We start from the raw sequence: 57671 nt of genomic DNA on the forward strand, positions 1-57671 counted from the left end.
ATCTTTCGGTGAGGAAGCGAAAAAAGGCGGAGTGGCAATCGCTTATGATTGCCGTCATAAATCTCCGGAGTTTGCAATGGAAGCAGCCAAGACATTGGCAAGCCATGGCATTCAAACTTATGTATTTGAAAGCCTGCGTCCGACGCCGGTACTTTCTTTTGCTGTTCGTTACTTAGGAGCATTCTCCGGTATCGTTGTTACGGCGAGCCATAATCCTCCAGAATATAACGGATACAAAGTGTATGGTCCAGACGGAGGGCAATTGCCATTGTATGAAGCGGATCAGGTCATCTCCAAAGTGAATGAAGTGGAAAATGAGCTTGATTTACAGGTTGCTTCAGAAGAAGAGCTGAAGAATAAAGGCTTGATCAAAATCATTGGCGAAGAATTGGACAAGGAATACTTGAAGCAGCTTACTACCATCAGTGTGCACCCTGAGTTAGGTGAAGAGATGGGCGAGGATGTAAAGGTGGTATTTACTCCTTTACACGGAACAGCCAACCTGCCAGTACGTGAAGGTCTTGCAGCACTTGGGTACAAAAATGTGAAAGTGGTGGCTGAACAAGAACAGCCAGATCCAAACTTCTCTACTGTATCCTCTCCAAACCCGGAGGAGCATGCAGCATTTGAATTGGCAATCCGTGATGGCAAGGAAATCGGTGCCGATATTTTAATCGCAACTGATCCGGATGCAGACCGTCTTGGAGTAGCAGTAAAAAACGCAGACGGCGAGTATGTGGTGTTGACCGGTAACCAGACAGGTGCCCTTTTCTTACACTACTTATTGTCTGAAAAGAAAGCAACAGGTACGCTTCCTTCAAACGGTGTGATGTTGAAAACGATTGTAACATCTGAATTCGGCCGCGTGATCGCAGACAGTTACGGTGTTGCAACTGTAGATACGTTAACAGGGTTTAAGTTCATCGGTGAGAAAATCAAGCAGTATGAAGAGGGTGGGGAATATACTTTCTTATTCGGATACGAAGAGAGTTATGGTTCCTTGATCGCAGATTTTGCCCGTGACAAAGATGCGGTTCAAGCATGCATCATGGCAGTAGAAATCTGCGCATTCTACAAGAGACTTGGCAAGACGATGTATGAAGGGTTAATGGAGTTGTATGAAGAGTACGGCTATTATTTAGAAGGCATGAAGTCCCTAACGTTAAAAGGAAAAGAAGGAGCGGAACAGATTGCTAACCTTCTGACAGCGTTCCGCAACACGCCGCCAGCGGAAGTAGCAGGATATGCGGTTACAGCAATAGAGGATTACTCTACACAAGAAAGATTGGTTGTGGAAACAAAAGCTGTGGAAAAAATGGAACTTCCAAAATCTAATGTGCTGAAGTATTTCCTTGAAGACGGCACATGGGTATGTGTAAGACCTTCCGGAACAGAGCCGAAGATAAAGTTCTACTTCGGAACGCAGTCTGAGACAATGGAAGACAGTCAAGAGAAATTAGAAACTATCTCGACTTCACTCATGGAGAAAGTGGATCAGTTTTTAAATAGCATGAACTCTTTAGGTAAAGCTTAATTTAATAAAATTGATTGCTGTTTCAAGTAGAGTATTTCTGCTTGAGGCGGTTTTTTGTTGTTCATCTACGACCAAAGTCGCAGAAAAACTCCGGTCTTTTTCCGAAAGCCAAAAGGGATTCCCACTGTTACAATAGAAAGATAATAGGTGATATGTAAGCTAGACGAAACAAGGGGGACATTTATTGTGGTCCAGGAAAATCAAAGAATTCAAGAACTGCGCGCGCTGAAAATCATTGCGGAATCGCTTAATCAAGCGAATGATTTACCGACAATGCTAGAAAGCGTGTTAAAAGAACTACTTCAAGTGACAGGCCTTCAAACAGGCTGGATCTATATTATAGATGAAAAAGGAAACTACGAATTAGCTGCAGAACACCAATTGCCAGAAGCACTAAAAAGCAACAATAAAAAACCTATGTGCGAGGGAGGCTGCTGGTGCCTTGATCGCTATCAAGACGGTCGGCTGAAGCGCGCATCTAATATCATTGCCTGTAAAAGGCTAGAGGATGCAATAAAGTTTGAGTGGGGGGAAACCAATGACATTACCCACCATGCAACAGTACCATTGCGTGCGGGAGAGGAAAAGTTTGGTGTTCTAAATGTAGCAGCACCTTCCAAAACCTATTTTTCCGATACAGAACTTGCGCTGTTAGAGTCCGTTGCCTATCAAATTGGAACGGCAATCAAGCGTATCAGGCTTTCTGAAAACGAGCAGCACCTTTCCATTTTGGCAGAAAGAAACCGCTTGGCCAGGGATTTGCATGATTCAGTCAACCAACTTCTTTTCTCCCTTATGCTCACTGCAAGAGGGACTAAAGAGCTTACAAAAGACCCGCAGATTCTCGAAATGCTGACGTATATGCAGGAACTTTCACAAGAGGCATTAAGTGAAATGAGAGCACTCATTTGGCAGCTGAGGCCAGAAGGATTGGAAAATGGGGTAGTGAGTGCACTGCTCAATTATGGCAAAGTGCTTGGGTTAAGCATTCATTCCGAGGTGAAGGGTGTCATTGATCTTCCAAATCATATGGAAGAATGCTTATGGAGGATAGGACAGGAGGCATTAAATAATTGTAAAAAGCATGCAGGAAAAAAAGAGGCATGCCTGCTGATTGAAGTGAAAAATAAAAGAGTTTCCATGGAGATAAAAGATACAGGGACAGGCTTTTCTTTTACACAAAGTGAAGAAATTCCTTCTTTAGGCTTAAGGAGCATGAAGGAGAGAACGGAAGCACTAGGGGGAAGGTTTATCCTTTTAAGTGAATTAGGAAAAGGCACGATGGTACGTGTAGAAATGCCAGTGACAAAGGGGGAGAGTAAATGATCAGGATTGTAATTGCAGATGATCATCATGTGGTGAGAAGAGGTTTGCTTTTTTTCTTGAAAACACAAAAGGATATTGAAATTGTCGGGGAAGCAAAAAATGGAAAAGAAGCAGTGGAACTTGCTGAAGCCTTGAAACCAGATGTTATTCTAATGGACTTAGTGATGCCGGAAATGGATGGAATTCAAGCAACGAAGCAGATCATGGAAAGGAATATCCCGTCCAAGGTATTGATTTTGACCAGTTTCGCTGACCAAGATCATGTTATTCCCGCCATACGTGCCGGTGCGACTGGCTATCAATTGAAGGATGTAGAGCCTGACCAATTGATTGAATCGATACGTGCCGTTCACCGAGGGGAAAGTCAACTGCATCCTAAAGTCACCTCACATGTGATGTCTCATTTTGCCAAAGGAGTCGGAAGCAGAAACTTGCATGAAGAGTTGACCAAACGAGAACTAGAAGTATTAGCGGAGATAGCAAAAGGAAAGAGCAATAAAGAAATTGCCTCCTCTTTGTTTATCACCGAAAAGACCGTCAAAACTCATGTTTCCAATATATTGGCGAAGCTTGAAGTGGCAGATCGGACTCAGGCTGCATTATATGCAGTGAAACATGGCATTGCTTGATCTACGACTTTAGTTGTAGAAAAAATGAATCGTTTTTCGTAGGGAAAGTTAGCTATTTCTTCCGATTTGCCAATGAAGAATGTCGAATATACTAAAAGTATAAAGACAGTTGGAGGGAGTAAATAGTGATGAAAATTTTAGCGATAAGCGGTAGTCCGAGAAAAAATGGTCGTACAGGTATTGCAGCAAGATTTTTTCAAAATAAATATGGTGTAGAGGTTATTGATTTAAGTGAAGGGAAAATTCCCCTATACAATGGAGAGTCTTATCAGGCGGAGCTTGAAAACGTGGAGTCCTTGAGAGCGAAAGTTAAACATGCAGATGCGGTTCTGCTATTATCTCCTGAATACCATAGCGGCATGAGTGGTGCATTGAAAAACGCGTTGGATTTCCTGGGCAGCGAGCAGTTCCATAGCAAGCCTGTTGGGTTGTTGGCAGTAGCGGGTGGTGGCAAAGGCGGAATCAATGCATTGAACAATATGCGCGTGGTGGGCCGTGGCGTTTATGCAAATGTGATACCAAGGCAATTGGTTTTGGATCCGCATTGTTTTGATTATGAAAATGATTCTTTGAATGATGAAAGTGCGGAGTTGGTTGATGCGCTATATAAAGAGTTAGTGATGTATGTGAAAATGCGTGAATATGTGATGCAAAGTGAAGAGGCCTGATAAGAGGCCTTTTTTTTAAGAGATAAAAAAGTATAAAATTCCGTTGATTTCCGTTCCAGGCGCTTCGCTTGCCTGCGGGCGGTCCGTGAGCCTCCTCACTCCGTTGCGGGGTCTCACCTGTCCCTTCCTCCCGCGGGCGTCTACGCGCCTTCCACTCCAATCAACAAGGTGGCTGCATTCACCGAAGGAATTATAAAAAAGGTCCCAAACGAGTTAACTGAAAAAGCATTAACGTCCTGTTCTCGTAATTTATAGCTGTGGATTGGAGCTAATGGCGAAGACTCCTACGGGGAAGTAGCGGCAATGTTGAGACCCCGCAGCGAACGCGAGGAGGCTCAAGGTCGCCCCGTGGAAAGCGAAGCCATTAGCGGAAAGGAACAGCGGCGATTAACCAACTACTAATGTTTAATTACTATAAAAGAACCAGACGATTTTGCCCGTTTTTTTATTGAATACTAATAAACAGTAATCCGGGGCATTGTGCCTTGGATTACTGTTTGTTTAAGAAATGATTTACACCATATATCCATGACTGATTTCATCCAATTGATCTTCTGTGCTCCTTGTTACAGCGTGATCAATATATCGTAGCAATTGATAAAGGTTTTTCTCAATTTCCTTATAATCCTTAGAAAAGTTGTAGGAATGAAGGAAATGCTCGATATTCTTGGAGAGGAAATCATCTTTAGTCCGCACCATCAGGATAAGCAGGTTATCCCATTCAGATCGGTGCGTGTAATATAAGGCGCGGTCATAATCAACTGTGTTCATTTGGAATCCTCGCCTCCTCTTGTTAAGGAGTGCTATTATTTTGTGTCAAAAAGTGATGTTTCCTCCGTTGAAAATGTTGGTCGTATCTCCATTCGAAAACTTACACAAAATAAATGAAATGCGATTTTGAGGTGTATAAATGAAGCGATGGAAAGCGATTGTTTTACTGTTTATATTTGTGCAAATTAACCCACTCATTTCACAAGCAGAGCAAATAGTGAATGCTCAAGAATGGTATACGTATGACAGAATGCGGGAAGATCTGTGGCTTTTAAAAAGAAAGTATAAGGAAGAGATGCAAATTAAGCTAATTGGAAAATCAGAGTTTGGTCAAAATATCTGGGCTGCGAAAATAGGTGAAGGTAAAGAAAGTATCATTATTCTCGGTGGTCACCATGGAAGGGAATGGCTTACGACAAGTCTTGTCATGACTAAGATGGAATATTACTTAGAGGCGTATAAGAGCGGTCAAGATATTTTTGGATATAATTCGCAACTGTTGGATGATGTTTCGATTTGGTTTGTCCCGATGGTTAATCCGGACGGGATACGGATTCAACAAGAAAGTATAGGTTTTTTGCCTAAACATCATCAAATACGATTAATCCACATGAATGAGAATAGTATGGATTTTGATCGATGGAAAGCAAATGGGATGGGAATAGATTTGAACAGGCAATACCCAGCAGGGTGGGAGAGCATTAAAGAAAAAACGGCAGTTCCATCCTATCAGTATTATAAGGGGAAGTACCCGCTGCAGGCGAAAGAGGTCCGGGCAGTTGTACATTTTACAAAGGAAGTAGATCCTTTGATGGCGGTTACCTATCACTCCTCGGGGAGAGTTCTATATTGGTACTTCAAAAATAATCAAGCATTGGTAAAACGAGATAAGAAAATAGCAGATCACTTATCAAAGTTAACAGGTTATGAACTTGACCAACCGGAGGAGCATGCGGTTGGTGGAGGGTTTTCCGATTGGTTTGTATCAGAATTCGATAGGCCTTCCTTCACATCGGAGATTTCTTATTTTGTGGAAGATACAAATCCTCCGATATCGGTTTTTCAGGAAGAATGGAAGCGGAATAAAAAGGTGGGTATATACCTTGTGGGTAAAGCGAAAAATCTGTTTCTTGACCGTAATGAATCTAAAATGAATGAGGCAGAATAACGGTATAGGTTTTTTAACAGGAAAAAAGGGGTATTAAATTTGTTAAGTGTTTTATTTAAGAGTAGCTAAAAAGGTTGACACCGTCCGTTTTTCCCTTGTAAAGTAGAAATTATGAAAAATGAAATCAACTCATTTTACCTTCGTTAGGTGAGGCTCAATGCACCTTCATTCCTCCAAAAATGACAGGTGCTTTTTTAATGAGTAAAACTAATATTCAGGTGGTGGTAACGAAAATGGATAGTAGTCCAAGTCCGAGGACGATTTTTATAAGAAGTACAGGAACATACATATCATTATTAGTTACCACACCAACGGTAAAATAAAGATGTGATTCCTTGTACTCCTTAGCATGCAGAGGAGGCAAAGCTCATGGTGAATAACATGACAGAGGATCAAATCATTTTAAACATCATTACCTTTTTAAAGGACGGGAAGCGAAAAGCTTTTCAGGATATCATTGAAGAACTACAGCCATATGATACAGGAGTCATCTATCAACAGCTTCCTGAAAAACATAAAGTAAGATTTCTCACATACCTTACAATTGAGCAGTTAACTGCATTAATTCAAGAGCTAAACCAAGAATTGCAATTAGAAGTATTACAAAAAATCGGTGTGGAAAAATCAGCTAAAGTTATGGACCGGATGGATAATGATGATTTAGCATCATTATTTGATGAAATGGATCCAGAGGTCAAAAGCCGATTCTTAGCAAAAATGAACAAAGAAGAATCCTCCGCCGTTCAGGACTTAATGAAATATGAAGCCGAAACTGCCGGTCGATTGATGACAAACCGGTACGTGTGGATACCTCAGGAATACACAGTCCGAGAAGTGGTCGATAAACTCAAATCATTTGCGGAACTTGCTGAAACCATCAACTACTTATATGTTATTGACGAAGAGAAAAGGCTTGTAGGAGTTGTCTCTTATCGTGATCTTATTTTGGCAGACGCTCATGAAAAGATACAGGAAATAATGTTTTCAAGGGTCATCTCCGTTCATGTTGATACAGACCAAGAAGAAGTGGCAAATATCATCGAGCGTTATGACTTCTTAGCGGTCCCTGTTGTAGACGATGAAAAAACATTAATTGGTATTATTACAGTCGATGATGTCATCGACGTTGTTATTCAAGAAGCGAATGAAGATATTGAAAAACTTTCTGCATCTGGTAAAGACATTGACTTTGATACACCTGCTCTAGTGGCTTCTGCAAGACGTTTGCCGTGGTTGATCTTATTATTATTTATTGGACTTATTTCAGGCAGTATTATAAGCGGATTTGAAGATACATTAGGTACAGTTGTAGCGCTGGCATTCTTTATGCCGATGATTGCAGGGATGACAGGTAACACAGGTACACAGTCCCTTGCAGTGATTGTTCGTGGTCTAATATCTCGTGATTTGGATAAAAAGTTGGTAACAAAAGTTGTTCTCCGTGAACTTGGAGTGGGCATAACTATTGGAATTACTTGCGCTATTTTAATTGCCATCATTGCATTTGTTTGGCGAGGCGATTTGATTTTGGGAATGGTTGTAGGGGTTTCTTTATTTTTCACTCTTATCATTGGTACACTCGCGGGCACTGTAATCCCTTTAATTCTTTATAAATTGAACATTGACCCGGCCATTGCATCCGGTCCGCTTATCACAACAGTGAACGATATCCTTTCTTTATTAATTTATTTTGGAATTGCGACAGCATTTCTATCTTACTTGGCACCATAAAAAAATAAAAAGTCCATCCTCTCCAACAGTAATCGTGAGAAAGGATGGACTTTTTTGTCTAATGAGAAGGCTGTGCTTTTCTCTTTAAAAGCCTTGTCAACAAGAAGATATTAATAAATATGGTGTAACATCCTAAGGCAACCAAGCCAACTGTAGAAAGTTCAAACATCTCTAAAATGAGACTAAGCATGGTGACGATGTAAAGGAAACCCAACAACTTTTGAATACTTCTGCTTTTAAAGAAAGAGGTGGCTTTTGCGCCCAACTGAGAACCAAAGATGGCTCCCGCAATCAAAAATAATCCCACCTTGAAGTTAATTGGATTGTTTACAGCATATGTGATGAATCCTGCACTGACAATCAAAATGACCCCTGCAAGGCTTGTTGCTACTGCTTGTTTAGATGAGAAGCTGTAGTAAGCAATCAATAACGGAACAATGATAAAGCCGCCACCGACACCGAGTGTAGTAGACAGAAACCCAGCAATTACCCCAATGAAAATGAATTTCCAGAAGCTCTGCTTGTTCGAAGTGGCATCATAAGCAACCCGATTATCTCCTTTATCCTTCTTCAACATTTTATAGGCAAAGTAAGTGAGTAATGCAAGGTACAGAATTGGTACAACAGTGGTATCATACCCGTTAGACTCAAGCCAGCTTACAACGGGGTAGGCAATTTGTGTGGCCACGACACCACTTGCTCCTATAATGACTGCTGCCTTCCATTGGATGTTTTTCATTTTAAAATGAGCATACACACCGGCCATGGATGTTCCGATGGTATAAAGAAGACTTGTGGAAATCGCCTCAATAGGTGTGTAACCAATAAGAAGCAATACAGGTGTCAGTACAAGGCCGCCTCCTATCCCAAAAAAACCGGAAAGCATACTGATTGAAAATCCTAATAGTATAAATAATAAAAATTCCATATATGTATTCTCCTCCAAAAAGGCTTATCTACAGTATAACATTGTGCCAAAGCCAAGGGTTTGTATATAGAAAAAAGTCGCAATAGAACAATCCCCTCTCATGTTATTGTCACCTTGTTCATACATTGTGATAAGAGGAAAAGGGAGGTAGTTTTGATGAGAGCAAATGATGAAAAGGCCTTATTCCATGCCATTGATGAAATTACCGAGATTGCCAAAGGGTTTGGACTGGACTTTTATCCAATGCGTTATGAAATTTGTCCTGCTGATATCATCTATACGTTTGGAGCATACGGAATGCCGACACGCTTTTCCCATTGGAGCTTTGGGAAACAGTTTCACAAAATGAAACTGCACTATGATCTGGGACTCAGTAAGATATATGAATTGGTAATTAACTCAAATCCTTGTTATGCCTTTCTTTTGGATACAAACTCGATTATCCAGAACAAGCTGATTGTTGCGCATGTACTTGCCCACTGTGATTTTTTTAAGAATAATTGCCGGTTTCAAAACACGAACAGGGATATGGTGGAAAGTATGGCGGCAACAGCGGAGAGAATTAAACAATATGAACACGATTATGGAAAAAAAGAAGTAGAGGACTTTTTGAATGCTGTCCTTGCCATACAGGAACATATTGATCCTTCGCTCATTCGTTCCAAACTTGCTTGGAGCATGGAGGATATGGAAGAGGAGGAAGAAGCACCGAAGAAAGTAAGTCAATATGATGACTTATGGAACTTGGATAATCGTAGTAAACCCAAAGCAGTACCGAAGAAAAGAAAAAAGAAATTCCCACCTCAACCGGAAAAGGATATTCTTCTTTTTATTGAACACTACAGTAGCGAACTCGAGGACTGGCAGCGTGATATCCTGACGATGATGCGAGAGGAAATGCTCTATTTCTGGCCTCAAATGGAAACGAAAATCATGAACGAAGGCTGGGCTTCCTACTGGCATCAACGTATCCTGCGCGAAATGGACCTGACAAGCGATGAGGCATTGGAGTATGCAAAATTAAACGCAGGTGTTGTGCAGCCTTCTAAAACAAGTATCAATCCATATTATCTTGGTATTAAAATTTTTGAGGATATCGAAGAACGGTACAACAACCCTACGGAATCAATGTTACGTGATGGAGTAAAACCAGGATCTGGGCGTGAGAAGATGTTTGAGGTGAGGGAAGTGGAATCAGATATTTCCTTCCTGCGCAACTATCTTAATAAAGATTTAGTCATGCGAGAAGATATGTATCTTTTCCAAAAACAGGGGAAAGATTACAAAATTGTTGATAAGGCTTGGGAACAAGTACGCGATCAACTGGTGAACATGCGTGTTAACGGTGGGTTCCCATATATTACAGTTAATGATGGGGACTACCTAAGAGCCGGGGAGCTATATTTGAAGCATTGGTTTGAGGGAATTGAGCTCGACCTAAAATATTTAGAGAAAGTAATGCCGTATATCTTTCAGATCTGGGGTAGACCAGTTCATATGGAGTCGGTGATTGAGACGAAGAATGTATTGTTTACGTATGACGGCAAGAGTGTTCACCGGAAGTATATATAACAAAGAAAACCTTGAGGGAATGGAGCCCTCAAGGTTTTTTATATGATGTCGAAATGGAAAAACTATCATCTGTCATAACATATTTATGCACCTGTTCTAATGCTGAATGAAGCACCGGTGACAAGGAGTCGCAAGAATATGCGCAAACAGAGATCATCCTTTGCTGAATGACAAAATCATCAGATGAAGCTTCGTATTCCTTAAGCTGCTCAGCATCAGGCTCGTCTGAAGCCCATTCTACATGAGCCCATGTACGAACAGATCGGTTATCTTTTCTTAATAATGTAACGTCTTTTGCAAAATGCCCTAATATTGTTTTGGTATTAAAATCCCCGCCAGAAAAATAATAATCAAAATTATTGACTATCCTAATGGATTCTCTTTGTTCTTCGCTAAAGCGCTGTTGGATCTCTTCATTAATTTTCGGGAGGTTTTTCATACTCTCGATAATCAGGACAGTATCTCCGCTCTTAATACCCATATCTATAAAAGAAAATAAATGATTTAAATAGATGTCTCTTTCTTTGAAACGGTAATATATATGACCTTCTTTTAAATTCTCTAGATTACGGATGGTAAAAGTAGTAATTGGTCTCACCTCTAAAATAGATTTGATTTCAACCAAAAATAAACATTACGTCATTACCTCGGATAGAAACCGAGAGCACTGTGTCATGAATCACCATATATGTTTTTTCTAGAGGATATCCTAACAAGTATAACACTAATCTGGTTCAATTGATTGGTAAGAGGTTGAAATAGTCCCAACGTTGTTTATTTGAAGGTTTTTGGTTGATATTAAATGTTTATGATTGTTTTTGATTGATTTTTGTAAGAGCTTACATTACAATGTAACTACATACAAACGACCAAAGGAAAAGGTGATTTCCATGTTAACTCCAGAACGACAGCAAATAATACTTGAATTAGTTCAAAAGCATGAAGTAGTGAAGCTACAGGATTTTGTAGATGTAACAGGGGCATCAGAGTCAACAATCCGCCGCGATCTCAGTCAGCTAGAGGAACTGAATAAATTGAAAAGAGTGCACGGTGGCGCTGCGAGAATTCATCAAAAGGGGGAGGAACCAAGCATATTGGAGAAGGCGTCCATTAACTTGCATGAAAAGAAGATGATCGCCAAAAAGGGAGCTGATCTTGTCAATGATGGCGATTGTATCTTCCTCGATGCCGGGACCACTACCTTTCAAATGATTCCTTATCTTGAAAACAAACAGATAACGGTTGTTACCAATGGGTTTGCCCATATCCAGTCTTTAATGGAAAAGGGACTGACCACCTATATAGTGGGAGGCTTTATGAAAAATAAAACGGGTGCAATTATCGGGAGCAAGGCTAGTCAATCCTTGCTGGAGTACAATTTTGATAAAGCTTTCATTGGGGCAAATGGAGTCCATCCAAAAACTGGTTATACAACTCCTGATCCTGAAGAGGCGAGTATAAAGAATTTGGCAATGAAGCTTGCTAATGAAACATTCATTCTCGCGGATTCCTCTAAGATCAATGAAGTTGCATTTGCAAAAATTGCGCCACTTCAATCAGGAACGCTCATAACCAATCAATGCGAAGAGGTACTTGCAGCAGCATTCAAAGATATAACAACTGTGATAGAGGTGTGAACTCATGATATATACAATTACATTAAATCCTTCTATTGATTATGTAATGGAGGTGGAAGGGTTTGTAGAAGGCACCATAAATAGAGCTTCCAAAACAAATTATTACCCCGGTGGGAAAGGAATCAATGTTTCCAGAGTGTTAAAAAGGCTTGGTGCAGATACGATGGCTTTAGGCTATGCGGCAGGGTTTACCGGTAATTTTATAAAAGAGAAGCTGATAGAGGAACAAGTGGCGGTTAAGCTTCTAGAAGTCGATGGTCATTCGCGTATCAATGTAAAACTGAAAGCCGGGATGGAAACCGAAATCAATGGCACCGGACCGCTAGTAGATGATGATGCAGTTAAGCGTTTGCTCCAGCAGCTGAATCAGCTTTCAAGTGAAGATATCGTCGTGCTTGCCGGGAGCATTCCAAGTACAGTTCCATCTGACATTTATGAAACACTCATTCAAAAGTGTCAGCAACATGAAGCAAAAGTAGTACTGGATACTGGAGGGCAAACATTAAAATCACTTCTTTCGTACAAACCTTTTTTCATTAAACCAAACCACCATGAACTTGGTGATCTGTTTGGTGTCACCATTCAAACACAAGGTGAAGTCATCCATTACGCAGGTAAGATACATGAACAAGGTGTTGAAAATGTGGTGGTATCCATGGCTGGAGAAGGCGCAATTCTTTACACAAGATCAGGTGTTTATTTCGCAAAAGCGCCACGTGGGGAAGTGAAAAATTCCGTAGGTGCAGGGGACTCCCTTGTCGCCGGTTTCCTTGCGGGATATGTGAAATCAGGGAAAAGTGATGAAGCATTGCGATACGGAATAGCTTCTGGAAGTGCCACGGCATTTTCCTATGACCTTTGTCAAAAAACTGATGTTTATAATCTAATAAATCTAGTAGAGGTAGAAAAGTTATAAAGGGGGAAGGGACCATGAAAATTACAGATTTACTGACAACAGATACTGTGACACTTCAATTAAGATCAAGCAACAAATCTGATGTAATTAAGGAATTGATTGACTCATTGGACCGTGCCGGTAAGCTAGCCGACAAACAGAAGTATGAAGAAGCAATCCTTGCCAGGGAGGCACAGAGTACGACTGGAATCGGTGAGGGAATAGCGATTCCACATGCGAAAACGGATGCGGTGAAGACTCCGGCGATTGCCTTTGGTGTGGCAAAGGATGGAGTGGATTACGAGTCATTGGACGGTCAGCCAAGTCAGCTGTTTTTTATGATTGCAGCAAGTGCTGGAGCCAACAATGAACATTTAGAAACCTTATCTCGATTGTCTTCCATGTTGATGGATAGTGAATTCCGCAATGCATTATTAGCAGCACCGTCTAAGGAGGAAGTTATCAGATTAATAGATAACAAGGAAAAGGAATTGTTTAAAGAGGAAGAAATGCAAACAGCTCCTACTTCTGATGACAAAGGGTTGATTCTTGCAGTAACGGCCTGTCCGACTGGAATCGCTCACACCTACATGGCGGCAGATGCGTTAAAGCAGAAGGCGAAGGAGCTGGGTTTAACATTAAAGGTGGAAACGAATGGATCAAGTGGTGTAAAAAATCAACTGACCCAAGAAGAGATAGATAACGCGTCCGGAATTATCGTCGCTGCCGATAAACAAGTTGAAATGGAACGGTTTAACGGCAAAAAGATCATTCAGGTGCCTGTGGCCCAAGCGATTCGCAAGCCAGAAGAACTTTTATCAAAGGCAAGCCTTGGAGAAGGGGAAACTTACAAGGGATCAGGCAGCTCAAGTTCAGAAAGGAAAAAGGGTCGATCTGGTTTCTATAAGCACCTGATGAGCGGTGTTTCCAATATGCTGCCGTTTGTTGTAGGAGGAGGTATCCTGATTGCGATATCCTTCATGTTCGGTATCAATGCTGCAGATCCTGATGATCCAAGTTACCATTGGTTTGCAGATGCTCTTAATACAATTGGTGGAGGGAATGCCTTTTATTTGATGATTCCTGTGCTTGCAGGATTTATTGCGATGAGTATTGCGGACCGTCCCGGGTTTGCAGCAGGAATGGTCGGTGGATTGATTGCATACACAGGTCAAGCAGGTTTTCTTGGAGGTCTGATTGCAGGTTTCCTTGCAGGTTATCTTGTCTTGGGCTTGAAAAGATTGTTTAGAGGGCTGCCAGCCTCACTTGAAGGCATCAAGCCGGTACTGCTGTATCCACTTTTCGGTATCTTTCTTACAGGAATGATCATGCTGCAACTGGTGACTCCTTTGAAAGCGTTTAATCAAGGATTGACGTCTTGGCTAGGTGGTTTAGGGTCTGGGAATTTAGTTGTTTTGGGTATTATCTTGGGAGCGATGATGGCTATAGATATGGGTGGTCCAATTAATAAAGCGGCCTTCACATTCGGTATTGCCATGATTGATGCAGGGAACTACGCACCGCATGCAGCTATCATGGCAGGGGGAATGGTGCCCCCACTTGGTTTGGCACTTGCTACAACAATCTTTAAAAATAAATTCAATAAACAAGAAAAAGAAGCAGGAAAAACATGTTATGTCATGGGAGCTTCCTTTATCACAGAAGGGGCGATCCCGTTTGCGGCAGCAGATCCGTTACGCGTCATCCCTTCTGCGGTGGTAGGTTCAGCAGTTGCCGGGGGGTTGGCCATGTTATTTGGAATTGGCCTTCCTGCGCCTCATGGTGGAATCTTTGTTATTCCAATTGTGACTGGCGGAATATTTATGTATGTGTTGGCTATCTTGATTGGAGCTGCTGTGACGGCGGTAATGGTCGGGTTGCTGAAGAAGAGGGTTGCTGTGTGAATTTATTGAAAAAAGTGATGAGTTATCTCATCGCTTTTTTTATATAAACTTTCAAGCACATCCAGTGTTAGAGACTTCTGTAAGATTCTATATAATAGAAATAATACATAAAGGAAAGAAGGAAAAAGCATGCTTAAAGATGCAATCGTTATCGGAACGGGATTCGGTGGAATGACAGCAGCGGCGCTTCTTGCAAAAGCCGGTTACGATGTATTGACACTTGAAGCCGCAAATGAGCTTGGTGGATGTGCGAGCAAATTTGACCGTGCGGGATACCGGTTCAGTGCAGGCGCGACAGTAGGCATGGGTTTTGAAGAGGGTGGTATGTTAAAAAGACTCTTTGAAGAGCTAGATGCGCCAATTCCCCCAATGAGTAAACTTAATGAAATAATGAATGTGTACCTTCCTGACCGGACGGTTACTTATTTTTCTGATAAAGAGAGATGGTATAAAGAGGTCGCAAGTAAATTTGAACAAGATCAAGAACGTATTCTCTCCTTCTTTGAGGAAGTCTTCAAGGTATCAAATGTACTACAGAATTTTGTGGAAAAACGCGCTATCTTTCCACCATCCACAGCATCAGAGTACTTTCATTTACTAAAAAGTATGGATGTGAAACTTCTAGGATTAGCACCTTACTTGACTCAATCAGTACAAGACCGTCTATCCAAATACGGTTTGACCAAAAATAAGCCGTTTTTAACATTTATCAATGGTCAGCTGATGGATAGTGTTCAGACGACGGCAACCTTTAGTCCCTCCTTGTTAGGATATATGGCATTAAGTATTTTTCATAATGGCGCTTTTTATGTGGAGGGAGGCTTGGCGTCTATCATTCATGCATTAGCGGAAGTCTACCGGGCTTCAGGGGGAGAACTGCGACTGCGTCATAAAGTTGTCAGTATAGCCAAACAGGGGGATGTCTGGACGGTTATGAAGAAACGTGGTCAGGTATTCAGAACGAAACAAGTAATAATGAATGCCCCAATTCATAATGTATTTTCCTTGCTGGAGCCAGAGTTGCATCGAAACCTTCCTATCAAAGAACCAAAAGAAAAGGAAAAGGATGCTTGGGGAGCCTTTACTCTCTATATTGGAGCCGAACCTTCGTTTATGATGCCAGAAACGAGTTCCATCCCATTTCATCAGTTTATCTCCTCCTATGACTCTCCATTATCAGAAGGGAATCAGTTCTTATTTTCCATGTCACAAGAGGGGGATACGAGATTCGCTCCAACCGGAAAAAGATCCATTACTATTTCCACTCACACCAATGTCGGCAAGTGGTGGGAGAGGGAAAGCTATGAAAGTAGGAAAGAAGAATACATGGAGACAATCATTGATTCTATTGATAAGAGGTTTTCGAGTTTCTCTTCCCATATTGATGTGAAGATGGCGGGAACTCCCGTGACTTTCAAGCGTTATACCCAACGGGCTTATGGAAAGGTAGGCGGCTATATTCCATCAGGGAAATATAGTTTATTGAAAAGCTACTCTCCGAACTCTGGCGTGGAAGGGCTATGGTTTTGTGGAGATACCGTTTTCCCAGGAGCGGGCTCATTAGGAAGCAGCTTAAGTGGGTGGATGGTGGCGGATGCAATAAAAGGAAAGCACCCACGTCAGGGCATGTGATTTCGCCTTGTGGGTGCTTTTTACATTATTACCTTAGGAAAAGGCTTAGAGTTCAGTTCTACTAGTATAGACATTAACAGGTATGATTAAAAACATTGCATCATAGAGTATAAGGAATTGTTGAAGAAAAGGGGGGGGGAACATGATGAACGGCTATTATTATCCATATTATACAAGGGCACCGCAAGATGAAAACTTAATAGAAAGTATCTCCAGGGCCATTAATGGAGAATATAGTGCCATTGCCTGTTACGAAAAGCTTGCCCAAATGGCACCAGATGCGGAAACTCAGAAGAGAATAACGGAAATAAGAGAAGATGAAATCAAACACTATAATACGTTCAGTCAAATCTATCAATCGTTAACTGGAAAACCTGCCACTCCTGAAATATCGGAAGAATGTAAGGATAATTACCAAGAGGGTTTGGTTGCATCATTGAAGGATGAACAGGAAACCGTGGAGTTTTATTTGGATATTGCCGATTCTACACAAAATCCTTATATTAGAAGAGTGTTCAAAAGGGCAGCGGCAGATGAGCAGAATCATGCGGTATGGTTTTTGTATTTCTATACGGAAAGTAAAGGATAAAAAGCAACCGACTTCTCGCGTGAGAGGTCGGTTGCTTTTGTTATAGGAACAATCCCATCAAAGTACCGCCAATGGCACCTGTTAATACAATCATCCAAGGTGGAAGCTTCCAGTAGACAAGCATGCTGAACAAAATAGCTGCAAAGGCAAAATCAATTGGAGCTAAAATCGAACTTGTCCAAATTGGGAAGTAGAAAGCAGAAATCAAAATTCCAACAACCGCAGCATTCACTCCCATTAATGCTGCTTTCACCTTGGAATTACGACGTAAAGAATCCCAAAATGGCAAAGTACCAAGAATCAATAGGAAGGCAGGAAGGAAGATAGCGAATGTTGCTAGTAAACCGCCCTTCCACCCGTCAATGACAGCACCGATATAAGCGGCGAATGTAAATAATGGACCTGGGACTGCTTGGGCAGCACCGTAACCAGCAAGAAATGCTTCTTCACTAATCCATCCAGTTGGCACGAATTCGCGCTCTAGTAAAGGAAGGACCACATGCCCTCCACCGAATACTAAGGATCCTGAACGGTAGAAACTATCAAACAGTGCCACCCAGTTTAGCGAAGTGGCTTCTCTCAGGATCGGCAACAAAATAAGCAGTCCGAAAAATAATGTCAAACAGATTACCGCAAAGCGCTTGGAAATCGGAAACTCCATACGAGAATCATCTGCCGTGATATTTTGTCTAAATAAGATAAAGCCAACGACAGCGGCAACGAGGATAACTCCAACTTGGGAGAATGCTGTTTGCCACAATAATGTAATCACTAGTGCAAATAATGCGATAGCCTTTCTTTTTAGATCTGGAGTAAGGTTGTTTGCCATCCCTAATATGGCATGAGCAACAACAGCTACTGCGACAATCTTCAAACCATGAATCCATCCGGCATTACCTACGTCAAACCCCTGCAAGATGATTGCGAAAATAATTAATGCTAAAACTGATGGTAACGTAAAGCCTAAAAAGGAAACAATGCCACCAAGAACTCCTGCTCGCATAACGCCTATACCTATTCCGACCTGACTGCTCGCAGGTCCGGGCAAGAATTGACATAAGGCTACAAGATCAGCGTAACTTTTTTCATCCATCCATTTTCTGCGACGTACATATTCGGTATGAAAGTAACCGAGATGGGCTACTGGTCCACCGAAAGAAGTAAGCCCTAGTCTTGTTGATACAATTAAAATTTCTATTAATGACATTAATTTGTTTGGTTTCTTCATGTTGATCACCTTCTTTAATTAATTTCTTTAAAGAGCTCATAAGCTTTGTTTCTTGCTTCTTTTAAAATGAGGTTTCCTTTTTCTGTGATGGTATAATTCTTTCGTATTTTCCCCTCAACTTTTAGGTCCTCCCTATGCAATAGACCGTCCTTTTCCATCGAATGCAAGATAGGATACAACGTTCCAGCACTGATAGAGTAACCATGTTCGCGTAACTCTTCTAGCATCCAGGCACCATAAACCGGATGTTCTTTTGCATGATGGAGAATATGTATCTGAATAAATCCGAGGAACAATTTCCTAAGCACTCTTTCTTCCAAATCAAGTCCTCCTTTTATTACAAAGATGCAAGTTTTTTCGAGGTCACGAAACCCGATATCGAATTTCGATATTAATATATCACACTTTTTATTATCCCCCAATATGAAACGAAAAACTTTACATAACATTTACAAACTCTTTGAAAAGTTGACGTTTTCAGCATTATGGGCTAGAATAAAGGTAATAAAATTACGTTAATCCCAAAGGGGAGTAGCTTATTCAGCAAAGTCGTCATTACGGGACATGATCCTCGGCTTTGTTGGCAACAATTCGTTGTTAGCGAGACCTTTGTCAGCTTTATTTGTCTGGCAAAGGTCTGTAGAATATTCAGAGACCTTTCGCCATTACGGTGAAAGGTCTTTTTCTTTTGGATAAAAAATAGGGAGGTCGTATTGATGATTAAGAAATTCATTAAAGCATTAGTGTTGAAAAAGGGAGTGACCCTGGCAAAGAAAAAGGTCCTGCCGGTAGTAATGAAAGAAGTAAAAAAACGAATGAAGAAATAGGAGGAGTTTATATGCGTAAAATGATCATCACATTCACTTTGTTATCATCTATTCTATTAAGCGGTTGTTCTATGTTAGAAGAAGTTAATAGTTCATTGGAATACGTCAATGATGCAACGGAGCATATAAACACTTGGAAGAATTTTGGAGAGGAAGCACCTCAAATGATCCAAGAAGCAGCTACAGATTCCAATGCTAAGGAAGAATTAGAAACAAGACTAAATGAAATGCTTGTTGAAATAGACGAGTTTAATAATACGGACGCGCCAGCTATAGCAGAAAGTGTACATCAGCAGATTGTAGATAAAAATCAAGCAATAAAAGATGTGATTGAAAATGCTATGGTGGACGGGGAAGTGGCACTAGAGAAACTGCAAGATTCGGAGCTATACACATTAATAAATGAAGTGACGACTATGATGAACTTATTGGAGGAAGTAGGTTCATAATGTTTTCAGGAGAGTAGGGGATTCCAGATGAGGGGAAGTACAGAAATAGACACGTCTTATCAGCAACTTGCGGAGTCTGTTGTTTTTAAACGAACTCAGAAAAACGTTGCAGTAGAATCTTACAATGATAAGCAATTAACTATGGCTGGATCTGGACGAAGTGCGTATGTTTTTAAGCTTAAGAATACAAAAAAAGTGCTGAAAGTGTTCTATCCACCTTTTGAACATCTAGCCAAGAGAGAAGCTAAAATATATAAAAAGTTAGAGGGCGTTTCTTATTTCCCTGTGATGCATGCATCAGGGGAAAACTATATTGTCATCGATTATATTGATGGGTTGACCCTTTTTGAATGTTTAGTGAAGGGAAAACATATTGATGAAAACGTGTTGGATGAAGTAGACCATGCTATTTTGTTAGCAAAAAATAGAGGTCTTAACCCATCCGACATCCATCTTCATAATATACTAATCACCTCTGATGGAAAAGTGAAGCTTATTGATGTTGTGCGTTTCGAGCAGGTTAAACGGTGTTCTCAATGGGATGATTTAAAAAGAGGTTATTATAAATATTATAAAAAGAGGATATTTCCTAGAAAGTTACCATCTAAGCTTTTATTGATGATTGCCTTCTTTTATAAAAGAAACCTATTAAATAGATTTGTCACATAAGTATGGGCCGTTCCTCTAAAAAAGGAAGGGCTCTTTTTTTATTTAAACTGCGATAAAATGAAAAAGGAATCGTCTATACATATAGAGACTGCAACAAACGGGGGAAAAGGATGTCCAATAAACAAGTCATTTCGGAATGGTTTTATTTATATAGCGATGATATTTATCAATTTCTATTTTACCGATTGAATTCGAAACACCATGATGTAGAGGATTTAGTACAGGAAGTGTTTATACGTGCACTAAACAACCTGGATCGTTATAAGGGGGAAGCATCACCAAAAACATGGCTTTATAGCATAGCAAGGAATATTGCTATAGATGCCCATCGAAAACAGAAACGTGATAAATGGAAATGGCTGTTACAGTTTGAAAACGGAACAGTTCCAGAGAGCACGGAAAAAGATACACCGGAACAATTGTACTTTGTCTCAGAAGAGCAAAAGGAATTATTAAACGCGATTAGGACCTTAAAAGAATCTTATCAGGAAGTGCTTATCATGAGGAGCATTAAAGAGTTATCTGTACAAGAAACCGCTGCTGCTATGGGTTGGACCGAAAATAAGGTTCGTTCTACACTTCATCGTGCAAAATCGGCCCTGCAAAAAAAGTTGGGAGGGAATGTAGTTGAGTAAGGAATTGGATAAAAAGCTTCAAACATTGCCCAAGCCAAAACTAAGAGAAGAAACGAAGAATGTATTACATCAATCCATCATGGAAAATAACGAAGAGGAGACGCGTGTAGAATGGTTGCCGAAAGTAAGGTCGGCAGCATTGTTGACGGTCAGTGTCCTTGCAATAGCATTATTCTCCTTTATCCTATTCACAGGTAATGAAGGGGAAGCTCCGAGGTCCTCTGCGCCAGAGGAGAAATATTATGAGAATTATGTTTCTTACTTAGATTCTATCGAAGTGCATGACCAAATAGATGCTGACAGGGCATTTATTGGCAACAATGGTGCGCTCGGAAAATATCACGGTCAAGTGTTGCCTGGCAAATACTATGCAAACGGAATGGAACTACAAACTAATGAAGAGCTGCCAATGGGAATCCACATGCACTATAAAGTGACAGAAGATACCTCTGCTAAAGGTTTTGATAAAGAAGTATTTCATGTTACCAATCTTCCGTGGACCATTATATTTAATGCAACAACTTATTTTACATTTTTCACAAATGGAGACTATGTTACATTCGATATTGATTATTATGGGGAAAAAAGAGAATATACATTAACTAGACAGCAAATTGATGAATTATATGGACGTGACGTAAAAGAGTTTGCAGATAATAAAGATTTATGGAAAGAAGAAGTTATGGAAAAGACACTACAAAATGAAGAAAAGGTACAAGATTTTATGGAGAAAATAAGGGTTTCTAATGCGTTATCTAATGATCCTGAACAAGTGGTGACATCTTCCAAAGAGTATGTAGAAGTAAATGGTAAAAAATATCTTGTCCCATCTGACATGCACACTCCTTCCATTAAGGCCGGAGGGAAAGAGGACTTTTATTCTTTTAGCGATATGTTGTATGAGTTTTACGATAAAGGGTGGGGAGAACAGGTTCAGGTGGCAAGAAACTTTGAAATGTGGGAAACCATAAAAGTCAGCGGTGAACTTCAAAGTATAGAATATGACGGTACATCCAATCAAACTACGTTTACCTTTGCACCACAGCAATCACACATTATGATTTTTGACGGGAATCTTTCCGATGAATATCAAGCAGGAGATACGTTGTTATTTGAATTTCAATTTGTTCCACTAATTGATGAGAGCTATGAATTTGTTCATTTGGACTATGATTCCGCACTTCTTTCTGGGGAAGAATTGGAAATTAATGATTATTTAATAGGTGAATAATGTATGTATAAAAGAGCAACTGTTTATGACGGTTGCTCTTTTTACATCGATTTAGAAAAAAGTTAGAAATAAATGGCGGATTTTTCTATTACTCCCAAAAACATCTATTAAAAGATAGAATAAAGTAGTACAATAGTTGTATAAACTAACCATACTATTGTAGGGGGTGTTGTAATTGGAAGGAAAACCAAATCATTATGATGGCAGTGTTCAAGCTGATTTGAAAGAGAAAGTAACCGGGGATCTGAATGAGTCATTTGTACTGACTGACGATATGAGAAAGAATATTGGCGGTAATCCATATATCCTACATAATGAAGAATAAGTGTATTATGAAAAGATCTGTTATCAGATCTTTTTTTGTTGTTTAAGTAATTATAAAATAATGGAATGTTTGAATAGTCTTCAGTGTAATTCTTGTTCGTAGGGATGAAGACCTGAGTGACGAGGAAAAAGGAAAAGAGAGGTCCTCATGGCCACGATGAAGACCTGAGTGACGAGGAAAAAGGAAGAGAGAGGTCCTCATGGCCACGATGAAGACCTGAGTGACGAGGAAAAAGGAAAAGAGAGGTTCTCATGGCCACGATGAAGACCTGAGTGACGAGGAAAAAGGAAGAGAAAGGTCCTCATGGCCGTGATGAAGACCTTGGTGACAATGACAATTCATTGAAATGTCAAAGATGAAGCGCAAAAGCAAGACCCGGCCAAAAAGCTTCGCGAAAAGAAACGTCCCAAGAAATTAAAATCTTACTTAGGACGTGTCGTAAGCGATTTTACTCTTTAGTAAGCAAGTTACTTGCAAAATAGTTGTAGATTTAATATCATTATCTCGAATTAATAATAATTTAATTCAAGATAGTTGGTAAGTTATGCCTTTTGGTAGCAAACTATAATAAATTACTTCAAACAAAGAGAGGAAAGATACAACATGGCAAAAGTTTTATACATCACAGCACATCCACATGATGACACATTATCCTACAGTATGGCAGTAGGAAAAGCATTCATTGACACGTACAAAGAGGCGAACCCATCAGATGAAATAGTTCATGTAGATCTATACAAAGAACATATCCCGCATATTGATGCAGATGTATTCAGTGGATGGGGAAAATTGCAAACAGGCAAAGGTTTTGAAGAACTTTCTGAAGAAGAAAAAGGAAAAGTCAGCCGATTGTCCGAGTTAACGGAACAGTTTATCGGAGCAGATAAATATGTGTTTGTAACACCACTTTGGAATTTCTCCTTCCCTCCAGTAATGAAGGCATATCTTGATTCCGTTGCTGTTGCAGGTAAAACGTTCAAGTACACAGCGGAAGGTCCGGTTGGATTATTGACAGACAAAAAAGCAATCCATATTCAAGCTCGCGGGGGGATCTATTCAGAAGGACCAGCGGCCGGTATGGAAATGGGACATCGTTACTTGACGGTGCTTATGCAATTCTTTGGTGTACCATCTTTTGAAGGATTGTTTGTAGAAGGTCATGCAGCAATGCCTGATAAAGCAGATGAAATTAAAGCAGACGCTATAGCGCGAGCTAAGGATAAAGCACACACTTTCTAAGAATGATGAACCGGGTGGCTGGTAAGCTGCCCGGTGATTTATCAACCACACCTCAAATTTCACCAACCTTCAACGAACGTTCCTTTCCTTCAATCACGTCCAATGCTATAATGTACCGAAAAGAATCTTTACATAACATGGAGGCAATATGCTAACTTTTGAACAAAAGCTTGAAATTATAGAATCATTCCCACAACTAACAAGAAAAGACGTATCTCTGAAACGGGTAAACTTTCAATATGAAGAAAGTCAAAGCGATAAGAAAAATGTAGTCTATCACTTGCACCCAAATGGCAATGGGTTTGTTTATGCCAAAGGAATCAAAGGCTATAAGACTGACGATAAAGGAATGGTGAATATTCGTGAGTTTGGTGAGGATGAACTACGTGAACTTATCAATAAGTCGATTGAGTTGTTAGGTCGAGACTATGAAGTAGAGACAGACCTTGATACAGAAGCATTTGAGGAAGAGCGTTGGGCAAATGATGAAGGACATTCTTTGCATGTGGTGCAGGAAGACGATATGTGGAATGTGTATGCCGGAAAAAATCTAGACGGAACATTTCCTTCTTATAATGAGGCAAAGCAGTACTTAATGGAAGAAGGATTCCGTAAGCGGTACTATTAAATGATTAAGGCTCCCTTCTATACATGGGAGCCTTAACTATTATCCAGTAAGTAAGTCCTCGTTTGGATATCTTACCTTGGAAGGTTTCGGTTTTGCTAAGGAATAGGCCAATGTCAACGGTCCCAGTTTTCCAAGCAACATGATGAAAACAATCACGCATTTACCGATATCTGTTAAATCCCCGGTAATCCCCATGGATAATCCCACCGTACCAAATGCGGAAATCACTTCAAATAATAATAATAGAAATTCTGCTTGTTCGGTTATCGTCAAGATGAACAATGAGAAGAAAATAAATAAAATACTAATGGTTGAAATCGCAAGAGCTTTTAATACATAGTTTTGATGTATAGAACGATTGAAAATGACAATTTCGTGTTTACCTTTTATGAAAGTGTTCACAGCCAAAATGATAATGATGAACGTTGTTAATTTGATTCCCCCACCTGTTGAAGTACTTCCTGCTCCTATAAACATAAGAAGAAGTGTCCACATAATAGAGGCAGTTTCCATGGCTCCGATATCTATTGTATTAAAACCGGCAGTTCGAGTTGTTACCGCTTGAAAATAAGAAGCCCAAATCTTTTCAATTAAGGTGAAATTTCCTAGAGTACTAGGGTTGAAGTATTCCAAAACAAAGAACACAAACATCGCAAGTATATTGATCCCCAATGTTCCAAATAGCATAATCTTTGTATGAAGGGTAAGTCTGCGAAATTCTTTTGTGTACCACAGATCTGTCAAAACGGTAAATCCTATCCCCCCAATAATGAAAAGAAAAGAAACCACAATGTTTACAACAGGATCCCCCACATATTGCATCAAGCTATCTGGCCAAATGGAAAAACCGGCGTTGTTGAATGCGGAAATGGCATGAAACACACTATAGTAAAAGCCGTCCCACCACCCGTACTCAGGAATCCATCGATAGGACAACAGTAATACCGCTATTCCTTCAATAAGGAAAGAGAATATAATAATTCTTCTGACCAGTAAGATGATTCCCCCGACGGATGTTTGATTGAGTGCCTGTTGTAATATCAACCTTTCCTGAAAGCCAATTTTTTTTCCTAACATGATAAAAATTAAGACGGCGAATGTCATAATACCAATTCCGCCTACTTGTATAAGAAACAAGATGACAATTTGGCCAAACAAGGTGTATGCGGTTCCGGTATCCACTACAGCAAGCCCTGTGACTGTCATGGCAGATGTAGCAGTGAATAGGGCATCAACCAGTGTGATGGATTCAGTAGTGGAAACCGGCAATTTCAATAATAACGTCCCTAAAAATCCGAAAAAAATGAATACAACAATCAATAGTTGCGGCGGACTGAGTTTAATAAAAGGACGGCGCCACATGGTTAGATTCCCACATCTTCAAATCGGTGGATGTCTTCGTTACGGCCGAGAATAATTAACAAATCCCCTTGGCGAATAATTTCATCTGCAGGAGGTGAAATAATGATATCCCCATCTCTTTGGATGCCTATTAATGTACAACCATACTTTGCTCGTAAATCTAAATCAGTCAGACTTTTATTACTTACTTTTTTCGATGCAAAAAGTTCAACTATACTATGGTTATTGGAAAGTTCAATGTAGTCAAAGATTTTATCTGAAACGACATGGTGGGCAACTCTTTTAGCCATATCCCGTTCGGGCTGGATAATTCTGTCCACACCGATTTTCTCCAATACTTTTTGGTGGTATTTATTTGTAGCTTTTACCCACACTTGTTTAATGCCCATTTCCTTTAGAAGCAGACTTGTAAGAATACTTGATTCAATGTCATCCCCCATGGAGACAATAGCATGATCGAAATTGCGGATTCCTAGGGAATTAAGTGTGGCTTCGTCTGTTGCATTGGCCTGAACAGCATGTGTAGCATATTCGCTTATTTTGTTGATGTTGTCTTCGTCTTTGTCTATAGCGAGTACATCTACCCCAAGTGTGGAGAATTCCTCAACGATGCTGCCTCCGAACCGGCCCAATCCAATGACAACAAATTGCTTCTTCATGTTTATTCCTTCTCTCTAAAAAAATAGGTTTTCTTGGTGTGATCTTTAGATCAGGGATAAGAACGCAGAAAGAGACCATCTTTGCAACTCAAAGAATGGTCTCCTTTATAACAATCAGACCCTTCTCTCAATACGCTTACGAGGTTAGCTGTCGGGTTAGAGGATGAGAGTCCTCTTCGCATAAGTGCAATTCACCCCAAGATATTCCGAAAATTATCAGGATATCAGTATGGTTCCCCCGCTCTGTAAAGATTAAGCAATAGGTTAAAATGTATAGAATGATGATACTTAATTTACTCCCCTTTTTTAACTTCGTCAATAGATAATTTGTAAAAAACATGTAAAGCGTTTTCAACTTGAACTATGGCAGAAAAATGTCCTTATCAAAAAAATAATTTATATGGAGAGTGTAAGATAGTACTTTATTAAGATAAAATTGCTATAATTATGTAAAGCACTTCAGTAAAAAAGGCGATACTTATAATTAATTGCTCATATTCACATAAAAACATGTATATGGTAGAAATCAGTAGATAAATATGACTAGAAACCAGGCAAGGGAGGGAGCATTCATACACACTCATAAAATTTGGAGGATATTAACCTTCATACTAGTAGTATGTTCATTAATATGGGTTGTTCAAACAGAGTGGTTTTCCATTTTTAAGAGTGGTGATATTGAACAAATTCAATTGATGTTAGAAGAGGAAATATATTTCTTATTATTACTAACCTTCTCCTTAATGCTAATTCAGAACCTGTTTACGCTCATCCCGATTGTAGGGATAATAGTTATTAATATTGCTTTGTTTGGACTGGTATGCGGGTATATATGGAGTCTTGCTACAAGCTTAATTGGCGCACTGGTCGCTTTCGTCGTCTTTCGTTATTGGTTCCAATCGCTCCTTATCAACAAGGTTAAAAAATCATATCTAGAAAAGTTGGAGCAGAATGGTGTTTTTTTCGTTTTATTATTGCGATTGATCCCATTTGTTCCATCTAGCTTAATAAATATAACAGGTGGTGTGAGTTCCATCAGGTTAATGCCCTTTCTGACAGCTACCTTTATCGGAAATGCACTTTATTTATTATTACTAAGTTTTGTAGCTAACGGGTTATTATCAGCAGACATTGAGGGCTATATGCTTGTTGCATTATTGGTTGCTATACTGCCGAGTATATATCTGTACCGATATCTTAAAAAGAAAAGCGGTTTAGGAGAAAATGAGAAAAGAAAAGTAAGAGGCGGCTAAACAAAGACCGGGCAATTTCGCCCGGTCTTTTTGTCTAAGGATAAGAAAGTATACAATACTGTTGATTTCCGTTCCAGGCGCTTCGCTTGCCTGCGGGCGGTCCGTGAGCCTCCTCACTCCGTTGCGGGGTCTCACCTGTCCCTTCCTCCCGCGGGCGTCTGCGCGCCTTCCACTCCAATCAACAAGGTAGCTTCATTCACCATAAAGTCAGAAAAGATATCTAACCGAGTTATTGAAAAATCAATAACGTTTTTTTTGCGTAACTTCTAGCTGTGTATTGGAGCAAATTGCGGAGACTCCTACGGGGAAGTAGCGGCAATGTTGAGACCCCGCAGGCTTGCCGAGGAGGCTCAAGGTCGCCCCGTGGAAAGCGTAGCCATTTGCGGAAAGGAACGGCGGCGATAAACCAATAACAGAGGTTTTTACTTTTAAAGAACCTGGCGAAAATTCCGCCAGGTTCTTGTTTTGTTTTATCAGTTATTCGTTCCGCCTAACCTTGCGTTGGTAGAAAATAAAGATAGGTAGTGGGATGATAATCCATCCAAAACTCTTAATCAATGTATTCCAGGCCATTTCTCTGTTACGTTCTTTCTCTTGAGAGACAACTGTGTTATATTCGGCAAGCAATTCGTCATCATCAATTTCTGGCTCTGAAATCGGTTTGCCTGACTCATCATATTTTGTTTTATTGGCAATCTTCATCTCCTTATACTCGCTATAAGTTTGATAATAGCTAGAAGGGGAAACAATATCTGCAATTGCCATAAAAGCTGCGACACTTCCTCCGATGGTCATCATCAAGGTCATAAACAAGATTACATAATAATAGACTACTCGTATCATACTAATGCTCCTTCCTCATCAATAATGGCAGACCTTTAAGCAACTCATGAAATAGAGCTACTAATAAGATATTTTAGATATGAAACTTATAGAATTTAAAAAACGTAAGAATAGAAAAGAATGAAGAGGTTAAGGGAGGTAGTATTAATGTTGATATTATTTTTTATACAACTCACGGTCGTGCTGATATTTTTATTAATTGGATGGGCTATCGTAAAAAAGGAGGCATATGGGCTGATATCTAGTTTTCGTTCTCGTCCTAAAGAAGAGCAAGAAGAATTGATTCAAAATGGCTATCCGCAAAAAACAGGAAAGCTCCTCATTGGGACAGCAATCGCCTTATTAATCATGCTTCCTTTACTATTTACTTCTTTCCCTTATGCTATGGAAGTTCAAATAGGGGTAATGGTAGTCCTATTGTTGGGAGGATTCATATATCTTTCCAAATATGAGGTGCCAAAAAAACGTAAAAAAAGCTACATCATTAGTACATCTATTGCTGTTGTCACATTTAGTTTTTTATTTGTCGTTTCTTACTTAGGTTTTCAAGAGGCTGAATTAACTTTGAAGGAAAATTCATTTGAGATAAGTGGAGTTTATGGTGATGAATGGAGGTTTGAAGACATCACACAAGTCGACCTAGTGGAGGAAATGCCGGAAGTGCTTTTACGTACAAATGGATATGGAATGCAATCCATCTCTAAAGGGCACTTTAAGGTCAAGGATTATGGAAGCAGTCTGCTGTTTATTTATAAAGGACATTCGCCCTATTTATTAATAAAAACAAATGATGATACTATCTTCATTAACGCAAAAGATGCAGAAAAAACAAAAGATTGGTATTATCAATTAGTAGAGCAGTCAGGTAAAGCAGAATAGTATTAATTCTTTAATTTTCCAAGAAGGGAACATTAAATCATGACCTATTTATTATTGGTTGTCGGATTTGCATTGTTGATCAAAGGGGCCGACTGGTTTGTGGATGGTGCATCTAGCATTGCCAAGATCCTCCGTATTTCCCCGTTGTTGATTGGATTGACCATAGTAGCATTTGGAACAAGCTCGCCGGAAGCGACAGTAAGTATTCTAGCAGCGTTAGATGGAAGTGCTGAAGTTTCACTGGGAAATGTTATTGGAAGTAATATCTTTAACATTACTCTTGTAGTTGGATTAACTGCTCTTTTGAATCCATTAAAAGTGGAGAGCGAAACAATTAGAAAAGAAATACCTTTTACCTTGTTAGGAAGTGCTGTCCTACTTGTGTTAATCAGTGATATTGCGCTGCAAGGTTTTTCTGAAAACTTGCTTACTAGAAGCGATGGGTTAATCTTTCTATTGATTTTCGCTGTGTTTATGTATTATATTTTTGAAGTCGCAAGAAATAATCGTGATAAGATTCCTGTAGAAGAAACTTCAGAGAAAGCAACTTGGGGAAAGAACATTTTTTGGACTATCATCGGGTTAGCTGCCATTATATTCGGTGGAGAATTAGTGGTAAGAAATAGTACGGAAATTGCTGTGTCATTAGGTATGAGTGAAACACTTGTCGGATTGACAATTGTAGCAATTGGTACCTCCTTGCCAGAACTTGTTACCTCTATTATGGCAGCAATCAAGAAACAAAGTGAAATTGCCCTGGGTAATATCGTAGGTAGTAATATTTTCAATATTTTATTTGTATTGGGAACTTCCTCCCTAATAACTCCACTACCTGTAAATAGCAAAATATTTGTGGATATTGGTTTGTTAGTAGTGTTAACGGTAATTCTCTTAGTATTTTCAAGAACAAATTTCCGAGTTGGGAAAATAGAAGGAACCTTTTTGGCTATAGCTTACGTCTTATATTTAGTATTTATCATTATAAGAAATTGAGGTTTAATTGGTATGGAAGAAATTTTGATTTTATTGAAGTACATATTCCTTGGAATTTTCCAGGGGATTACTGAACCAATTCCCGTCTCTTCAAGTGGTCATGTAATGATCTTGCAAAGACTCATGGGAATGGATCTCGAAGGTCTAACATTCGAGATAGTTGTAAATGCAGCATCCTTAATTGCCATCCTTATTATTTATCGTGAATCAATATCGAGACTTTTCTTCGGGGCATTAAGATTTGTGGCGAAAAAAGATAAGGAAGATAAAGCAGATTTCATGTTTGTCATTTATCTTATTGTCGGAACTATCCCTGCAGGAGTTATTGGGGTTGTATATGGCGATGTAATATCGGAGGCCCTTGATAATATTAAAGTTATCGGTGTTACTTTGATTGTTACAGGTATTGCACTCTGGTTGATTCGTAACTTAAGAGGTAGAAAGAATGATGCAGAACTTTCTTTCAAGGACGCAATTATTATAGGGTTGGCACAGGCTGTGGCCTTGATTCCAGGGATAAGCCGTTCTGGTGCAACTATTGTCGCTGCAATGGCGCGTGGAATGAAACAGGAGACAGCACTGAGATTTTCTTTCCTTCTTTTTATCCCTGTCAGTGTAGGGAGTATCCTGTTGGCAATTAAAGACCTAATCGGAATGGATAATGTTAACGAAATCCTATTACCATACTCATTGGCATTTATTGCTTCTCTTATCGCTTCGTATTTCTCTTTAAAATGGTTTATGGGAATCATGGCAAGAGGTAATTTAATTTATTTCTCCATTTACTGCTTCATTGTCGGAACGCTAGTAGTACTCTTTTTATAATGAATCTTAAAAAACACCACTTTTTCCAGTGGTGTTTTTTTATTGCTCAGGTAAATAAGAATGATGGAATAGTCGTCTGGTAATTTCGTTTGGATGAAGACGTGAGTGACGAAGGAAAAGGAGAAAAGAGGTCCTCATCGCCGGGATGAAGACCTCAGTGACGAGAAAACAGAAGGAGAGAGGTCCTCATAATCGTCATGAAGACCTCAGTGACGAGAAAACAGGAGGAGAGAGGTCTTCATGATCGTCATGAAGACCTCAGTGACGAGGAAACAGAAGGAGAGAGGTCCTCATGAACATCATGAAGACCTCAGTGACGAGAAAGCAGGGGAAGAGAGGTCCTCATTTCCCTTATTTTTTGTGTAAGCATATTATTAAAATGTTACATATATATATGTTATAATGGAGTTAAGTAACATTAAGGAGGAGAATCTTATGGAATATGTTGAGGCTTTAAAAGATCGCAAATTTATCCATGAAATTAAAGACTATTTAAAAAACTACTCCTTAAGAGATTACTTGTTTTTTGTAATGGGAATTAACATGGGGCTAAGACTTAGTGAACTTCTGCATGTTAAAGTGGAAGATGTGACACTGGATGGAAAAGTAAATGACTATTACCTATTGGAAAATGGGCATTTTATATATATGAATAAACATGTCAAACAAGCGATAGCCGACTATCTTCATAAAAGAAGCCTTGAACCAGAGGATTACCTTTTCAAATCTCAAAAGTGCAGTTCACCGATTACAAGGCAACAAGCATATCGCATTATTAATAAAGCAGCGAAAGAAGTAGGTGTGCCTGGTAAAGTGGGTACTCATACTTTGCGCAAGACCTTTGGCTACCATGCATATAGAAGCGGTGTTGCAGTTTCTCTTCTCCAAAAACATTTTAACCACACTTCACCTTCTGAAACACTCCGTTATCTTGGAATAGACAAGCATGAAAAATTATCTGTAAGAATTGATGTCAATTTATAAGGGGGAATAAGATGATACAAGGTGCATTCAATGTTGATTATTTTATTTTACTTACCGCATTTCTTCTGATTGTTGGAGTTATAACAACTAAATTCTCATCAAAACTAGGTGTTCCAGCCCTCGTATTGTTCATAATTGTTGGTATGATGGCAGGCAGTGATGGACTTGGTTTCATCTATTTTGATAATGTAAAGTATGCTCAATTAATCGGTATTTTTGCTCTCGTCATTATCTTGTTTGAGGGTGGTTTGCAAACAAAATGGGGAACAGTGCGCAAGGTCATTAAACCTTCTTTATCATTGGCCACCGTAGGAGTAATTTTGACTTCGGCACTGGTTGCAGCATCTGCCAAGCTTATCCTGGATGTGTCTTGGTTAGAAGCATTCCTGTTTGGAGCCATCGTTGGATCCACAGATGCAGCAGCAGTATTTGCCGTATTAAAAGGACAGAACATTAAAGCGCGGATGGGTGCAACCCTTGAGGCGGAATCCGGTACGAATGATCCGATGGCAGTGTTTTTGACATTATCTTTTATTGAATTGCTTACTGCCTCCAATCCTAGTTACATAGGGTTTATCGGAAGCTTCTTCTGGCAGATGGGAATTGGTTTACTGTTGGGATTAGGTCTTGGTAAGCTGGCTTCCTATTCCATTAATAAGATAAACCTCGATTCCTCTGGATTATATCCTGTCTTTGCCATGGCATTCGCGCTTTTAACTTATAGTATCGCAGCACTGATGGGTGCAAGTGGACTATTAGCGGTTTATGTGGCAGCTTTGATTGTTGGTAACAACGAACTTACGTATCGCCAGTCGATTTTCCGATTTAATGAAGGGTTTGCGTGGATGATGCAGATTCTTATGTTTATCATATTGGGATTACTGGTCTTCCCAGGACAGTTGTTCCAGTGGGATATTATGCTTAAGGGATTGTTATTATCGGTAATTTTGATAGTTGTAGCTAGACCTATAGCGGTATTCCTTTCCACATTAGGCATGGATTTCAGTATCAAAGAAAAAGTGTTTCTATCATGGGCGGGTCTACGTGGAGCAGTACCAATCGTTCTCGCTACATTCCCGATGATTGCCGGTATTCCTAATGCTCAACTATTCTTTAACGTAGTATTCTTCGTCGTCTTGACATCAACTCTTGTACAAGGATCTACCATTACATTGCTTGCAAAAAAATTAGATCTAACTGGACCAAAGAAGATAGCACCTATACATTCTTTAGAGTTAGTTTCCATTGGTAAAGCAAATGCAGAAATCATTGAGTTCCAGGTAGAAGAGGATCTGGATATGGTCGGAAAAACACTTGCTGAGTTGGAATTTCCTGATAAGACACTTATTAATGCCATCATTAGAGCGGGGATCCTTGTGACACCATCTGGTGATACTGTCATTAGGGATAAGGACTTCTTGTATATACTAACATCAAGAAAAAGTAAACTTGCTTTAGAAGAGTTCCTGAAAAAGAAAAAAGAGGTTGAGCCTGTTATGGATGGGGAAGAAACTGAAATGGAAGAAGAAGATTCCAATAAAAAAGAAGATATTAAAGAAACCGTTTAAAAAACTAGGATAGCCTTATGGTTATCCTAGTTTTTTGGTAGAATGGAGCGACAAATTTTTTCGGTAATAAATTTTAAAATGTAAGCAATCATTATATATAGAGGCACAGAGATAAATTCATTCCAGTGAAAAGGAGTATAAAGGCCGAGTTTTTCAGCAACTGGTTCTGCAATCAACGATGCTCCAGCAGCCAAAACAATATTTGCGTAAAGAAATCCCTTACCTTTTTGAAAATATTGATAGAGAAGCATATAAGTAATGGGGATGAGACAATAGTCAAACACGTACGATTTAGGCAAAAAGGGACTTAGGTTGTACGTGTACCCCCAAAGTCCAAGTTCATACCCCAAGCCGTCCAGGTTGGATGCGACGATGATCCAAAGCAGTCCATATATGGTGATTCTAGGGAGGTGTTTTGATTTTTTTAGCTTCCAAAATACTGTCCAGCATATTATGAATGTAGTTACCATGATCCACCACTGCCAGGAGAAAACGACATGTTCCAGCCAAAAATTCAAATGGGATTGGACCGAAGATTGATTTTTATTAAAAATATCTATGTATTGTTCCTTAATGGACATATAAAAAGCCTGCTCTCATTGTAATGGATATGAGTAGTTTTTCTATTTTATTGAAAATGATACCTCGTTTGGTTTGGTTTCGAGTTACCCTTTCTTTTTCTTTTTTCAATTATATAAAAAAGGCTGTTTTCTGATACTTGTTACTAAACCCGTATAACCAACAAGTATGAAGAAAAGAGCCTTATTTAAGTCTTCCCGACTACTATTGAAGAGGCCACTGAGAAAGTACTTGATTTTACTTTTTGGTTAAACACCGCTGTTGATTTCCGCAAATGTCTTCGCTTTCCGCGGGGCGACCTTGAGACTCCTCGGGCTACGCCCTGCGGGGTCTCAACATTGTCGCTACTCCCCCGCAGGAGTCTTCGCCATTTGCTCCAATCCACAGCTCGAAATCACCAAGTACAATATGAAATCAGTTTTTCAGTGGCCTCCTATTGAAGTGGGAGTTTTTTTCTACTTAATAATTATTGGCCACTATTTTGTGTACCTTGCCATCCGCCGAAGCCAGGACCACCGCCGAAACCAGGACCACCGCCGAAGCCAGGACCGCCACCGAAACCAGGACCTCCGCCGAAACCAGGACCACCGCTGAAGCCAGGACCACCGCCGAAGCCAGGACCACCACCGAAGCCAGGACCACCACCGAAGCCAGGACTGCCGCCGAAGCCAGGACCACCACCGAAGCCAGGACCACCGCCGAAGCCAGGACCGCCACCGAAACCAGGACCACCGCCAAAGCCGGGACCACCACCGAAGCCAGAGCCTGGATAACCGCCAAAGCCTCCACCATAGCCGAAATTATTAAATAGAGCACTGCCAAGTAAACCTCCTGCAATCCCTCCCAATAAAGGGAACCCAAAGCCAAAACCTCCAAATCCAGGTCTACCACCATATCCTGGTCTGATAGAGCGTTGTCCTCTATGTCCGTGCCATTGTTGTTGTAAAAGCATTTTTTTTCCTCCTAACTGTACCTACCGTGTATTGTATGTGCATCCGTCCAAAACTCGTGGGCAAATGTCTTAAAAGAGGGAATTTCAAATAATAAAAAGCGTTTGTTACCAGAGCAAATAGAAAAAGAACCGAGAAGTAACTCCCGGTTCTGGCTCAAGTTCTCTTATTTAGAAAAACAATTTTAAGAAGCGACCTGCCTCTTCACAGAAACCTTGCGATTGGTCTCAGTAACCATGGATGAAGCACGCTGGTAAGCACAGTACACTAGAAATACTGCAATTAACACATATCCAATCGCGAAATCAGGCGCTGCGTTCACTGCAAGCTTAGGAGCATGCATGAATCCAACGAAAGATAAGAAGGCACCAATCAAGGCAAAATAGGAAGCACGACGGTAATCCTGGTCGATAATATAAGCGGTAATGGCACCAAGGACAATCGCCGTAAACATAGCCCCTTGGCCAAGAGGTACAATTCCTTCTGATATACCGGCGACCACTTCACCTGCACTATTATTGAAACGAGTCATTACATAGTTAGCGAAATAAGGTAGCATGGCAATCGCAACGGCCGGGAAGTATTTTTTGTCATTGGATCCGAATGCTGTTGCCACCATGGATATTCCAACAAATACAAGAATTGGTGCTACTGCAGCAAGCGGTATGATGGCTGCAAGAGCAGCAATAACTCCTGTCATAGCAGCTAGACCGAATACAATTGCATTTAAAATGCTATATCCTCTACCGGCACCCATCCATTTTGATCCTACTGTTGCAATGTACACAGTAGTGGGGAAGAGGCCTCCAAAAACAGCCCCAAGCATTGTTCCAACCCCATCCACTGCCTGGCATTCACGAACATCATAAGAGTCTCCTTCTGCAGACATGGCATCAACGTTATTCATCGTTTCAATGGCATTGTACAGCGTAATAGGAAGGATGATTGCCAATAGACCAATTAAAGCTCCAAACAGGTAGGTCATCCCTTCAAAAGCGGCTAAAGTTGGCAATATTGGATAAAACCCAATGTTATTCAATCCATCTGCTATTTGAGAGGGAGATTGATAGCCTAAAGTGAAAGCTAAAACAGTACCGATAATGACTGCAAACAGGGAAGCAGGAATTTTGAAAGGCATGGCCATTTTTCCTACAACTCCAACAATGATAATGACTAAAGCCACCAAACCAACGACAGGAATGGAGAAGGTGTTAAATAGCATTTCACCAGCGATAAACGTGAGGGCAACACCGGCAAGTGCTCCAAGCATAGCGGCACGTGGCAAATGATTTCTTACCCAGTTTCCTGTAAAGCTTACAAGAGTTTCAATTAACCCGCTCAAAAACGCAGCAGCTACAGCAATTTTCCACGCAAGTTCCGGGTTGCCGGTTAATGCATTAGCCGGCGCCAATACACCAAACAGGAAGACAAACATAACTGGGGTGCTTATTCCGTATGAGAGGGCGGTGACATCCGTTCTTCCTTCTTTTTGTGCAAGGCGATTGGCCATAAATGCATAATATAGATTTCCGACCATAACAGCAACGGCGGCACCAGGTATTACTTTACCGAATACGATGCTTGCTGGAAATCCCATACCTAGCATCGTTACGGCAATGATGACGAAGTTTGCCAAGTTGTTTTGAAAAAGTGCGAAGAATGCATCTGTATCTTCTTTTTTATACCATGGATAATGTACAGTAGTAGCTTTCATAGGACGACCTCCATAAGGTTCAGTTAGTTGGTGATGCTGATTGGTTCTTCTACAAATGTTATTTGTCCATCTTGAAGTGACTGGACTCTGGCTAGTGATTCTATAAGATATCCTTTGTCCTCTAGAATCTGTCGGCCCGGTTGGAAGGTCTTTTCAATGACAATACCGATACCGGCTACAGAGGCACCAGCTTGTTTCACTACATCTATTAATCCTTGTGCAGCCTGTCCGTTAGCAAGAAAGTCATCGATGATCAACACTCTATCGTTTTCAGCTAAGAATTCCTTTGCCACCGTGATTTCACTTGTTTCTTGTTTGGTAAAAGAGAAAACCTCGCTAGTATAAACGTTATCTTTCAAAGTCAGGGATTTCTTTTTTCTTGCAAAAATAAGGGGAACACCAAGGGTATGTGCGGCGAAAAAACTTGGTGCAATTCCTGACGATTCGATGGTTATCACTTTAGTAATGTTCAAACCAGAAAATCGCTCTGCAAATTCCTTTCCAACCTCTATCATCAGTCCAGTGTCGATCTGATGGTTTAAGAAAGTATTAACTTTTAGAACCCCGTTTGGTAAAACCGTCCCTTTTTCAAGAATGGTTTGTTGTAGTAATTTCATGTATGTTCTTCCTCCTCCTGAAAATAAAAAATCCCGAAAGTTGTAAGCGGCACAAGATCTACAAGTGACCACTTTAAACTTTCGGGAATGCAAATAATCGACCCAGGTGGTTGAACCTAAGTACGGGAAAATTAAAGTATCACTCGTAGTCAAGCCATTTACGGTAGCTTGGTAGAGACTTGTAGGCCATATTCCCACTATTATACGAGTTATTTATTATATTGTTTGGATTATGAAGTGATTATAAAGGAAAAAGCTCGTTTTGAAAAGGGTTTTTGGAGAAAAACACGAATAAAAATATAAAATATTGATGATGGATTCGGAAAAATTAAAAAAAACCGGTTGTATATACCCGGTTTCTTTAGAAAACTAGCTATTGTTTTTTATTTTCTCTTTTATCTTTTTCATTTCAGTGTAGATATCTTCTTTATTCACATTTAACTCTTTCGCGATTTCCTTGAACGATTGCCCACTTTCTTTTTTTGCTATAATTTCAGTAACATCCACTTTACCCAGCTTGGAAAGAATGGATGCTTTCACCAATGTGTGCAATTCCGACCCGTTTTGAAGAAGTTTTTCCAGTTCCGGCTGTTCTTTGTTTAAATAGGTAGAAAGGTAAGGAACAATTTTATCCTTGTTTTGTTCCAAGTATTCGTTATATTTCTTCCAATGACGATGGTGGTCATGACTGGACTCCTTTTGGTGTTCGTGTTTTTCCTCAGGAGAAGCGAGTACGTTTGGAACGGATATAGTTGATGCTGAGAACAGCAACAATGATAAGACAGTCAAGCAAAATAGTTTTCTCATCTTATTTCCTCCTTTATAAATAGTCCTATTAATTTTCCCGAAAAAAGAATTATTATCATGTTATCTATGAAAGTGTTCAACTGAAATGCAGAATAATTGCACTAAATCTTAATTCACTTTCCCAATAGCCTTCTAAATCTTCTTACCTTAAAATGGAATTAGGGCTATAGAACTATATTTTCTTTATTTTTATATTTTGCATTGATGGAATAGGAGGTAAGGATGTTGAAACGAAAACTTATGCTCATTTCATTGTCAGGTCTAGTAGTAGTGCTCGTTGGTTACTTTACCTATGAATATACTAGCTTTACGATAGTAAATTCAGAAAGCGGCATTACAGGTTTTATCCAAGAACATTTAGGAGACCGGGAGAAAAAGCCATTGTTATTGGAAACGTATCCAATTGAATATACCAATAATGTGGTTGCTACATTTGAGCATAATGAAAATGAATTGGGAGCAGTTATTTTTCAAAAAGGTTTATACGGGAAATTGAAACCTGAAAAAGTATTGCTGAATCGGTCCTTTTATTCAGAGATTATTGATACGAAAAAGGGAACGTTTATCCTATTCATCGGAGAAAATAAACAAACATCCATACAGACCATTGAAACAGATATTGTTAAAAGGGGGGAGAGAGTGAAGTTAGCCGTTCCTCCTCAAAAATATTTCTCACAGATCATGAAAATGGATCATGTCTCAAAAATTGAGTCAGCACCTAAATATATATATAGAACTTTGAAAGGAGCCATATCTGGGGCCGCTGATAATATGGAGGGAATGGAGGTGATGTTCGTGGACGAAGAACATCAATCCTTTCTAATCTATTCTGAAGAGGACTCCATATTAAAAACGGTTCTTGGCGTCTATCATTATAATGATCATGGCTTTGAAGTAACCGGAATGGAGAAACCTAACTATTATTCGATGAAAGAAGAAAAAGATTTCTGCTTCGAAGAAAAAAATGTGAAGGCAGACAATGGGGAGCATACATATATTCATGGATTAGTACCAAAAAAAGAAGAGGTTCAAAAAGTGGTTCTTGAAGTGCAAAGGAAAGAGGAAGTAATTTACCAAATTTCAAGTAATGTGGTCGAAAACCAATTCCTTTTACATGTATCTTTACCGGAGCTCGCAGATGGAGATGCAAAGCTCATTAAAAAGTTTCATTTGTATGATAAAGAAGGCAAGTATATCCGTACAGAGTTGAAAGCTAGCTGATACGCTGGCTTTTTTGCTTTCACAGGAAGCGGCCTAACTTTTTATTGGTTCATCCGTTGTGGAAATATGTTTATAAACGGAGATGTTTTGAAGTATACTGACAACCATAAGTATGAACATCATCCAAAAATACCCGATGTCTTGGATTACAAATGCAATAACGGATGCCACAAGCATAAGAAAGCTTGCCATAATACTAATCACAAAAACAATTTTACTCAGACCCAAAGTTACATCTCCTCCTTAACTATAGAAGTATAACATAGTAAATAGTATTCGGTACCTTTATACCCATGTTTTAGGTAAGGTATGTTTGTAATTATACAATAAAATTGGTAATTTCATCATTACAGTTATGTAAAATATTCGCAAAGCGAAATATTCTACAACTTGGACGATAATTTTATGGAAAAGGTTCCCCAATCAATCTAAAAATGAAAGATAAATTTTTATCTTTCATTAATTTTTATTAACTTATGAACGTCTTTTAATACTTCTTCTTCCACTTCATGTCGTATCCATCCTACATTAGGTGCAAAAGCTGAATTGCCTTTGCGTATAGTATTTCCATCCTTGTCTTTCTCTTCAAAATCTATAATAATACAATCTTCAAAAGTCTTGGCAGGGGTTTTTATCTCAGCATCAACTTCCCGTATGTGATATGTGATCTCAAGATCGAAATCCTTGATTTGTTCTGTCCATTTATTGCTGGCCTCCAATGGATAGGCTATTATTTTTGTCTTTGGGAATTTCTTAATATCTTCAGCATTCCATTCAGAAGGAAATTCCTCAGACAATACGATATATCCATATATACCATCTTTCGTTTCTTCATAAAAATTACTTGTTTCCGAAATATCAGAAGAAGATTGGGCGGCCTCCAGGTCAACGATGGTCCTTACCTCAACAATTTCGCTATCGGGAACTTGACTATACAGTACTCGATAGTCTGTATGGCCTTTTTCCTCTATATAGCGTCGGAACGAGTAATCTCCTGAAGTTGGTAATAGTGGAGCTGGGGCTTCTGCCTTTCCTTGGCTCCCTTCGCTTTCTGTTCCGCACCCGGATGGAAATAGGGCGCAAAGTGCAATAAAAAGAATAACAAGTACATTTCTCAAGCCAACCCCTCCTTGAAAGGTTAAAGTTGAAGATAGTGTACCCATTATTCCGCTTTTTAGTTAATTTATTCCGAGCATTTCCAAAAATGGTGCGAAATCTTCACAGAAGTAATAAAACATAGGTTGATCTTTCTCGTTGAAGATTAGGATATAAGGCTTTTCTGCATCCGGAAAAATAAAAATGACTTGCGTTACAGGCTGCTTAAATACTTTCGTTTCAATATCTTCGGCAGGATCAAAAATCACCTTAATCATAAACCCTGTTTTTGGAGTAGGGTTAAGTTTTGGGTAGAGGGAGTCTGTACTTTTTACAAGCTTTAGGGCTTCTTCCTTGTTTTTCTCATCTAAAGGTATGGATTTTATTACCTTACCTTGTGTAACATCAAAGACTTCTATTGGAAGCGGCTGTGCTGAAAAGGTCATAGGAAAAATTCCACAGAAGAGCAATAGAAGCAAAAACATTTTCCTCATTAATATCACCTCTCTTCTAGTATGAAGCAAAAGAAGTGAAATCATGAGATACTTTAGTCCTCGTGACCCAGAAACCGATAACCGATGTATAGAATTAGTAAGCAGCCTAAGGTAATTAAGATTAAATCAAAACCGACGCAAGAAGATTGTAGACATAGTTCCCCCATATAAATCCTCCCAATTACAATTTTTTAACTATATGAAAATGAAGGTGAGTTTATGCTTTCTCGCCTTAAGTAAGCGGTTACATTTAACGCGCTGTTAATTTCCGCAAACGGCTTCGCTTTCCGCGGGGCGGCCTTGAGCCTCCTCACTTCGTTGGGGGGTCTCAACAATGCCGCTACTCCTCCGCAGGACAAGGAAGGCTTCGGCAGCAATACATCGCACGAAGAAAATGCGTAGCATTTTCGAGGAGTCTACGCCTTTTGCTCCAATTAACAGCTGAAAACCTCATAATAATTTAGTTTTTTTTACTACCTAAAAGTCGAACGGAGGCGGTTGCTCTTGTTCGACTTTCTTGTTTATTCCACTTTTTCTTTTTCGTCTTGAATCTTTTCTTTCAATAACGTGACAGCCTCTTCCTTGTCGTAGGTGAATAGAATCATGTCGTCGGTAAGATATCCTGTATATTCAAACACTATATAAGCGGGTGTATTTTCAATATTGTAATCTGGATACTTCTCCGCTGCCTCATCTAATCCGATGACTACGTCACTGTCCTTGAGAATGATTTCGATATCTTCAATTTCTGACAGTGATTCATCTTCTTTTTGTTCGACCACTTCAATATAAGAAAAACGATCCGGAATGTGTGTAGGCATACCGCAGGCTGTTAGAAAAAGGAGGAATAAGGATAGAATAAAGATTTTCTTCATTTATCAGCACCTCCATTCCTTTTATTATTCGACATAATTAGTGAAAACCCTTTTCTGAAATTAGTGCTTTTCGTGGACGTGCTCTCATACATTGTTAGGGACAACTCTCTTACAAATGAGGTGAGGATATGGAGCAATTTTTTTTATCTGTTTTTGAATTTTTCACCACATTGGGGGTTTGGGGGATCGCTCTCGGTTTAATGGTGGAGGTCATTCCTAGCGAAATCGTCCTTGGATATGGTGGTTATTTAATATCTATTGGTGAGATAGGTTTTTTGGGAGCTATGCTTGCAGGGGTGATTGGAGGTACACTCGCTCAGCTTTTTTTATACTGGGCAGGGAGTATTGGCGGTAGGCCATTTCTTGATAAGTATGGGAAGTACATATTAATTCAGCCAAGGCATTTGGACATATCGGAAAAGTGGTTTCAAAATTACGGACCGATTGTCATTTTTACAGCGCGTTTTATACCGGTGGTAAGGCATGCTATTTCCATTCCGGCAGGTATAGCAAAAATGAAGTTTTTACCTTTTTTGATTTACACAGTGGCGGCAGTGATTCCGTGGACCTTTTTATTTTTATATATCGGACTTCAACTCGGAGAAAATTGGCGGGAAATCAAACATGCTGCGCAACCGCTAATCATTCCATTAATGATTTTGATTATACTTGGAGCCATCACTTATTTTGTATTTGATAGAAAAAGAACGGAATAGAAGGGGGGAGAGGTTATGTCCAAAATTGAAGCCTTCATATTGGGGATTATTCAAGGATTAACGGAATTCCTGCCAATTTCAAGTACAGGGCACCTATATTTAGGTAGGAACTTATTTGGTTTGCAAGAAGCTGGGTTATTGCTTGATACGATGCTTCACTTCGGAACGTTGATTGCAGTCCTTTATTTTTATCGGGAGGAATTTTATAAAATCATTCGTAATCCTTTTCATAAATTATCTTTCTTGTTGGTAATCGGGACGATTCCAGCCGTAATTATTGGACTTGCTTTCAAAGATTATTTTGAGGAGATTTCCAAAACAGGCGTGACGATCGGCTGGGAGTTTCTAATAACAGGCGCCTTTCTTTGGTTTGCTGATTCCATTAAAAAAGGTGCAAAAAAGATGGAGGACATTACGTGGAAGGATGCATTATTTATTGGTTCTTTCCAAGCTGCTGCGATATTCCCTGCCATTTCGAGGTCAGGGTTGACGATTGTGGCAGGTTTGTTTCGGAAGCTGGATAGGGAAACAGCGGCATATTTTTCTTTCTTGCTTTCAACACCAGCGATTGCGGGGGCTGTGTTTTTGCAAACGGTTGAAGTGGCACAGGTCGGCAGGGAGGATATTTCTTTATTCTCATTGGTTATTGGAATTTTAGCATCCTGTTTCTTTGGGTATATTGCTGTGAAATGGATGATTAATTATTTGAAAAAGCATTCTCTTCGTATGTTTGCGGTTTATGTATGGATTTTGGGAGTGGTGATTTTGGCGCTTCAATATTTAGGGTTGTTTTAAGCAAGGAAAGGCCGTGTACCATTTAGATACACGGCCTTTCCTCATTTCTTATAACTCATCAAATCCGTTTTCGACTACGTTTACTTTTGTGTATTGTCTGGACTTTTGTTCGAAGAAGTCGGATTTTCCTAGGTCTACGTCTTCGTATGCTTTTATCCATTTCAATGGGTTTGTGCGGTATCCTTCAAAGGGGCGCTTAAAACCGAGTTGATGGGCGCGGACGTTGGCGTAAAATTTGATATACGCTTCCACATCCTCCAGTTCGATTCCGGCAAAATGATCTCCGATAATATGTCTTGCCCATTCAATCTCCAGTTGTGCCGCCTGTTGAAACGTCTCCTCGACGAAAAGCTCTAGGCTTTCTGTGTTATGTTCTGGGTATTCCAGAAGGACCTCTTTGAATATTTTTACAAACAAATCCACGTGAATTTGTTCGTCCCTGTTAATATAATTGATCATCGTGCTGGAAGAGACCATTTTTTGATTTCTCGCCAGATGATAAAAAAATGCAAATCCTGAATAAAAGAAGAGTCCCTCCAAAATAACATCATACACGATGGATTTTAGCAAATTTTCTACTGAGGGTGTTTCAGCAAATTTCTTATATCCATCAGTTATGAAGTCATTTCTTTTTCTAAGGATGGGTTCGGTCCTCCAGTATTCAAACACTTCCTCCTGTTTTTTTCGCGGCACAAGACTTGATAGTACATAGGAGTAAGAATGGTTATGGATCACCTCTTGCTGGGCTAGCATAATCATAAGCGCGTTAAGGCTGGAATCGGTCAAATAGTCTGCTACTTTTCCGGCATAGTCGGTCTGAATGCTGTCAAGAAGTGCGAGAAGTCCAATGATCTTCAAAAATGCATCCTGTTCCTGTGGTGACAGGTGAGGAAATTGCTTGATATCCTGGGACATATTGATTTCAAAAGGCGACCAAAAGTTTGCGAGCATTTTTTTATATTTTGGGTAAGCCCATGAAAAAGCCACATCGTCCCAATTAAGAACATTGGAGCTTTTTCCATTTATGATTTTGGTCGATCTATTCGGTGCGTCCACATCCATTAAGATGCGTGATTTTAGTTTAGCATTCATTTGGTTTGCTCCTTTTTATTGACATGCTTATGAGTTCTTTAATGATAGCTGACTAACTTGAACATGATTCACATTCTTCTAAATCTGAAGATGTGGAACGAACATAGTAGGTTGTTTTCAATTTTTGCTTCCATGCATCAAGATGAAGTTCAAGTAATACTTTGGCCTTCACGGTGTTCGTAACATACAGGTTAAAGGAAATGGCCTGATCGATATGTTTTTGTCTTGCCGCATTCTGGGCAATGCTCCAATGCTGATCGATATGGTAGGCAGATTTATAAAACCAGGTTGTTTCTGCGTTAAGGTCAGGTGCTGTTACGGGAATCTTGTAATCTTTTTTCTCTTCTGAATATACCTTAAGGAAAATGGGATCAATGCTTGCAGAGCTTCCGGCAATAATGGACGTGGTCGCATTTGGGGCAACTGCCATTAGATATCCGTTTCGGACGCCGTAATTCGCTACTTGTTCTTGAAGCACATTCCAATCCAGTTCCGAGGCTGTCCCATAATTCCGTTTGTGAAAATAGTCACCAGTTTGCCAATCAGATCCTTCGAATGCAGGGTAGGAACCTTTTTCTTTAGCGAGCAGGGAGCTGGCTTGGATTGTGTAAAATGCAATTTTTTCATAAAGTTTGTCTGCATGAAGCACTGCTTCATTGGACTCCCATTTGATACCTTCAAGAGCAAGCAGGTGATGCCAGCCGAATGTTCCCAATCCAATGGCACGATATTTTTCATTGGTCATCTTTGCCTGCAGTACCGGTATTTCATTTAAATCAATCACATTATCAAGCATCCGAACCTGGATGGGAATAAGGCGCTCTAGTTGTCCTGCTGTTACAGTGCGAGCAAGATTAATGGAGGATAAATTACAGACTACAAAATCTCCGGGTGTTTTAACGGTTATGATCGTACCATCCTCTACGTATTGCTTTTTCGTGATGGTGGCACTTTGGTTTTGGGTAATTTCCGTACATAAATTCGTGCAATAAATCATTCCTTTATGAGGGTTTGGATTCATTCTGTTCACTTCATCACGATAAAACATGAATGGACTGCCAGTTTCTAGTTGCCCCTTCATGATTGCTTTCATAATCTCTATAGCCGGTACTTTTTCTTTCGGGAGCTCAGGATGATTGACACATTCTTCATATTTTTGGCGAAAGCTTCCAGCACCAACTTTCTCGTCAAAATAATCTTCAAGGGAATAGCCCATTAGTTTTCTAACTTCATGTGGATCAAATAAGTACCAGTCTCCTCTGCTTTCTACCTGCTCCATGAAAATATCCGGTATGCACACTCCATTGAAAAGATCATGTGTACGCATGCGTTCATCACCGTTGTTGAGCTTGCTGTCAAGAAAGGAAAAAATGTCTCTATGCCAAACATCTAAATAGACAGAAATGGCTCCTTTCCGTTGACCGAGCTGGTCGACACTTACAGCCGTATTGTTCAATTGTTTCATCCATGGAATCACTCCGCTAGATACGCCTTTGAATCCTCTTATATCACTGCCGCGACTACGTATTTTGCCGAGGTAGACGCCAAGGCCGCCTCCGGATTTAGAGAGATTTGCAATGTCTGTGTTGCTGTCATATATTCCTTGCAAGCTGTCATCAACCGTATCAATGAAGCAGCTTGAGAGCTGTCCATACGTTTTTCCTGCATTGGCAAATGTCGGTGTGGCAACGGTCATATACAAATTGCTTAGTGCCCAATAAGCTTCTTTCACGTAGTGAATCCGATTAGTTTCTTCCTTTTGCATCAGTGTCATGGCAATGATCATGAAACGTTCTTGAGGCAATTCAAGTAAGCGTTTATGATGATCGCGCGTTAAATAACGGTCAGATAATGTTTTCAGTCCAATATAGGTAAAGAGATTATCTTTTTGAGGATCAAGGACTGCCTCTAATTCATTAATTTCTTTAGCTGTGTATGCTTTTAGCAATTGAGTTTGATAAATTCCTAGTTCTGTTAAGCTTTTGATTAATGAGTAAAAATCTGTATAGGGCTTGGAGATGTTTCTGTTGCTGCATACTTCCTGTTGCAGCTTTTGTGATAATAACCTTGATGCAACATAGGTCCAGTCAGGTTCTAGTTCATCCACGTGATTGAGCGCTTCTAGTATTAGTTGGTTTGTAAGTTCATGTTGATTGTTGTGATGGAGCAGTTTATCAATAATTTTGGTAGTTTTTTGTAAGAAACCTGTTGTTTCAAGTTTTGGAAACTCAGATAGAACAGTTTCTAAATGGCTCTGGTAATCTTGATCGCTAGGTCCATTCTCTTTATGTACAGTTTTGGTATGTACGGTCATTTTTTTCACTCTCCACTTCGTCTAAAATAAAAAAATCCACTCAATAGTTGAGTGGATCAAACGATCATAGAAAAAAGGGAAAGAGTGCAGGAGGGTTCTTAGGTTCCTAGAAAATATGCTGAGGTGCGTCAGAAATAATCAAAGAACCTTGTCCTGTTTTTACCATGTTCTATGTATCGTTTCATCTTCTCAACTCCCGAAGAAAGAGAAACTAAATCGGTAAAGGCAGGTCTCCTGACTCGTGCTTCTTCCTATTTTGAACCTTCCCATACAAGAGCCGTTAAGCGTTCATGTACAGTGGTTTCTCAAAATCGTCTGCACTTACAGTTGCGGGAACAGTCCCGGATTTTCACCGGATTCCCTATTAAGTCTATAAAAAGACACCTTTATCGCAAAAGTTAAAATTACTATATGTAGATATATAGATGTTTCATTTAATCTATATATGGTATTTTGTGTGAATGATAGTACTATCATAATGGATACACAAACAAATGGCAAGACATTTTATGGAGGCTTCGACGTGAAGGTGAAAAATCCTGCCGGGGTCTGACCCCGGCAGGATTTTTTTATTGTTCTTGTAATATTTGCTCTATAGAGCCGCTGATTTGAATGTCTCTTAGGATGAGTCCGGAGTTGATGAATTGTAGGCTGAGTTCCGGGCGCAGGCCTGTAATGATTGGTGTGATGCCTATTAGCTTGAGAGAGCGGATAAGCAGGTCCATGGTGTGCAGAACTGTTTCATCTAAACGGTAAACACCGGAAAAATCAATGATGAGGTTGGAAATGGAAAGATTCTTACTTTTCTCCAACGTCTCTTCTATCAGTATTCCAGCGCGAATCTCATCAATTTCTCCGACAAGCGGCAACACTCCCATCCCTTTTTGTAAAGGGACTATCGGGATAGACAGTCGAATGTAAGAAGCTTTGGTTTCTAACATTTTCTGTTCAGTAGCGATGGAAAAGGCGTGACTGAATCCATAAACGATAATATTGAAAATTTCATCTATTAAAATGAAAATATCTGTAATCTGATTCATATGAAGCCCAGCTTCCACACCTTCACGTTGTATAAACTCCCATAGACATTTTTTATATAACGTCATATTAGAGAGCGTTTCTTCAAGTGATCCGCCAGCCTTCACAGACATGAATCCTACAGATTCTCCCCATTGTTTGGCGCGGTCTAAAACATTGTTTTCAGGATCGAGGACATATTCACCTAAGAATACCAATAACGTTCTAAAGATTTCCTTGACCTGAACTTCTACTTCTTCTTCTCGATATTGCGGTACATCAGGATAAGCATTCTGTATTTCCGATAGCATGCTAGCAGCTACTTCATTCTGTGAATCTATTAATTTTTGTCCTATTAGGGAGTGTGCCGTCTTGGTCATGGTAGAATCCTTTCTTATTTACAGTAGTATTTTAATCTCTAGTTTTATTTCTATTTTAATTTAAAGTCTAAAAGATGTATATCATTTACTAGATAAGAATAGGAAATAAGCAGTATTTTTGGCTAATAATACGTAAAAGAGGTATAATTTCATAATATTGAACAGATAGGAGTGTTTGTATGGAAAGAATTCAGTTAGCAGAAGATGTTTCCCTCTCTAGAATTGTACATGGAATGTGGCGTTTGAATGATTGGGGTTACAGCAAGGAAGAGGTTGTGGAATTTATAGAACAGTGTTTGGATCTTGGAGTTACAAGCTTTGATCATGCAGACATCTATGGTAATTACACAGTAGAAGAGCAATTTGGACAAGCATTAGAACTCAAACCTTCACTAAGGGACAAAATAGAGATAGTGACGAAGTGTGGAATCAAGCTAATATCATCTAATAGACCAGACCATAATATAAAATATTATGATACAAGCAAGGAGCATATCATTCAATCTGTGGAACGTTCATTAGAAAATTTTCGAACAGATTATATAGATATTCTTTTAATACATAGACCAGATCCAATGATGGATCCAAGTGAAGTGGCAGAAGCCTTCACTAGGTTAAAAGAACAAGGGAAGGTAAAGCGTTTTGGCGTATCCAACTTTGCACCTTCTCAAGTTAAGTTACTCAACTCCTATTTAGATGAACCGTTGGTAACTAATCAGATTGAAATTTCGGCTACCCATTTGGAGCACTTCGATAAGGGAACAATCGAACAGTGTCAAATGGATAGAATCTCTCCGATGGCATGGTCTCCTCTTGGCGGAGGAAGTATTTTCACAAGTACAGATGACAAGGTAAAACGTGTAAGAAATGTATTGGAGAAAATACAGGGAGAAACAGGGGCAGAATCTATGGACCAGGTATTATATGCTTGGTTACTAAATCACCCTTCTAAAATTATCCCAATTGTGGGCTCAGGAAAGCTAGAAAGAGTAAATTCGGCGGTTTCTTCATTGAATATCACATTAAGTAAAGAGCAGTGGTTTGAAATATTAGAAGCATCCAAAGGAAAAGAAGTAGATTAATTTATTATATTTTCATAATAAAAAACCAGGACCTTGGGCCTGGTTTTTTATTTGGACATCACCTAATAATTGGGTGAAGTACCATTAAAATTTTAACTGGTTGTTTCGTTTTTTCATGTGTTTCTTATAAATATCCGAGAAAAACATCAATCCTATTAAACCAAAAATCACATAGGATAAGTTAAAATACAATGCCGGATCAATTCTGATGTGATCTCCACCAGCAGCAAGTTTAATTATTTGATAGGAATCCAAAGCGACTTTTGCAGCAATAAGGACAAATATTGCAACGAGTACCCTCCAAAGTAATTTCATCTAAAACCCCTCCATTGATTGCATGAAAAATTTTCTATTTGTAAATGCTATAAAAGTTAAAATAATGGGTAAATAAAAGTAGAAATCAGTTGTTAAATATATCAAATTTACGAAAGGAATACAACCCGACTTTTGATCTTTTTATTGTGTATTATAACAGGTGTTGAGAAATTGGTCTATCATAAATCACTTTACAGAAATAAAAATACCACGTAGAATGAAAAAAGTCGCCTTTTGTCGAATGAAAGGAAGAATCACCAAAATTCGAAAAGAGAAATTATACTAGTATTACAAAAGGGAGGATTTCAATGTGAAAATGACATTGACGAAGAAAATAATTATCGGTCTTATATTAGGTATTTTAGTTGGCCTTGCATTGAATGTTTATGCACCGTCCTTATTCAAACCATTAGATACATATCTATTTCAACCTCTAGGGAAAATATTTCTTAACCTTATCACTATGCTAGTTGTCCCAATTGTTCTTATCTCCATCACACTTGGAGTGGTCGGACTTGGAGATACAAAAAAGCTTGGAAGTATCGGTTTAAAAACCATTTTATTTTTCTTGATTACAACATGTATCGCCATAACAATCGGACTTACACTTGCTTCCGTTATTCAACCTGGACTTGCCGGTGACTTTGAAAGTATGTTGGTTGATGAACTAGCTGAAGAAGATACACCGGAAAAAGCTCCTCCGGTTATGGAAACCCTTTTAAACATTATTCCAACAAACCCGATTAAAGCAATGGCTGAAGGTGAAATGTTGCAAATCATTTCATTCTCCGTATTACTTGGATTTGCCATAAATGCATTGGGGGAAAAAGCAGGAAAGGTAAAAACCCTTCTTGAACAAGCAAATGATATCGTCATGCTGCTTGTAAATATCGTAATTAAAACAGCTCCTTATGGCGCATTTGGTTTAATTGCTTCAGCAGTTGGCGGACTTGGCTTAGATGCTATTAAGGCTATGGGAGCATACTTTTTAGTCGTTATTTTAGCTTTATTCTTACATTTCTTTATCACATACGGCGGTGCGTTATTCTTCTTGGGGAGAATCAATCCAATTACGTTCTTCAAGCGTTTCATTCCTGCAATGAGTGTTGCTTTCAGTACATCAAGCAGTAATGCAACCTTACCAATGTCCATGGATGTCGCACAAGAAAACCTTGGAGTTCCAAAGAGGATCAGTAGCTTCGTACAACCGCTTGGTGCGACCATAAATATGGATGGTACAGCAATCATGCAGGGTGTTGCCACGGTATTTATTGCTCAAGTATACGGAATTGACTTAAGTTTGACGCAACTTCTAACTGTCGTAGGTTTGGCTGTTGTTGCGAGTATCGGAACAGCAGGTGTACCGGGAGTAGGATTCATCCTTCTTGCCATGGTGCTAGGACAGGTTGGACTTCCGGTTGAAGGAATTGCCTTGATACTAGGAATTGACCGTCTGCTTGATATGACTAGAACAGCAGTTAATATCACAGGTGATGCAGCATGTGCTTATATAGTTGCAAAATCTGAAGATGGAGAAGTTAAATTACCAGAGGAACAAAGAATATAAAAGGAAAGCCATTCCGGATTGTATATCTGGAATGGCTTTTTTTAATAAAAGAAGAAAGTATAAAACACTGTTGAATTCCGTTCCAGGCGCTTCGCTTGCCTGCGGGCGGTCCGGAAGCCTCCTCGGGCATTCGCCCTGTGGGGTCTTCCCTGTCCCTTCCTCCCGCGGGCGTCTGCGCGCCTTCCACTCCAATCAACAAGATGGCTTCATTCATTTAAGGGTTTATGAAAAAGTATCTAACCGAGTTAACTGGAAAAGCATTAACGTAAAATCCACTCAATTTTCAGCTGTGGATTGGAGCAAATGGCGAAGACTCCAGCGGGGGAGTAACGGTTGGTTGAGACCCCGCAACGAAGTGAGGAGGCTCAAGCACCGTCCCGCGGAAAGCGAAGCCATTTGCGGAAAGAAACAGCGGCGATTAAACATAAACTAAAGTTTTTTTATTGTGAAATCTTCAGGCCGATTACGCCGATTATTATTAGTGATAGCAAAAAGATTCGGATTCTGTCTTTTGATTCTTGAAAGAAAATCATCCCAAGGACTACACTTCCCGCAGAACCGATTCCTGTCCAGACAGCATAAGCAGTGCCCATAGGTATTTCTTTCAAGGCAAGGGACAGAAAGTAGAAACTAGACAAGCCGATTACTACAAAACAAATAGAAGGGATAAGCCTTTTGAAGCCTTCTGCTAATTTAAGGGATGCCACTGCCCCGATTTCACAAATTCCAGCTATGGTAAGGAAAATCCAAGCCATTTTAATTCCCCTCCTCTAGAACTTCTGTTTCCGTTGTATCATCAGAAGTTGTCATTTTTAAACCAATGATTCCAATCAGCATAAGACTTAGAAAAAACAGTTTGGAAGGGCTTGCTGACTCTTGAAAATATAATATCCCTACAATTGCTGTTCCTGCTGCACCAAGGCCTGTAAAAATGGCATATGCCGTTCCGATTGGCAAAAACTTTAATGACTTAGAAAACAAATAAAAACTTATTGCCAATGTAATAAGGGTTATTATACTAGGCACTAGAACAGTAAATCCTTCCGAATACCTTAGTCCTATTACCCAGATAATTTCCAATAGACCTGCGATAAAAATATACATCCATTGCATTTTGCTATTTTCCTCCTATCTCAGTTGCTTTCCAAAAATGTTCAAATGCATGTTCCGCTTTCTTGTCAAAGTCAGAACTGGAATAAAAGAACCGTTGTACAAACAATCCATCAATCAAGCAGTAATATGCGTCAATAAGAGGTTCTAGCGGTTGTGGTGGGATTTCACCGTTTTGTAGTCCTTTGCTAAAAATGTTAGACAAAATATCAGTCGTATACGATTCTGTTTGAAGAAAATGTTCGTGTATAGATGATCGGAATTTTTCCTCAGGGAAAAGTAGGGTGCGTTTATACAATAAACCCAGTGTTTCGTCTTTCCAGAAATCTATCATGTTAATTAGTAGACGCTTTAACAATGGCTTTGTAGAACTTGATTGAATCTCCAAAGAATCAATAGCGACTCTATCAATAAACGTGTCCATCAGTTCTTGCAGGATGGTGATATATAAATCATCTTTATTTTTAAAATGAGCATACAAAGAAGGTTTCTTAATACCAACTAATGATGCTACATCATTTAAAGATGTACCAAAATATCCTTTTTGAGCGAAAAGTTGGAGTGCATGCTGTTTGATAAGATCCGAAGTCGAGTAAGACATGTTATACCTCCTGAAGATTAAACTACCTACCGTTCGTTAGTTTGGCGATGAATCATATTATATGATAAGTATCCTAATAAATCAATGAGTTTTACTTTTGAATGAAAAGGGTATTAAAAAGCTAAGAGATGAGGGAGGAATTGATGTGAATAAGAGGTTAAAAGCCAAGTTGGAGAAGAGGCAGGCTCTTTTTAAATCTCAAACCGAGCATAGAGCCATAGGAAAAACCATTCGTTTAGCAACCTCACGACAAGGAGCTCAAAGCAATACACATCGACTCACAACTAGAGATTACAGTAAGGAGGTATTATCTTGAGTGTAGAAAGAATTAATAAACATATGGAGCGCGAGAAAAACAGAAAAGCGCAAAAGGCTGCTCAGCCGGCATATGAAGTGTCCGTTAATGATAATTCTTTCAAGGTTACAGGTGTGAAATCTGAAAAAGAAGCCATTGATAAGTTATCAAAGTGGAGTGCTTTTCACAACATGATAAACAAGATGAAGGAAAATGACGAAGAAGTGAATATAGAAGCAAAGAAGATACAGGGATAACGAAACACACCACAGAGGGACTGTGGTGTGTTTTTAGTATGCTTAATCTTATGTCTGGCTTCTTTCAGCGTCTTACACGCATTGGAAAGAACGAATACGATTAGAGTCTATTCCGAAGTACATCCAAGTAAAAAAGAACCAGCGATAACCAGCCACAGATCTTCTTCCGATAAAGGTAGGGTAAAACCAGAATTGCTCCCCATTATTTAACCTTACCCATGTAAAGCGATATAAACATCCATAAAATGCACCCGGATCCACTGCTAAAGCAGTAGGCCCACCTGGGGCACCGAAGCTGGCAGTTTGGGGTGGTGGAGTAGATGGAGGCGGTCCAGATGGTGGTCCACTCCCGGGTCCTCCCCCAGGCCCACCACCAGGCGGTCCGAATCCTGGCCCTTGCCCTGGCCCTCCAGGTGGTCCAAATCCAGGTGGTCCTCCAGAAGGTGGCCCAAAACCAGGCCCTTGCCCACCACCAGGAGGCGGTCCGAATGGTGGAAAACTAAGTTGACGATAAGGATACATAGGATTGCTCCCTTCTATTCAATTCTCTATACGGTATGCAGGCGCCCAAAGGTTGGTGAAACAAAAGATTGTTTTTGCATGAATAAAGGCCAAAAAAATATCAGGCTTCCAATAAGGAAACCTGAGTAGTCTTGTTTTTATTTTGCTATTAACACGGGGCAGTTAGCGGTGTTTGTGACCTTATCGCTTACACTTCCCAGAATTAATTTCTTTAGTCCTCCAAGGCCTCTGCTACCGATAATGATGAGGTCGTTTTGTTGTGTGTCGGCAAAATTGCAGATTGTTTTGGCTGGATCACCTTGCATGACCTCTACTTGTGCCTCCACTCGTTCTTGTGATAATAGGGCATGAACCTCACTTAATGATTGTGTGGTGGCATCATTTTCGGCTGTAGCAACTCGCTGTTGACTAGGCACCTTATCTTTCACATTATTTGTATAGATATTCAATCCGTCCACATTGCCCATTCCACCGGCAGGAAGTGTATCAGGTCTAGTAGCTGGGATGGGGACATTTACAGATGTTTCTTCTAGAACATGTAAAATGGTAAGGTGTGAGTGTAACTTTTTTTTCATATTTATCCCCATTTGAACTGCTTTCAAACTGCTCTTGGAACCGTCATAAGCAATTAAAATATTATTGAAAGTTTCCATTTTTATCTGCTCCTTTTTCCTCATTTTAAGTAAGTTCATTGTTATAAATTAAATACCCTAAGCAATAACTTTTAAAACAAGAGAGAAGATGTGCAAAACCTCTATTTTGCTTGAATGATAATATGCTCAAACTTTGTTACATCAAAAAGTCCAGTATCTGTTAACTTCAATTCCGGGATAACAGGAAGACTTAAAAAGGATAATGCTACAAAAGGATTAAAGTTATTTTGGCTGCCGATTAGTTGTAACGCATCATGAAGATCTTTCAAGGACGAAAGAGTATTTTCTGTCGGCATATTGGACATCAACCCCGAAATCTCAAGTGGCAATGAGGCTACTATTTTTTCCTCACAAACAACCACCAGGCCGCCTTTCATTTGTTCTATCGCTTGGACTGCAATTAACAGATTTTCATCGCTGGTGCCAACTGTGACAATATTATGAGAATCATGTGCTACAGTGGATGCTATTGCTCCATTTTTTATTTGAAACCCTTTAACGATACCAAGGCCAATATGACCACGACACTTATGTCTTTCAATCACTGCGAGTTTCAATTGATCCTCCTCGATGTTTGGTACAAATTCTCCATTATAGGTTGTCACGGTTTCTTTTATACGCTTGGTAACAAGACTGTTATGGATGATTTCTATAATATTGCATGGTTGATCTGTTTCCACACTTATTTTTAAATCTTTTTTATGAATAGGTTTCATGTTTACAGAATCTTTTAATAGATCTGGAACGGCGATTGGAGAGTGTAGATGATCCTGTTCCTTTATTCTTTTTCCATTTTTATAGACATCTTTGATAGTGAACTTTTCAAGGTCTTCAATGAATAGTAAATCTGCAAGGTACCCTGGCGCCACCGCTCCTCTATCCTTTAATGAGAAACACTCTGCGGCATTTAATGTGGCAATTTGAATGGCTAGCAGTGGGTCAAGTCTTTCTTGAATGGCGATTCGGATATTATGGTCGATACTACCTTCATTCACCAAATCATCAAGATGTTTATCGTCAGTACAGAATAGAAAACGTCTTGCGTTTCGCTCATTTACTAGATGGATTAAAGACCTGACATCTTTAGCTACGGTTCCTTCCCGCATCATGACATACATTCCCCGCTTTAGTCTTTCTTTTGCTTCTTGTGCAGTGACGCATTCGTGATCGGTTTTTATGTGGGCAGAGGCATAGATGTTCAAGTCCTCAGGAGCAAGGCCTGCGCCGTGTCCATCTATTTTCTTATCATGCTGTATTGCTTGTGCCAATTTTGCTACCATTGCTTCGTCGCTGTCACGTACAGCTGGGAAATCCATCACTTCGGCCAATCCGATGACCCTCTCATGATTGTAAAATGGGGCAAGGTCATGTGCCTCGATGTTGGCTCCGTTGTGTTCGAAAGATGTAGCAGGAACACAAGATGGTAGCATGAAAAAGACATCAATCGGACATTCTTCTGTAGCATCCAACATGAACTGAATTCCTGACGTCCCACTTACATTTGCAATTTCATGAGGGTCGGTAATGATGGTAGTGACTCCATGTGTCAGAATTGTCCGGGTGAAATAGTGGGGATGGATCATGGAGGATTCCATATGAACATGCCCATCAATCAGGCCGGGACAAATGAATGCTCCTTCAGCATCTACCACTTCCTCCCCATCATAATTACCTATACCAATAATCATGCCGTTTTTTATGGCAATATCTTCTTCTATTATCTCTAAATTAAATACATCTATGATTCTTCCGTTTTTAATAACGAGGTCTGCTTTTGTCTTTTTTGCTGCTGCTTTTATCATAGATTCCAAGTTAAGTGTCATGTTTTTCCCCTCCAAAATAGATAAAACTCCAAGCAATAACTTGGAGTTCGACCATGGAGAATACCCCTCAATCTTTTTGCACTGTTTTTACAGTTACAATAAGAGGGTGGGGATTCTCGTAGTCAAACTCTTTACGGTAGTTTGGTAGAAACTTATGGACCATATCTCCAAGATTATACGAGTAGTTCAATATGAGTATTTTTCCCATTATAGTGGGGTGGAGGAATAGACGTCAAGCTCCTATTTGTAGCGGGAAAATTTCGAATTTGGGAAAAGGGGTTCATTTTTGTAGAAAAAGGGTATGTAATAGTGTTTAACGTTGAGGAATGGTATTATCAACAAAGATGAATGGCTTTTACATATTTTAATGTGGCCAATCTTTGTTTATGCATGTCACCCTAAAAAAGAGCGGGTGGCATTCGAATACCTATTATTAGTTTTGTTGCATATAGGGGGTTCTTATGGCTGAAAGAGCAAGTAAGTCTAAACGAAAAGTAAGTTTGAGAGCGGTACTTCTTATTGCGGGGTTACTGGCTCTAATTATATTGCTTGGAATGCAATTATATATTAATACAAGGGACGTCAGTGCGCTGACAGATCCATTACCGCAATCATCGGTACTTTATGATAGGGGTGGGGAAGTCGCTAGCAGGATTACCTCCAATCAGATAGAAGGTGTACCATCTGATGAAATTCCGGAAGTGATGAAACAGGCGGTTGTAGCCGTAGAAGATCAGCGATTTTATGAGCATGACGGGTTTGACTTTGTAGGGACTTTACGTGCCCTTACAACAAATGTTAAAGCTGGGGGCTATGTGCAGGGTGGAAGTACGATTACCCAACAACTGGCCAAAAACGTCTTTTTATCTCATGATAAGACATTAAAACGAAAAGCGGACGAATTCTTCTTAGCAAAAAAAGTGGAAAAATCCTACTCAAAGGATCAAATCATAAGCCTGTATCTTAATCAAATCTACTTTGGTGAAGGTGCATGGGGAATTAAGCGGGCAGCCGCGGTTTATTTTGCAAAAGACCCGAAAGATCTGACACTTGCCGAGTCTGCAACATTGGCAGGGTTAATCAAAGCTCCATCTGCGCTTTCCCCATTAAATAATGAGGAGCGCTCCATTCAGCGCAGAAACTTGGTGCTATCACTCATGCACCAACAAGGATTCATTACGGCTGAAGAAGTGGAAGCG

At 39.6% G+C, this 57671-nt stretch carries 60 protein-coding genes and 4 riboswitches (2 of these 64 only partly in view); of the genes, 33 read left to right on the forward strand and 27 right to left on the reverse strand.

Features of this window, described 5'->3' with window-relative positions; genetic code table 11:
- The 4 genes from K7887_RS05655 to K7887_RS05670 all read left to right on the forward strand — a co-directional run.
- Positions 1 to 1534: the 3' portion of a phospho-sugar mutase gene (locus K7887_RS05655; RefSeq protein WP_223492577.1), read on the forward strand. The gene continues 230 nt to the left of window position 1, outside the view; the window shows 1534 of its 1764 coding nt (coding positions 231-1764); the start codon falls outside the window, past its left edge; its stop codon occupies positions 1532 to 1534.
- 186 nt (positions 1535 to 1720) lie between these two features.
- The gene (locus K7887_RS05660; RefSeq protein ID WP_317849238.1) at positions 1721 to 2860 is read left to right on the forward strand and encodes a GAF domain-containing sensor histidine kinase; all 1140 of its coding nucleotides are present in this window, start codon (positions 1721 to 1723) and stop codon (positions 2858 to 2860) included.
- Positions 2857 to 3489: a response regulator gene (locus K7887_RS05665; protein ID WP_223492578.1), complete on the forward strand. Its 633-nt coding sequence runs from the start codon at positions 2857 to 2859 to the stop codon at positions 3487 to 3489. The genes K7887_RS05660 and K7887_RS05665 overlap by 4 nt, the downstream gene beginning before the upstream one ends.
- 128 nt (positions 3490 to 3617) lie before the next feature.
- Positions 3618 to 4157, forward strand: coding sequence for an NADPH-dependent FMN reductase (locus K7887_RS05670; RefSeq protein ID WP_223493588.1), 540 nt, complete (start codon positions 3618 to 3620; stop codon positions 4155 to 4157).
- Between the two features lie 513 nt (positions 4158 to 4670).
- Here K7887_RS05670 and K7887_RS05680 read toward each other — a convergent pair.
- Positions 4671 to 4928, reverse strand: a complete 258-nt coding sequence (locus K7887_RS05680) for a YhdB family protein (RefSeq protein WP_029326573.1) — start codon at positions 4926 to 4928, stop codon at positions 4671 to 4673.
- Positions 4929 to 5067: 139 nt separating this feature from the next.
- On the opposite strand from K7887_RS05680, the gene K7887_RS05685 reads away from it, so the two are divergent.
- From K7887_RS05685 to mgtE, 3 genes are all read left to right on the forward strand, one after another.
- Positions 5068 to 6096: a M14 family zinc carboxypeptidase gene (locus K7887_RS05685; protein ID WP_223492579.1), complete on the forward strand. Its 1029-nt coding sequence runs from the start codon at positions 5068 to 5070 to the stop codon at positions 6094 to 6096.
- Positions 6097 to 6293: 197 nt separating this feature from the next.
- Entirely contained in the window at positions 6294 to 6419 is a 126-nt protein-coding gene (locus tag K7887_RS22940; protein ID WP_263290337.1) for a hypothetical protein, read from the forward strand.
- 46 nt (positions 6420 to 6465) lie between these two features.
- On the forward strand, positions 6466 to 7827 hold the full coding sequence (gene mgtE / locus K7887_RS05690) for a magnesium transporter (protein WP_223492580.1): 1362 nt from the start codon (positions 6466 to 6468) through the stop codon (positions 7825 to 7827).
- Positions 7828 to 7885: 58 nt separating this feature from the next.
- Here the strand turns inward: mgtE and K7887_RS05695 are convergent, their stop codons facing one another.
- The gene (locus K7887_RS05695; RefSeq protein WP_223492581.1) at positions 7886 to 8755 is read right to left on the reverse strand and encodes a sulfite exporter TauE/SafE family protein; all 870 of its coding nucleotides are present in this window, start codon (positions 8753 to 8755) and stop codon (positions 7886 to 7888) included.
- Positions 8756 to 8911: 156 nt separating this feature from the next.
- Between K7887_RS05695 and K7887_RS05700 the strand changes: the two genes are divergently transcribed.
- Positions 8912 to 10327: a SpoVR family protein gene (locus K7887_RS05700; protein WP_223492582.1), complete on the forward strand. Its 1416-nt coding sequence runs from the start codon at positions 8912 to 8914 to the stop codon at positions 10325 to 10327.
- A 28-nt stretch (positions 10328 to 10355) separates the two neighbouring features.
- Here the strand turns inward: K7887_RS05700 and K7887_RS05705 are convergent, their stop codons facing one another.
- Complete coding sequence (locus K7887_RS05705; protein ID WP_223492583.1) at positions 10356 to 10952, reverse strand: MEDS domain-containing protein; 597 nt, start codon at positions 10950 to 10952, stop codon at positions 10356 to 10358.
- Between the two features lie 265 nt (positions 10953 to 11217).
- Between K7887_RS05705 and K7887_RS05710 the strand changes: the two genes are divergently transcribed.
- The 5 genes from K7887_RS05710 (at position 11218) to K7887_RS05730 (ending at position 16984) form a co-directional block, all read left to right on the forward strand.
- Positions 11218 to 11964 (forward strand): DeoR/GlpR family DNA-binding transcription regulator, encoded by a 747-nt coding sequence (locus K7887_RS05710; protein WP_223492584.1) that lies wholly within the window; start codon positions 11218 to 11220, stop codon positions 11962 to 11964.
- Positions 11965 to 11968: 4 nt separating this feature from the next.
- The gene (gene pfkB, locus K7887_RS05715) at positions 11969 to 12880 is read left to right on the forward strand and encodes a 1-phosphofructokinase (protein ID WP_223492585.1); all 912 of its coding nucleotides are present in this window, start codon (positions 11969 to 11971) and stop codon (positions 12878 to 12880) included.
- 14 nt (positions 12881 to 12894) lie between these two features.
- Positions 12895 to 14763: a PTS fructose transporter subunit IIABC gene (locus K7887_RS05720; protein WP_223492586.1), complete on the forward strand. Its 1869-nt coding sequence runs from the start codon at positions 12895 to 12897 to the stop codon at positions 14761 to 14763.
- Between the two features lie 129 nt (positions 14764 to 14892).
- A complete protein-coding gene (locus K7887_RS05725) occupies positions 14893 to 16395 on the forward strand; it encodes a phytoene desaturase family protein (RefSeq protein ID WP_223492587.1) in 1503 nt (500 codons plus the stop codon).
- Between the two features lie 142 nt (positions 16396 to 16537).
- Positions 16538 to 16984: a ferritin family protein gene (locus tag K7887_RS05730; protein ID WP_223492588.1), complete on the forward strand. Its 447-nt coding sequence runs from the start codon at positions 16538 to 16540 to the stop codon at positions 16982 to 16984.
- Positions 16985 to 17024: 40 nt separating this feature from the next.
- On the opposite strand, the gene K7887_RS05735 is transcribed toward K7887_RS05730, so the two are convergent.
- Positions 17025 to 18212, reverse strand: a complete 1188-nt coding sequence (locus K7887_RS05735) for a chromate transporter (RefSeq protein WP_223492589.1) — start codon at positions 18210 to 18212, stop codon at positions 17025 to 17027.
- 14 nt (positions 18213 to 18226) lie between these two features.
- Positions 18227 to 18532, reverse strand: a complete 306-nt coding sequence (locus K7887_RS05740) for a PadR family transcriptional regulator (protein ID WP_223492590.1) — start codon at positions 18530 to 18532, stop codon at positions 18227 to 18229.
- Between the two features lie 518 nt (positions 18533 to 19050).
- On the opposite strand from K7887_RS05740, the gene K7887_RS05745 reads away from it, so the two are divergent.
- The 7 genes from K7887_RS05745 to K7887_RS05775 all read left to right on the forward strand — a co-directional run bounded on the left by K7887_RS05745 (position 19051) and on the right by K7887_RS05775 (position 24215).
- Positions 19051 to 19488, forward strand: coding sequence for a DUF6376 family protein (locus tag K7887_RS05745; RefSeq protein ID WP_223492591.1), 438 nt, complete (start codon positions 19051 to 19053; stop codon positions 19486 to 19488).
- Between the two features lie 27 nt (positions 19489 to 19515).
- Positions 19516 to 20157: a protein kinase family protein gene (locus K7887_RS05750; RefSeq protein WP_223492592.1), complete on the forward strand. Its 642-nt coding sequence runs from the start codon at positions 19516 to 19518 to the stop codon at positions 20155 to 20157.
- 110 nt (positions 20158 to 20267) lie between these two features.
- Positions 20268 to 20792, forward strand: coding sequence for an RNA polymerase sigma factor (locus tag K7887_RS05755; protein WP_223492593.1), 525 nt, complete (start codon positions 20268 to 20270; stop codon positions 20790 to 20792).
- Complete coding sequence (locus K7887_RS05760) at positions 20785 to 22023, forward strand: DUF4825 domain-containing protein (RefSeq protein ID WP_223492594.1); 1239 nt, start codon at positions 20785 to 20787, stop codon at positions 22021 to 22023. The genes K7887_RS05755 and K7887_RS05760 overlap by 8 nt, the downstream gene beginning before the upstream one ends.
- Positions 22024 to 22198: 175 nt before the next feature.
- Positions 22199 to 22348 carry a hypothetical protein gene (locus tag K7887_RS05765; RefSeq protein WP_223492595.1) on the forward strand — a complete coding sequence of 50 codons (150 nt, stop codon included), beginning with the start codon at positions 22199 to 22201 and terminating at the stop codon, positions 22346 to 22348.
- Between the two features lie 603 nt (positions 22349 to 22951).
- The gene (locus K7887_RS05770; RefSeq protein ID WP_010198619.1) at positions 22952 to 23587 is read left to right on the forward strand and encodes an FMN-dependent NADH-azoreductase; all 636 of its coding nucleotides are present in this window, start codon (positions 22952 to 22954) and stop codon (positions 23585 to 23587) included.
- A 148-nt stretch (positions 23588 to 23735) separates the two neighbouring features.
- Positions 23736 to 24215 carry a hypothetical protein gene (locus K7887_RS05775; protein WP_223492596.1) on the forward strand — a complete coding sequence of 160 codons (480 nt, stop codon included), beginning with the start codon at positions 23736 to 23738 and terminating at the stop codon, positions 24213 to 24215.
- Positions 24216 to 24254: 39 nt separating this feature from the next.
- Here the strand turns inward: K7887_RS05775 and K7887_RS05780 are convergent, their stop codons facing one another.
- Both K7887_RS05780 and K7887_RS05785 read right to left on the reverse strand, forming a co-directional pair.
- Entirely contained in the window at positions 24255 to 25577 is a 1323-nt protein-coding gene (locus K7887_RS05780; RefSeq protein ID WP_223492597.1) for a TrkH family potassium uptake protein, read from the reverse strand.
- A gap of 2 nt (positions 25578 to 25579) precedes the next feature.
- Positions 25580 to 26236 carry a potassium channel family protein gene (locus tag K7887_RS05785; RefSeq protein WP_223492598.1) on the reverse strand — a complete coding sequence of 219 codons (657 nt, stop codon included), beginning with the start codon at positions 26234 to 26236 and terminating at the stop codon, positions 25580 to 25582.
- A 119-nt stretch (positions 26237 to 26355) separates the two neighbouring features.
- A riboswitch (cyclic di-AMP (ydaO/yuaA leader) is annotated at positions 26356 to 26505 on the reverse strand.
- Positions 26506 to 26775: 270 nt separating this feature from the next.
- Here K7887_RS05785 and K7887_RS05790 point away from each other — a divergent pair.
- On the forward strand, positions 26776 to 27489 hold the full coding sequence (locus tag K7887_RS05790; RefSeq protein ID WP_223492599.1) for a TVP38/TMEM64 family protein: 714 nt from the start codon (positions 26776 to 26778) through the stop codon (positions 27487 to 27489).
- Between the two features lie 477 nt (positions 27490 to 27966).
- Here K7887_RS05790 and K7887_RS05795 read toward each other — a convergent pair whose 3' ends face one another.
- On the reverse strand, positions 27967 to 28332 hold the full coding sequence (locus tag K7887_RS05795; protein ID WP_223492600.1) for a hypothetical protein: 366 nt from the start codon (positions 28330 to 28332) through the stop codon (positions 27967 to 27969).
- A gap of 147 nt (positions 28333 to 28479) precedes the next feature.
- Between K7887_RS05795 and K7887_RS05800 the strand changes: the two genes are divergently transcribed.
- The 5 genes from K7887_RS05800 (at position 28480) to K7887_RS05820 (ending at position 33581) form a co-directional block, all read left to right on the forward strand.
- Positions 28480 to 29211: a DUF3784 domain-containing protein gene (locus tag K7887_RS05800; RefSeq protein ID WP_223492601.1), complete on the forward strand. Its 732-nt coding sequence runs from the start codon at positions 28480 to 28482 to the stop codon at positions 29209 to 29211.
- Between the two features lie 39 nt (positions 29212 to 29250).
- Complete coding sequence (locus K7887_RS05805; RefSeq protein WP_223492602.1) at positions 29251 to 30204, forward strand: calcium/sodium antiporter; 954 nt, start codon at positions 29251 to 29253, stop codon at positions 30202 to 30204.
- Positions 30205 to 30216: 12 nt separating this feature from the next.
- A complete protein-coding gene (locus tag K7887_RS05810) occupies positions 30217 to 31029 on the forward strand; it encodes an undecaprenyl-diphosphate phosphatase (RefSeq protein ID WP_223492603.1) in 813 nt (270 codons plus the stop codon).
- Between the two features lie 435 nt (positions 31030 to 31464).
- Positions 31465 to 32013, forward strand: a complete 549-nt coding sequence (locus tag K7887_RS05815) for a tyrosine-type recombinase/integrase (RefSeq protein ID WP_223492604.1) — start codon at positions 31465 to 31467, stop codon at positions 32011 to 32013.
- 11 nt (positions 32014 to 32024) lie between these two features.
- The gene (locus K7887_RS05820) at positions 32025 to 33581 is read left to right on the forward strand and encodes a potassium/proton antiporter (protein ID WP_223492605.1); all 1557 of its coding nucleotides are present in this window, start codon (positions 32025 to 32027) and stop codon (positions 33579 to 33581) included.
- Positions 33582 to 33607: 26 nt separating this feature from the next.
- Here the strand turns inward: K7887_RS05820 and K7887_RS05825 are convergent, their stop codons facing one another.
- The 5 genes from K7887_RS05825 to K7887_RS05845 form a co-directional block, all read right to left on the reverse strand.
- On the reverse strand, positions 33608 to 34162 hold the full coding sequence (locus tag K7887_RS05825; RefSeq protein WP_223492606.1) for a CBO0543 family protein: 555 nt from the start codon (positions 34160 to 34162) through the stop codon (positions 33608 to 33610).
- A 464-nt stretch (positions 34163 to 34626) separates the two neighbouring features.
- Positions 34627 to 35112, reverse strand: coding sequence for a hypothetical protein (locus K7887_RS05830; protein ID WP_223492607.1), 486 nt, complete (start codon positions 35110 to 35112; stop codon positions 34627 to 34629).
- Positions 35113 to 35294: 182 nt separating this feature from the next.
- A complete protein-coding gene (locus K7887_RS05835) occupies positions 35295 to 36824 on the reverse strand; it encodes an NCS2 family permease (RefSeq protein WP_223492608.1) in 1530 nt (509 codons plus the stop codon).
- 23 nt (positions 36825 to 36847) lie between these two features.
- Positions 36848 to 37441, reverse strand: a complete 594-nt coding sequence (locus K7887_RS05840) for a xanthine phosphoribosyltransferase (RefSeq protein WP_223492609.1) — start codon at positions 37439 to 37441, stop codon at positions 36848 to 36850.
- Positions 37442 to 37567: 126 nt separating this feature from the next.
- Positions 37568 to 37669, reverse strand: a riboswitch (purine riboswitch).
- Positions 37670 to 37810: 141 nt separating this feature from the next.
- Entirely contained in the window at positions 37811 to 38248 is a 438-nt protein-coding gene (locus K7887_RS05845) for a hypothetical protein (protein ID WP_223492610.1), read from the reverse strand.
- A gap of 222 nt (positions 38249 to 38470) precedes the next feature.
- Here K7887_RS05845 and K7887_RS05850 point away from each other — a divergent pair, with 222 nt between their 5' ends.
- The gene (locus K7887_RS05850) at positions 38471 to 39469 is read left to right on the forward strand and encodes a hypothetical protein (RefSeq protein ID WP_223492611.1); all 999 of its coding nucleotides are present in this window, start codon (positions 38471 to 38473) and stop codon (positions 39467 to 39469) included.
- A gap of 33 nt (positions 39470 to 39502) precedes the next feature.
- Here K7887_RS05850 and K7887_RS05855 read toward each other — a convergent pair whose 3' ends face one another.
- From K7887_RS05855 to K7887_RS05870, 4 genes are all read right to left on the reverse strand, one after another.
- Positions 39503 to 39697: a hypothetical protein gene (locus K7887_RS05855; protein WP_223492612.1), complete on the reverse strand. Its 195-nt coding sequence runs from the start codon at positions 39695 to 39697 to the stop codon at positions 39503 to 39505.
- Between the two features lie 221 nt (positions 39698 to 39918).
- Positions 39919 to 40587 (reverse strand): hypothetical protein, encoded by a 669-nt coding sequence (locus tag K7887_RS05860; protein WP_223492613.1) that lies wholly within the window; start codon positions 40585 to 40587, stop codon positions 39919 to 39921.
- Positions 40588 to 40647: 60 nt separating this feature from the next.
- Entirely contained in the window at positions 40648 to 41058 is a 411-nt protein-coding gene (locus K7887_RS05865; RefSeq protein WP_223492614.1) for a hypothetical protein, read from the reverse strand.
- Between the two features lie 521 nt (positions 41059 to 41579).
- Complete coding sequence (locus K7887_RS05870; RefSeq protein ID WP_223492615.1) at positions 41580 to 41933, reverse strand: hypothetical protein; 354 nt, start codon at positions 41931 to 41933, stop codon at positions 41580 to 41582.
- A gap of 128 nt (positions 41934 to 42061) precedes the next feature.
- On the opposite strand from K7887_RS05870, the gene K7887_RS05875 reads away from it, so the two are divergent.
- Together K7887_RS05875 and K7887_RS05880 are read left to right on the forward strand one after the other, a co-directional pair.
- Positions 42062 to 42649 carry an undecaprenyl phosphate transporter UptA gene (locus tag K7887_RS05875; protein ID WP_223492616.1) on the forward strand — a complete coding sequence of 196 codons (588 nt, stop codon included), beginning with the start codon at positions 42062 to 42064 and terminating at the stop codon, positions 42647 to 42649.
- Between the two features lie 15 nt (positions 42650 to 42664).
- On the forward strand, positions 42665 to 43444 hold the full coding sequence (locus K7887_RS05880) for an undecaprenyl-diphosphate phosphatase (RefSeq protein WP_223492617.1): 780 nt from the start codon (positions 42665 to 42667) through the stop codon (positions 43442 to 43444).
- A gap of 48 nt (positions 43445 to 43492) precedes the next feature.
- Here K7887_RS05880 and K7887_RS05885 read toward each other — a convergent pair whose 3' ends face one another.
- The 3 genes from K7887_RS05885 to K7887_RS05895 all read right to left on the reverse strand — a co-directional run bounded on the left by K7887_RS05885 (position 43493) and on the right by K7887_RS05895 (position 48247).
- Positions 43493 to 44536, reverse strand: coding sequence for a ribonucleotide-diphosphate reductase subunit beta (locus tag K7887_RS05885; RefSeq protein WP_223492618.1), 1044 nt, complete (start codon positions 44534 to 44536; stop codon positions 43493 to 43495).
- 52 nt (positions 44537 to 44588) lie between these two features.
- Entirely contained in the window at positions 44589 to 46850 is a 2262-nt protein-coding gene (locus tag K7887_RS05890; RefSeq protein WP_223492619.1) for a ribonucleoside-diphosphate reductase subunit alpha, read from the reverse strand.
- 207 nt (positions 46851 to 47057) lie between these two features.
- Positions 47058 to 47253: riboswitch (cobalamin riboswitch) on the reverse strand.
- A gap of 166 nt (positions 47254 to 47419) precedes the next feature.
- Complete coding sequence (locus tag K7887_RS05895; RefSeq protein ID WP_223492620.1) at positions 47420 to 48247, reverse strand: STAS domain-containing protein; 828 nt, start codon at positions 48245 to 48247, stop codon at positions 47420 to 47422.
- Positions 48248 to 48426: 179 nt separating this feature from the next.
- Between K7887_RS05895 and K7887_RS05900 the strand changes: the two genes are divergently transcribed.
- The gene (locus tag K7887_RS05900) at positions 48427 to 49329 is read left to right on the forward strand and encodes an aldo/keto reductase (protein WP_223492621.1); all 903 of its coding nucleotides are present in this window, start codon (positions 48427 to 48429) and stop codon (positions 49327 to 49329) included.
- 84 nt (positions 49330 to 49413) lie between these two features.
- On the opposite strand, the gene K7887_RS05905 is transcribed toward K7887_RS05900, so the two are convergent.
- Positions 49414 to 49644, reverse strand: coding sequence for a hypothetical protein (locus tag K7887_RS05905; RefSeq protein WP_223492622.1), 231 nt, complete (start codon positions 49642 to 49644; stop codon positions 49414 to 49416).
- Between the two features lie 316 nt (positions 49645 to 49960).
- On the opposite strand from K7887_RS05905, the gene K7887_RS05910 reads away from it, so the two are divergent.
- The gene (locus K7887_RS05910) at positions 49961 to 51211 is read left to right on the forward strand and encodes a dicarboxylate/amino acid:cation symporter (RefSeq protein WP_223493589.1); all 1251 of its coding nucleotides are present in this window, start codon (positions 49961 to 49963) and stop codon (positions 51209 to 51211) included.
- Between the two features lie 440 nt (positions 51212 to 51651).
- On the opposite strand, the gene K7887_RS05915 is transcribed toward K7887_RS05910, so the two are convergent.
- Genes K7887_RS05915 through K7887_RS05925 form a run of 3 tightly spaced genes read right to left on the reverse strand, consistent with a single transcriptional unit; the run spans position 51652 to position 52922 of the window.
- Entirely contained in the window at positions 51652 to 51966 is a 315-nt protein-coding gene (locus K7887_RS05915; protein WP_223492623.1) for a DMT family transporter, read from the reverse strand.
- Position 51967: 1 nt separating this feature from the next.
- On the reverse strand, positions 51968 to 52324 hold the full coding sequence (locus K7887_RS05920) for a DMT family transporter (protein ID WP_223492624.1): 357 nt from the start codon (positions 52322 to 52324) through the stop codon (positions 51968 to 51970).
- A gap of 4 nt (positions 52325 to 52328) precedes the next feature.
- Entirely contained in the window at positions 52329 to 52922 is a 594-nt protein-coding gene (locus tag K7887_RS05925) for a TetR/AcrR family transcriptional regulator (protein WP_223492625.1), read from the reverse strand.
- Between the two features lie 312 nt (positions 52923 to 53234).
- Between K7887_RS05925 and K7887_RS05930 the strand changes: the two genes are divergently transcribed.
- The gene (locus K7887_RS05930) at positions 53235 to 53474 is read left to right on the forward strand and encodes a hypothetical protein (RefSeq protein WP_223492626.1); all 240 of its coding nucleotides are present in this window, start codon (positions 53235 to 53237) and stop codon (positions 53472 to 53474) included.
- A gap of 72 nt (positions 53475 to 53546) precedes the next feature.
- Here the strand turns inward: K7887_RS05930 and K7887_RS05935 are convergent, their stop codons facing one another.
- The 3 genes from K7887_RS05935 to ade form a co-directional block, all read right to left on the reverse strand.
- A complete protein-coding gene (locus K7887_RS05935; RefSeq protein WP_223492627.1) occupies positions 53547 to 53996 on the reverse strand; it encodes a hypothetical protein in 450 nt (149 codons plus the stop codon).
- A 137-nt stretch (positions 53997 to 54133) separates the two neighbouring features.
- Positions 54134 to 54649 (reverse strand): universal stress protein, encoded by a 516-nt coding sequence (locus tag K7887_RS05940; RefSeq protein WP_223492628.1) that lies wholly within the window; start codon positions 54647 to 54649, stop codon positions 54134 to 54136.
- A 101-nt stretch (positions 54650 to 54750) separates the two neighbouring features.
- Positions 54751 to 56472 carry an adenine deaminase gene (gene ade / locus K7887_RS05945; RefSeq protein ID WP_223492629.1) on the reverse strand — a complete coding sequence of 574 codons (1722 nt, stop codon included), beginning with the start codon at positions 56470 to 56472 and terminating at the stop codon, positions 54751 to 54753.
- 99 nt (positions 56473 to 56571) lie between these two features.
- Positions 56572 to 56673, reverse strand: a riboswitch (purine riboswitch).
- A 260-nt stretch (positions 56674 to 56933) separates the two neighbouring features.
- On the opposite strand from ade, the gene K7887_RS05950 reads away from it, so the two are divergent.
- A protein-coding gene (locus K7887_RS05950; protein WP_223492630.1) for a transglycosylase domain-containing protein crosses the window boundary here: on the forward strand, positions 56934 to 57671 show its 5' end (the start). Its footprint extends 1323 nt past the window's final position; only the first 738 of its 2061 coding nucleotides appear in the window; its start codon is at positions 56934 to 56936; the stop codon falls past the right edge of the window.

It is taken from the genome of Sutcliffiella horikoshii (genome assembly GCF_019931755.1).
GTDB lineage: Bacteria > Bacillota > Bacilli > Bacillales > Bacillaceae_I > Sutcliffiella_A > Sutcliffiella_A horikoshii_E.

Excerpts from the sequence above, each read along its gene's own strand:
- K7887_RS05820 (WP_223492605.1), top strand. The coding sequence starts at position 32,025 with ATGATACAAGGTGCATTCAATGTTGATTATTTTATTTTACTTACCGCA.
- K7887_RS05695 (WP_223492581.1), bottom strand. The coding sequence starts at position 8,755 with ATGGAATTTTTATTATTTATACTATTAGGATTTTCAATCAGTATGCTT.
- K7887_RS05925 (WP_223492625.1), bottom strand. The coding sequence starts at position 52,922 with ATGTCTTACTCGACTTCGGATCTTATCAAACAGCATGCACTCCAACTT.
- K7887_RS05685 (WP_223492579.1), top strand. The coding sequence starts at position 5,068 with ATGAAGCGATGGAAAGCGATTGTTTTACTGTTTATATTTGTGCAAATT.
- K7887_RS05665 (WP_223492578.1), top strand. The coding sequence starts at position 2,857 with ATGATCAGGATTGTAATTGCAGATGATCATCATGTGGTGAGAAGAGGT.
- K7887_RS05745 (WP_223492591.1), top strand. The coding sequence starts at position 19,051 with ATGCGTAAAATGATCATCACATTCACTTTGTTATCATCTATTCTATTA.
- K7887_RS05830 (WP_223492607.1), bottom strand. The coding sequence starts at position 35,112 with ATGCTTTTACAACAACAATGGCACGGACATAGAGGACAACGCTCTATC.
- K7887_RS05815 (WP_223492604.1), top strand. The coding sequence starts at position 31,465 with ATGGAATATGTTGAGGCTTTAAAAGATCGCAAATTTATCCATGAAATT.
- pfkB (WP_223492585.1), top strand. The coding sequence starts at position 11,969 with ATGATATATACAATTACATTAAATCCTTCTATTGATTATGTAATGGAG.
- ade (WP_223492629.1), bottom strand. The coding sequence starts at position 56,472 with ATGACACTTAACTTGGAATCTATGATAAAAGCAGCAGCAAAAAAGACA.
- K7887_RS05785 (WP_223492598.1), bottom strand. The coding sequence starts at position 26,236 with ATGAAGAAGCAATTTGTTGTCATTGGATTGGGCCGGTTCGGAGGCAGC.
- K7887_RS05710 (WP_223492584.1), top strand. The coding sequence starts at position 11,218 with ATGTTAACTCCAGAACGACAGCAAATAATACTTGAATTAGTTCAAAAG.
- K7887_RS05775 (WP_223492596.1), top strand. The coding sequence starts at position 23,736 with ATGCTAACTTTTGAACAAAAGCTTGAAATTATAGAATCATTCCCACAA.
- K7887_RS05845 (WP_223492610.1), bottom strand. The coding sequence starts at position 38,248 with ATGAGAAAACTATTTTGCTTGACTGTCTTATCATTGTTGCTGTTCTCA.
- K7887_RS05895 (WP_223492620.1), bottom strand. The coding sequence starts at position 48,247 with ATGACCAAGACGGCACACTCCCTAATAGGACAAAAATTAATAGATTCA.
- K7887_RS05825 (WP_223492606.1), bottom strand. The coding sequence starts at position 34,162 with ATGTCCATTAAGGAACAATACATAGATATTTTTAATAAAAATCAATCT.
- K7887_RS05810 (WP_223492603.1), top strand. The coding sequence starts at position 30,217 with ATGGAAGAAATTTTGATTTTATTGAAGTACATATTCCTTGGAATTTTC.
- K7887_RS05795 (WP_223492600.1), bottom strand. The coding sequence starts at position 28,332 with ATGATACGAGTAGTCTATTATTATGTAATCTTGTTTATGACCTTGATG.
- K7887_RS05780 (WP_223492597.1), bottom strand. The coding sequence starts at position 25,577 with ATGTGGCGCCGTCCTTTTATTAAACTCAGTCCGCCGCAACTATTGATT.
- K7887_RS05750 (WP_223492592.1), top strand. The coding sequence starts at position 19,516 with ATGAGGGGAAGTACAGAAATAGACACGTCTTATCAGCAACTTGCGGAG.
- K7887_RS05805 (WP_223492602.1), top strand. The coding sequence starts at position 29,251 with ATGACCTATTTATTATTGGTTGTCGGATTTGCATTGTTGATCAAAGGG.
- K7887_RS05915 (WP_223492623.1), bottom strand. The coding sequence starts at position 51,966 with ATGGCTTGGATTTTCCTTACCATAGCTGGAATTTGTGAAATCGGGGCA.
- K7887_RS05900 (WP_223492621.1), top strand. The coding sequence starts at position 48,427 with ATGGAAAGAATTCAGTTAGCAGAAGATGTTTCCCTCTCTAGAATTGTA.
- K7887_RS05905 (WP_223492622.1), bottom strand. The coding sequence starts at position 49,644 with ATGAAATTACTTTGGAGGGTACTCGTTGCAATATTTGTCCTTATTGCT.
- K7887_RS05885 (WP_223492618.1), bottom strand. The coding sequence starts at position 44,536 with ATGAATGCTAAACTAAAATCACGCATCTTAATGGATGTGGACGCACCG.
- mgtE (WP_223492580.1), top strand. The coding sequence starts at position 6,466 with ATGGTGAATAACATGACAGAGGATCAAATCATTTTAAACATCATTACC.
- K7887_RS05730 (WP_223492588.1), top strand. The coding sequence starts at position 16,538 with ATGATGAACGGCTATTATTATCCATATTATACAAGGGCACCGCAAGAT.
- K7887_RS05790 (WP_223492599.1), top strand. The coding sequence starts at position 26,776 with ATGACTAGAAACCAGGCAAGGGAGGGAGCATTCATACACACTCATAAA.
- K7887_RS05850 (WP_223492611.1), top strand. The coding sequence starts at position 38,471 with ATGTTGAAACGAAAACTTATGCTCATTTCATTGTCAGGTCTAGTAGTA.
- K7887_RS05870 (WP_223492615.1), bottom strand. The coding sequence starts at position 41,933 with ATGAAGAAAATCTTTATTCTATCCTTATTCCTCCTTTTTCTAACAGCC.
- K7887_RS05940 (WP_223492628.1), bottom strand. The coding sequence starts at position 54,649 with ATGGAAACTTTCAATAATATTTTAATTGCTTATGACGGTTCCAAGAGC.
- K7887_RS05800 (WP_223492601.1), top strand. The coding sequence starts at position 28,480 with ATGTTGATATTATTTTTTATACAACTCACGGTCGTGCTGATATTTTTA.
- K7887_RS05835 (WP_223492608.1), bottom strand. The coding sequence starts at position 36,824 with ATGAAAGCTACTACTGTACATTATCCATGGTATAAAAAAGAAGATACA.
- K7887_RS05875 (WP_223492616.1), top strand. The coding sequence starts at position 42,062 with ATGGAGCAATTTTTTTTATCTGTTTTTGAATTTTTCACCACATTGGGG.
- K7887_RS05670 (WP_223493588.1), top strand. The coding sequence starts at position 3,618 with ATGAAAATTTTAGCGATAAGCGGTAGTCCGAGAAAAAATGGTCGTACA.
- K7887_RS05770 (WP_010198619.1), top strand. The coding sequence starts at position 22,952 with ATGGCAAAAGTTTTATACATCACAGCACATCCACATGATGACACATTA.
- K7887_RS05725 (WP_223492587.1), top strand. The coding sequence starts at position 14,893 with ATGCTTAAAGATGCAATCGTTATCGGAACGGGATTCGGTGGAATGACA.
- K7887_RS05890 (WP_223492619.1), bottom strand. The coding sequence starts at position 46,850 with ATGACCGTACATACCAAAACTGTACATAAAGAGAATGGACCTAGCGAT.
- K7887_RS05720 (WP_223492586.1), top strand. The coding sequence starts at position 12,895 with ATGAAAATTACAGATTTACTGACAACAGATACTGTGACACTTCAATTA.
- K7887_RS05700 (WP_223492582.1), top strand. The coding sequence starts at position 8,912 with ATGAGAGCAAATGATGAAAAGGCCTTATTCCATGCCATTGATGAAATT.
- K7887_RS05840 (WP_223492609.1), bottom strand. The coding sequence starts at position 37,441 with ATGAAATTACTACAACAAACCATTCTTGAAAAAGGGACGGTTTTACCA.
- K7887_RS05755 (WP_223492593.1), top strand. The coding sequence starts at position 20,268 with ATGTCCAATAAACAAGTCATTTCGGAATGGTTTTATTTATATAGCGAT.
- K7887_RS05920 (WP_223492624.1), bottom strand. The coding sequence starts at position 52,324 with ATGCAATGGATGTATATTTTTATCGCAGGTCTATTGGAAATTATCTGG.
- K7887_RS05935 (WP_223492627.1), bottom strand. The coding sequence starts at position 53,996 with ATGTATCCTTATCGTCAACTTAGTTTTCCACCATTCGGACCGCCTCCT.
- K7887_RS05910 (WP_223493589.1), top strand. The coding sequence starts at position 49,961 with ATGACATTGACGAAGAAAATAATTATCGGTCTTATATTAGGTATTTTA.
- K7887_RS05735 (WP_223492589.1), bottom strand. The coding sequence starts at position 18,212 with ATGAAGAAACCAAACAAATTAATGTCATTAATAGAAATTTTAATTGTA.
- K7887_RS05880 (WP_223492617.1), top strand. The coding sequence starts at position 42,665 with ATGTCCAAAATTGAAGCCTTCATATTGGGGATTATTCAAGGATTAACG.
- K7887_RS05680 (WP_029326573.1), bottom strand. The coding sequence starts at position 4,928 with ATGAACACAGTTGATTATGACCGCGCCTTATATTACACGCACCGATCT.
- K7887_RS05865 (WP_223492614.1), bottom strand. The coding sequence starts at position 41,058 with ATGAGGAAAATGTTTTTGCTTCTATTGCTCTTCTGTGGAATTTTTCCT.
- K7887_RS22940 (WP_263290337.1), top strand. The coding sequence starts at position 6,294 with ATGAGTAAAACTAATATTCAGGTGGTGGTAACGAAAATGGATAGTAGT.